Annotated in this window: 54 protein-coding genes (2 of these 54 only partly in view); 30 read left to right on the top strand and 24 right to left on the bottom strand. The window is 68.3% G+C overall.

Annotated features, from left to right (window positions below; translation table 11 throughout):
* From WKC72_RS30645 to WKC72_RS30625, 5 genes are all read left to right on the top strand, one after another.
* A protein-coding gene (locus tag WKC72_RS30645; protein ID WP_112302126.1) for an SMP-30/gluconolactonase/LRE family protein crosses the window boundary here: on the top strand, window positions 1-728 show its 3' portion. Its footprint begins 226 nt before the window's first position; the window shows 728 of its 954 coding nt (coding positions 227-954); its start codon lies off the left edge, out of view; the stop codon is at window positions 726-728.
* Window positions 729-769: 41 nt separating this feature from the next.
* Window positions 770-1,843, top strand: coding sequence for a succinyl-diaminopimelate desuccinylase (dapE, locus tag WKC72_RS30640; protein WP_370180659.1), 1,074 nt, complete (start codon window positions 770-772; stop codon window positions 1,841-1,843).
* 42 nt (window positions 1,844-1,885) lie between these two features.
* Complete coding sequence (locus tag WKC72_RS30635; RefSeq protein ID WP_370180658.1) at window positions 1,886-2,686, top strand: TIGR00730 family Rossman fold protein; 801 nt, start codon at window positions 1,886-1,888, stop codon at window positions 2,684-2,686.
* Entirely contained in the window at window positions 2,686-3,243 is a 558-nt protein-coding gene (locus WKC72_RS30630; RefSeq protein WP_037244969.1) for a TIGR00730 family Rossman fold protein, read from the top strand. Before WKC72_RS30635 ends, WKC72_RS30630 begins: the two co-directional genes overlap by 1 nt.
* Window positions 3,244-3,327: 84 nt before the next feature.
* Window positions 3,328-5,103, top strand: a complete 1,776-nt coding sequence (locus WKC72_RS30625; protein ID WP_370180657.1) for a long-chain-acyl-CoA synthetase — start codon at window positions 3,328-3,330, stop codon at window positions 5,101-5,103.
* A gap of 98 nt (window positions 5,104-5,201) precedes the next feature.
* On the opposite strand, the gene WKC72_RS30620 is transcribed toward WKC72_RS30625, so the two are convergent.
* Window positions 5,202-6,401, bottom strand: a complete 1,200-nt coding sequence (locus WKC72_RS30620; protein ID WP_370180656.1) for a DDE-type integrase/transposase/recombinase — start codon at window positions 6,399-6,401, stop codon at window positions 5,202-5,204.
* Window positions 6,402-6,568: 167 nt separating this feature from the next.
* On the opposite strand from WKC72_RS30620, the gene folP reads away from it, so the two are divergent.
* The 6 genes from folP (at window position 6,569) to WKC72_RS30590 (ending at window position 10,611) form a co-directional block, all read left to right on the top strand.
* Window positions 6,569-7,468: a dihydropteroate synthase gene (gene folP, locus WKC72_RS30615; RefSeq protein ID WP_037244335.1), complete on the top strand. Its 900-nt coding sequence runs from the start codon at window positions 6,569-6,571 to the stop codon at window positions 7,466-7,468.
* Window positions 7,465-8,424 (top strand): glucosyl-3-phosphoglycerate synthase, encoded by a 960-nt coding sequence (locus tag WKC72_RS30610; protein WP_011598038.1) that lies wholly within the window; start codon window positions 7,465-7,467, stop codon window positions 8,422-8,424. The genes folP and WKC72_RS30610 overlap by 4 nt, the downstream gene beginning before the upstream one ends.
* 52 nt (window positions 8,425-8,476) lie before the next feature.
* Window positions 8,477-8,788 (top strand): DivIVA domain-containing protein, encoded by a 312-nt coding sequence (locus tag WKC72_RS30605; RefSeq protein WP_128639192.1) that lies wholly within the window; start codon window positions 8,477-8,479, stop codon window positions 8,786-8,788.
* Window positions 8,785-9,360, top strand: a complete 576-nt coding sequence (locus tag WKC72_RS30600) for a DNA-3-methyladenine glycosylase I (RefSeq protein ID WP_370180655.1) — start codon at window positions 8,785-8,787, stop codon at window positions 9,358-9,360. The genes WKC72_RS30605 and WKC72_RS30600 overlap by 4 nt, the downstream gene beginning before the upstream one ends.
* Window positions 9,361-9,510: 150 nt before the next feature.
* Window positions 9,511-9,678, top strand: a complete 168-nt coding sequence (locus WKC72_RS30595; protein WP_003936084.1) for a DUF3117 domain-containing protein — start codon at window positions 9,511-9,513, stop codon at window positions 9,676-9,678.
* Window positions 9,679-9,768: 90 nt separating this feature from the next.
* Window positions 9,769-10,611, top strand: coding sequence for a putative RNA methyltransferase (locus WKC72_RS30590; RefSeq protein WP_370180654.1), 843 nt, complete (start codon window positions 9,769-9,771; stop codon window positions 10,609-10,611).
* A 9-nt stretch (window positions 10,612-10,620) separates the two neighbouring features.
* On the opposite strand, the gene glgA is transcribed toward WKC72_RS30590, so the two are convergent.
* Complete coding sequence (gene glgA / locus WKC72_RS30585; protein ID WP_037244345.1) at window positions 10,621-11,790, bottom strand: glycogen synthase; 1,170 nt, start codon at window positions 11,788-11,790, stop codon at window positions 10,621-10,623.
* Between the two features lie 121 nt (window positions 11,791-11,911).
* Between glgA and glgC the strand changes: the two genes are divergently transcribed.
* The gene (gene glgC / locus WKC72_RS30580) at window positions 11,912-13,126 is read left to right on the top strand and encodes a glucose-1-phosphate adenylyltransferase (RefSeq protein WP_005239253.1); all 1,215 of its coding nucleotides are present in this window, start codon (window positions 11,912-11,914) and stop codon (window positions 13,124-13,126) included.
* 25 nt (window positions 13,127-13,151) lie between these two features.
* Here the strand turns inward: glgC and WKC72_RS30575 are convergent, their stop codons facing one another.
* Entirely contained in the window at window positions 13,152-13,790 is a 639-nt protein-coding gene (locus WKC72_RS30575; protein ID WP_005239255.1) for an O-methyltransferase, read from the bottom strand.
* Window positions 13,791-14,073: 283 nt separating this feature from the next.
* Here WKC72_RS30575 and sigE point away from each other — a divergent pair, with 283 nt between their 5' ends.
* The 4 genes from sigE (at window position 14,074) to tatB (ending at window position 17,198) form a co-directional block, all read left to right on the top strand.
* Window positions 14,074-14,706 (top strand): RNA polymerase sigma factor SigE, encoded by a 633-nt coding sequence (gene sigE / locus WKC72_RS30570; RefSeq protein WP_037244349.1) that lies wholly within the window; start codon window positions 14,074-14,076, stop codon window positions 14,704-14,706.
* Window positions 14,707-14,722: 16 nt separating this feature from the next.
* Window positions 14,723-15,085 carry an RNA polymerase subunit sigma-70 gene (locus tag WKC72_RS30565; RefSeq protein ID WP_268791029.1) on the top strand — a complete coding sequence of 121 codons (363 nt, stop codon included), beginning with the start codon at window positions 14,723-14,725 and terminating at the stop codon, window positions 15,083-15,085.
* Window positions 15,086-15,179: 94 nt separating this feature from the next.
* Entirely contained in the window at window positions 15,180-16,703 is a 1,524-nt protein-coding gene (locus WKC72_RS30560) for a S1C family serine protease (RefSeq protein ID WP_370180653.1), read from the top strand.
* A 69-nt stretch (window positions 16,704-16,772) separates the two neighbouring features.
* Window positions 16,773-17,198 (top strand): Sec-independent protein translocase protein TatB, encoded by a 426-nt coding sequence (gene tatB / locus WKC72_RS30555; protein ID WP_112302131.1) that lies wholly within the window; start codon window positions 16,773-16,775, stop codon window positions 17,196-17,198.
* Window positions 17,199-17,264: 66 nt separating this feature from the next.
* On the opposite strand, the gene WKC72_RS30550 is transcribed toward tatB, so the two are convergent.
* The 5 genes from WKC72_RS30550 to WKC72_RS30530 all read right to left on the bottom strand — a co-directional run bounded on the left by WKC72_RS30550 (window position 17,265) and on the right by WKC72_RS30530 (window position 22,670).
* Window positions 17,265-18,401 carry an Mrp/NBP35 family ATP-binding protein gene (locus WKC72_RS30550; protein WP_037244361.1) on the bottom strand — a complete coding sequence of 379 codons (1,137 nt, stop codon included), beginning with the start codon at window positions 18,399-18,401 and terminating at the stop codon, window positions 17,265-17,267.
* Between the two features lie 23 nt (window positions 18,402-18,424).
* Entirely contained in the window at window positions 18,425-19,303 is an 879-nt protein-coding gene (locus WKC72_RS30545) for a lytic transglycosylase domain-containing protein (RefSeq protein WP_037244364.1), read from the bottom strand.
* A gap of 292 nt (window positions 19,304-19,595) precedes the next feature.
* The gene (locus WKC72_RS30540; protein WP_370180652.1) at window positions 19,596-20,765 is read right to left on the bottom strand and encodes a lytic transglycosylase domain-containing protein; all 1,170 of its coding nucleotides are present in this window, start codon (window positions 20,763-20,765) and stop codon (window positions 19,596-19,598) included.
* A 115-nt stretch (window positions 20,766-20,880) separates the two neighbouring features.
* Window positions 20,881-21,402: a DUF1003 domain-containing protein gene (locus WKC72_RS30535; RefSeq protein ID WP_037244369.1), complete on the bottom strand. Its 522-nt coding sequence runs from the start codon at window positions 21,400-21,402 to the stop codon at window positions 20,881-20,883.
* A complete protein-coding gene (locus tag WKC72_RS30530; protein ID WP_005264648.1) occupies window positions 21,399-22,670 on the bottom strand; it encodes a magnesium transporter MgtE N-terminal domain-containing protein in 1,272 nt (423 codons plus the stop codon). Before WKC72_RS30530 ends, WKC72_RS30535 begins: the two co-directional genes overlap by 4 nt.
* A gap of 71 nt (window positions 22,671-22,741) precedes the next feature.
* Between WKC72_RS30530 and WKC72_RS30525 the strand changes: the two genes are divergently transcribed.
* From WKC72_RS30525 to WKC72_RS30500, 6 genes are all read left to right on the top strand, one after another.
* Complete coding sequence (locus WKC72_RS30525; RefSeq protein ID WP_005573471.1) at window positions 22,742-23,704, top strand: CoA ester lyase; 963 nt, start codon at window positions 22,742-22,744, stop codon at window positions 23,702-23,704.
* Between the two features lie 67 nt (window positions 23,705-23,771).
* The gene (locus tag WKC72_RS30520; protein ID WP_005239275.1) at window positions 23,772-24,263 is read left to right on the top strand and encodes a general stress protein; all 492 of its coding nucleotides are present in this window, start codon (window positions 23,772-23,774) and stop codon (window positions 24,261-24,263) included.
* Window positions 24,264-24,512: 249 nt separating this feature from the next.
* Window positions 24,513-25,877 carry an ABC transporter substrate-binding protein gene (locus WKC72_RS30515; protein WP_172650345.1) on the top strand — a complete coding sequence of 455 codons (1,365 nt, stop codon included), beginning with the start codon at window positions 24,513-24,515 and terminating at the stop codon, window positions 25,875-25,877.
* Window positions 25,874-26,821 (top strand): carbohydrate ABC transporter permease, encoded by a 948-nt coding sequence (locus WKC72_RS30510; protein ID WP_037244372.1) that lies wholly within the window; start codon window positions 25,874-25,876, stop codon window positions 26,819-26,821. The genes WKC72_RS30515 and WKC72_RS30510 overlap by 4 nt, the downstream gene beginning before the upstream one ends.
* 2 nt (window positions 26,822-26,823) lie before the next feature.
* Window positions 26,824-27,660 carry a carbohydrate ABC transporter permease gene (locus WKC72_RS30505; RefSeq protein ID WP_005239292.1) on the top strand — a complete coding sequence of 279 codons (837 nt, stop codon included), beginning with the start codon at window positions 26,824-26,826 and terminating at the stop codon, window positions 27,658-27,660.
* A 37-nt stretch (window positions 27,661-27,697) separates the two neighbouring features.
* Window positions 27,698-28,867, top strand: a complete 1,170-nt coding sequence (locus tag WKC72_RS30500) for an ABC transporter ATP-binding protein (protein ID WP_037244375.1) — start codon at window positions 27,698-27,700, stop codon at window positions 28,865-28,867.
* On the opposite strand, the gene WKC72_RS30495 is transcribed toward WKC72_RS30500, so the two are convergent.
* Entirely contained in the window at window positions 28,837-30,372 is a 1,536-nt protein-coding gene (locus tag WKC72_RS30495) for an MFS transporter (RefSeq protein WP_370180651.1), read from the bottom strand. The two genes, WKC72_RS30500 and WKC72_RS30495, sit on opposite strands and share 31 nt — an antisense overlap.
* Before the next feature lie 76 nt (window positions 30,373-30,448).
* Between WKC72_RS30495 and WKC72_RS30490 the strand changes: the two genes are divergently transcribed.
* Window positions 30,449-31,555, top strand: coding sequence for a winged helix DNA-binding domain-containing protein (locus WKC72_RS30490; protein ID WP_370180650.1), 1,107 nt, complete (start codon window positions 30,449-30,451; stop codon window positions 31,553-31,555).
* Here WKC72_RS30490 and WKC72_RS30485 read toward each other — a convergent pair.
* Both WKC72_RS30485 and WKC72_RS30480 read right to left on the bottom strand, forming a co-directional pair.
* Window positions 31,545-32,411, bottom strand: coding sequence for a chromosome partitioning protein ParB (locus tag WKC72_RS30485; RefSeq protein WP_268791021.1), 867 nt, complete (start codon window positions 32,409-32,411; stop codon window positions 31,545-31,547). The genes WKC72_RS30490 and WKC72_RS30485 overlap by 11 nt on opposite strands.
* Window positions 32,401-33,096: a metallophosphoesterase gene (locus WKC72_RS30480; protein ID WP_005264659.1), complete on the bottom strand. Its 696-nt coding sequence runs from the start codon at window positions 33,094-33,096 to the stop codon at window positions 32,401-32,403. The genes WKC72_RS30485 and WKC72_RS30480 overlap by 11 nt, the downstream gene beginning before the upstream one ends.
* A gap of 65 nt (window positions 33,097-33,161) precedes the next feature.
* Here WKC72_RS30480 and WKC72_RS30475 point away from each other — a divergent pair, with 65 nt between their 5' ends.
* Window positions 33,162-33,749, top strand: a complete 588-nt coding sequence (locus WKC72_RS30475) for a suppressor of fused domain protein (RefSeq protein WP_370180649.1) — start codon at window positions 33,162-33,164, stop codon at window positions 33,747-33,749.
* Here WKC72_RS30475 and corA read toward each other — a convergent pair.
* Entirely contained in the window at window positions 33,746-34,837 is a 1,092-nt protein-coding gene (corA, locus tag WKC72_RS30470; protein WP_112302139.1) for a magnesium/cobalt transporter CorA, read from the bottom strand. The two genes, WKC72_RS30475 and corA, sit on opposite strands and share 4 nt — an antisense overlap.
* Before the next feature lie 146 nt (window positions 34,838-34,983).
* Here corA and WKC72_RS30465 point away from each other — a divergent pair, with 146 nt between their 5' ends.
* The 3 genes from WKC72_RS30465 (at window position 34,984) to WKC72_RS30455 (ending at window position 37,764) form a co-directional block, all read left to right on the top strand.
* Entirely contained in the window at window positions 34,984-35,838 is an 855-nt protein-coding gene (locus tag WKC72_RS30465) for a PHP domain-containing protein (protein WP_370180648.1), read from the top strand.
* Window positions 35,835-36,194: a hypothetical protein gene (locus WKC72_RS30460; protein ID WP_112302140.1), complete on the top strand. Its 360-nt coding sequence runs from the start codon at window positions 35,835-35,837 to the stop codon at window positions 36,192-36,194. Before WKC72_RS30465 ends, WKC72_RS30460 begins: the two co-directional genes overlap by 4 nt.
* Before the next feature lie 376 nt (window positions 36,195-36,570).
* Window positions 36,571-37,764, top strand: a complete 1,194-nt coding sequence (locus WKC72_RS30455; RefSeq protein WP_112302141.1) for an NADP-dependent malic enzyme — start codon at window positions 36,571-36,573, stop codon at window positions 37,762-37,764.
* 82 nt (window positions 37,765-37,846) lie between these two features.
* On the opposite strand, the gene WKC72_RS30450 is transcribed toward WKC72_RS30455, so the two are convergent.
* From WKC72_RS30450 to WKC72_RS30435, 4 genes are read right to left on the bottom strand one after another with little or no spacing between them, the layout of a single operon-like run.
* Window positions 37,847-38,551 carry an ABC transporter permease gene (locus tag WKC72_RS30450; protein WP_005253728.1) on the bottom strand — a complete coding sequence of 235 codons (705 nt, stop codon included), beginning with the start codon at window positions 38,549-38,551 and terminating at the stop codon, window positions 37,847-37,849.
* Window positions 38,548-39,246 carry an ABC transporter permease gene (locus WKC72_RS30445; RefSeq protein WP_005239327.1) on the bottom strand — a complete coding sequence of 233 codons (699 nt, stop codon included), beginning with the start codon at window positions 39,244-39,246 and terminating at the stop codon, window positions 38,548-38,550. The genes WKC72_RS30450 and WKC72_RS30445 overlap by 4 nt, the downstream gene beginning before the upstream one ends.
* A 4-nt stretch (window positions 39,247-39,250) precedes the next feature.
* Window positions 39,251-40,408, bottom strand: coding sequence for an ABC transporter ATP-binding protein (locus WKC72_RS30440; protein ID WP_112302142.1), 1,158 nt, complete (start codon window positions 40,406-40,408; stop codon window positions 39,251-39,253).
* 10 nt (window positions 40,409-40,418) lie between these two features.
* The gene (locus WKC72_RS30435; protein WP_112302143.1) at window positions 40,419-41,390 is read right to left on the bottom strand and encodes an ABC transporter substrate-binding protein; all 972 of its coding nucleotides are present in this window, start codon (window positions 41,388-41,390) and stop codon (window positions 40,419-40,421) included.
* Between the two features lie 143 nt (window positions 41,391-41,533).
* Here WKC72_RS30435 and WKC72_RS30430 point away from each other — a divergent pair, with 143 nt between their 5' ends.
* Window positions 41,534-42,472 carry an ABC transporter substrate-binding protein gene (locus WKC72_RS30430; protein ID WP_370180647.1) on the top strand — a complete coding sequence of 313 codons (939 nt, stop codon included), beginning with the start codon at window positions 41,534-41,536 and terminating at the stop codon, window positions 42,470-42,472.
* Here WKC72_RS30430 and WKC72_RS30425 read toward each other — a convergent pair.
* From WKC72_RS30425 to WKC72_RS30415, 3 genes are read right to left on the bottom strand one after another with little or no spacing between them, the layout of a single operon-like run.
* Window positions 42,431-43,351, bottom strand: a complete 921-nt coding sequence (locus WKC72_RS30425; protein ID WP_370180646.1) for an alpha/beta hydrolase — start codon at window positions 43,349-43,351, stop codon at window positions 42,431-42,433. The genes WKC72_RS30430 and WKC72_RS30425 overlap by 42 nt on opposite strands.
* A gap of 7 nt (window positions 43,352-43,358) precedes the next feature.
* On the bottom strand, window positions 43,359-44,189 hold the full coding sequence (locus WKC72_RS30420; protein ID WP_370180645.1) for an SDR family NAD(P)-dependent oxidoreductase: 831 nt from the start codon (window positions 44,187-44,189) through the stop codon (window positions 43,359-43,361).
* Window positions 44,186-45,787, bottom strand: a complete 1,602-nt coding sequence (locus tag WKC72_RS30415; protein ID WP_370180644.1) for a flavin-containing monooxygenase — start codon at window positions 45,785-45,787, stop codon at window positions 44,186-44,188. Before WKC72_RS30415 ends, WKC72_RS30420 begins: the two co-directional genes overlap by 4 nt.
* Window positions 45,788-45,857: 70 nt before the next feature.
* Between WKC72_RS30415 and WKC72_RS30410 the strand changes: the two genes are divergently transcribed.
* Both WKC72_RS30410 and WKC72_RS30405 read left to right on the top strand, forming a co-directional pair.
* A complete protein-coding gene (locus tag WKC72_RS30410) occupies window positions 45,858-46,505 on the top strand; it encodes a TetR/AcrR family transcriptional regulator (RefSeq protein ID WP_112302147.1) in 648 nt (215 codons plus the stop codon).
* Window positions 46,506-46,598: 93 nt separating this feature from the next.
* A complete protein-coding gene (locus WKC72_RS30405) occupies window positions 46,599-47,564 on the top strand; it encodes a hypothetical protein (protein ID WP_235214482.1) in 966 nt (321 codons plus the stop codon).
* Here the strand turns inward: WKC72_RS30405 and WKC72_RS30400 are convergent.
* From WKC72_RS30400 to WKC72_RS30380, 5 genes are all read right to left on the bottom strand, one after another.
* Entirely contained in the window at window positions 47,561-48,277 is a 717-nt protein-coding gene (locus WKC72_RS30400; protein ID WP_370180643.1) for an AAA family ATPase, read from the bottom strand. The two genes, WKC72_RS30405 and WKC72_RS30400, sit on opposite strands and share 4 nt — an antisense overlap.
* 8 nt (window positions 48,278-48,285) lie before the next feature.
* A complete protein-coding gene (locus WKC72_RS30395) occupies window positions 48,286-52,062 on the bottom strand; it encodes a multifunctional oxoglutarate decarboxylase/oxoglutarate dehydrogenase thiamine pyrophosphate-binding subunit/dihydrolipoyllysine-residue succinyltransferase subunit (RefSeq protein ID WP_037244425.1) in 3,777 nt (1,258 codons plus the stop codon).
* 111 nt (window positions 52,063-52,173) lie between these two features.
* Window positions 52,174-56,055, bottom strand: a complete 3,882-nt coding sequence (locus WKC72_RS30390) for an ABC transporter ATP-binding protein (protein WP_370180642.1) — start codon at window positions 56,053-56,055, stop codon at window positions 52,174-52,176.
* Between the two features lie 50 nt (window positions 56,056-56,105).
* Window positions 56,106-56,885 carry a hypothetical protein gene (locus WKC72_RS30385; protein WP_370180641.1) on the bottom strand — a complete coding sequence of 260 codons (780 nt, stop codon included), beginning with the start codon at window positions 56,883-56,885 and terminating at the stop codon, window positions 56,106-56,108.
* Window positions 56,882-57,337 carry the 3' portion of an ABC transporter ATP-binding protein gene (locus tag WKC72_RS30380; RefSeq protein WP_112302255.1) on the bottom strand. Its footprint extends 657 nt past the window's final position, so only the last 456 of its 1,113 coding nucleotides appear in the window; the start codon falls outside the window, past its right edge — the gene reads right to left on this strand; it ends in the stop codon at window positions 56,882-56,884. The genes WKC72_RS30385 and WKC72_RS30380 overlap by 4 nt, the downstream gene beginning before the upstream one ends.

Raw genomic sequence — 57,337 nt, 5'->3', positions numbered from 1 at the left:
TGAGCGGGCGGGTGTTCCGCCTCGACGCCCCCGGAGCCCCCGCGGTCCCGGTCGCGACGGTGCCGGACGGCGGCGCCGGGGCGCTGGCCTGGGCGTCGGACGGATCGCTGCTGGTGGGGTACGGCGCGGACGCCCGCGTGTTCCTCGGCGACATCCTGCGTCCGGGTGCGATCGCGAAGCTGAACACCGCAACGAACGTGCTCACACCGTTCGTCTCGGGCCTGAGCGCGGCGAACGGACTCGACGTCGCCGCCGACGGAACGGCATACGCCACCAACGACTTCGGCACCCAGATCGGGCGGGTGTTCCCCGACGGGCGGGTGGAGCCCCACTGGGCGACTCTGCCCAGCGCCAACGGCGCGGTGCTCGGCGCGGACGACCGGTACCTCTACGTGTCGCGGACGTTCGTGAATCCGGGCGTGAGCCGGATCCCGCTCGCGAACCCCGGGGCGCCCGAGAGCATCCTCGACCTGTCCGGACTCGACAACTTCGCCGCACCCGACGGCCTGGCCCTGGACTCGCGAGGCCGTCCGGTGGTCCCGGCCAACGTGCGCGGCGAGATCTGGCGCCTCGACTCGCCGGGGCAGTACTGCGTGCTCGCGTCCGGTCTGCCCACGTCGAGCATGGTCGTGTACGGGCAGGGATCCGGCGGCTTCTCGGCGGGACGGCTGTTCCGCATCGGCTTCGACGGTGCGATCTACGAGATCCCGGGTGGCTTCGACGGGTAGCAACGCCCGAGCGGGCTGACTGGTCGGCTTAGGGTGGACGGGTGAGCCCACTCGACCTCCACGCCGATCCCATCGACCTCACCGCCGCCCTGGTGGACATCCCGAGCGTCTCGCACGACGAGTCGGCGATCGCCGACGCCGTCGAGTCGGCGCTGCGGGAGCAGACCACCGGTTTCGAGGTCATCCGCAACGGCAACGCCGTGCTCGCCCGGACCGATCGGGGACTGCCGAGCCGGGTGATGCTCGCCGGTCACCTCGACACCGTGCCGATCGCGGACAACGTCCCCTCGCGCCGTGAGGGCGACCTGCTGCACGGATGCGGAACGGTCGACATGAAGTCGGGCGACGCGGTGTTCCTGCATCTCGCCGCCACCACCCGGAACCTCGCGCACGATCTGACCCTGGTCTTCTACGACTGCGAGGAGATCGCGGCCGTCCACAACGGGCTCGGACGGATCGAACGCGAGATCCCCGAGTGGCTGCGCGCGGACGTCGCGATTCTCGGCGAGCCGACCGGAGGTCTCATCGAGGCGGGGTGCCAGGGCACGTTGCGGGTGACGCTGACCACCCGCGGCACCCGCGCGCACTCCGCGAGATCGTGGCTGGGCGACAACGCGATCCACCGCTTCGCCCCGGTCCTGCAGCGCCTGTCGGACTACACCGCGCGGTCGGTGGACATCGACGGCTGCGTGTACCGGGAAGGGTTGTCCGCCGTGCGGATCTCCGGCGGCGTCGCGGGCAACGTGGTTCCCGACGCGGCGGAGATGGACGTGAACTTCCGCTTCGCCCCCGACCGCAGCGCCGAGCAGGCCATCGACCACGTGCGGGAGGTCTTCGACGGTCTCGAGCTGGGTTTCGAGGTCACGGACCTGTCGCCGGGGGCCCTGCCCGGGTTGAGCGATCCGGCGGCTGCGGCCCTGATCGAGGCGGCGGGCGGCGAGTTCCGCGCCAAGTACGGGTGGACGGACGTGTCCCGGTTCTCCGCCCTCGGCATCCCGGCCGTCAACTACGGCCCCGGCGACCCGAACCTCGCCCACAAGCGGGACGAGCACGTGCCCGTGCAGCAGATCACCGATGTGACGAACGTGCTGCGCGCCTATCTGAGCGCCCCGTGACTGCTCGGTGCCCCGAACGGGCCACCCGCTAGCCTGGGGCGCATGGCACCCGAGAAGAACACTCACGGCCGGAAGTCCTCGTCCGTGAAGCACCGGGGTCCGGTGCAGTTGAGGCGCGCCCGCAAGGACGACACCACCACCACCGACGAGCGGTTGCTCGACGGGCGGGGCTCGACCGACTGGGTGCACACCGACCCCTGGCGGGTACTGCGGATCCAGAGCGAGTTCATCGAGGGGTTCGGTGCCCTGGCCGAGGTGCCGCGCGCGGTCACCGTCTTCGGTTCCGCTCGCACACCGGACGGTCACCCCGAGTACGAGGCGGGACGAGCGCTGGGTGCGCGCCTGGCCGAGGCCGGCTACGCCGTCATGACCGGCGGCGGTCCCGGCGTCATGGAGGCGGCCAACCGCGGTGCCAGCGAATCGGGTGGTTACTCCATCGGCCTCGGTATCGAGCTGCCGTTCGAGGAGGGCCTGAACGAGTGGGTCGACCTCGGCATCAACTTCCGCTACTTCTTCGCGCGCAAGACGATGTTCGTGAAGTACTCGCAGGCGTTCATCTGCCTGCCCGGCGGGTTCGGGACGCTCGACGAGCTGTTCGAGGCGCTGACTCTGGTGCAGACACGGAAGGTCACGAGATTCCCGATCGTCCTGTTCGGCACCGAGTACTGGTCCGGGCTCGTGGACTGGTTACGAGGAACTCTCCAACGCAGCGGCAAGATCTCGGAAGGTGACGTCAACCTCTTGCACGTCACGGACGATGTGGAGGAAGCGGTGCAGATCGTCATACGGTCGCAGCAGGGTGTCGACGAAGCTGCCCTGCTCGGGACGGAGGACCAGTGGTGATGCCGGAAACTGTTCCGACACAGACATTCTCGGTGTGCGTCTACTGTGCGTCCGGCCCCGTGGACGACCACTTCCTGGAACTCGCGGCCCAGGTCGGCGCCGAAATCGGTAAGCGCGGTTGGCAACTCGTGTCCGGCGGCGGCAACGTCTCGATGATGGGCGCGGTCGCCGAGGCCGCCCGCGCCGCCGGGGCGACCACTGTCGGTGTCATCCCGAAAGCCCTGGTGCACAGGGAGGTCGCCGACGTCGACGCGGACGAGCTGGTGGTCACGGACACCATGCGCCAGCGCAAGCAGATCATGGAGGACCGGGCCGACGCGTTCGTCACGCTGCCCGGCGGTATCGGTACGCTCGAGGAGCTGTTCGAAACGTGGACCGCGGGCTATCTCGGCATGCACGAGAAACCGGTGGTCCTCCTGGATCCGCACGGTCACTACACGGGCCTGCTCGACTGGCTCGACGGACTGCGGGGCGGCGGTTTCGTGGCGCAGCGCGCCCTCGACAGGCTGCTCGTCCGGACCGATGTCGCGGAGGCGCTGGACGCCTGCGTCTCCTGAGGCGCCGTCCGGTCCGCGTCGTGGCGCACGTTGTTACCGTGCAGTAAGGTGACCTGACTCATACTGCAGGCCTGAGGGGATGTCATGCGTTCTGAAGCTCGTTCGACGATCGGGGTGGTCGACCTCGCGAAGCGGCTGCCGGCCATGATTCCGGAGCTGCCGATCATGGCGAAGGGGGTCCTCGGCCTGATCCGGACCCCCGACGCGAAGGAGTCGATCGGCCTCGTCTTCCAGCGCGCTGCCGCAGCGCACCCGCGCCGCACGTTCCTGCGGTTCGAGGGCGAATCGCTGAGCTACCGGAATGCCAACATCCGCGTGAACCGCTACGCCCACGTGCTCGCCGACCTCGGAGTGGCACGCGGGGACGTCGTCGGGATCCTGGGCAAGAACTCGCCCGAGACGCTGCTCATCGCACTCGCCGCGGTCAAGCTCGGGGCCGCCGCCGGGATGCTGAACCACAACCAGCGCGGAGACGTGCTCGCGCACAGCATCTCGCTGCTCGACAGCCAGGTCCTGGTGGTGTCCGAGGCGTGCGGCGAGGCCATGGACTCGCTCGACGAACCGCCCGCCGTGCCCTCGGTGCTGTACTTCGACGACCTCGACCGCCTCGCCGAGAAGGCCGGAGACGGCGACCCCGAGGTGTGCGAGCAGATCCAGGCCCGGGAGAAAGCGTTCTACATCTTCACCTCCGGCACCACGGGACTGCCGAAGGCCAGCCTGATGAGCCACTTCCGCTGGCTCAAGAGCATGTCCGGACTCGGCAACATGGGGGTCCGGCTGCGCGGAAGCGACGTCCTCTACTGCTGCCTGCCGCTCTATCACAACAACGCGCTGACGGTGTCCCTGTCCTCGGTGCTCGGGTCGGGTGCGACGCTCGCACTGGGCAAGCAGTTCTCGGCGTCCAAGTTCTGGGCCGACGTCGAACTGAACCGGGCCACCGCGTTCACCTATATCGGTGAGCTGTGCCGGTACCTGCTGAACCAGCCCGAGCAGCCCGGCGACCGCGACAACTCCATCCGGCTGATGGTCGGGAACGGTCTCCGTCCGGAGATCTGGTCCGAGTTCACCACCAGGTTCGGGATCTCCCGGGTGGCCGAGTTCTACGGCGGCAGCGAGTGCAACATCGCGTTCGTCAACGCCCTCAACGTCGACCGGACGGCAGGCATCTGCCCCCTGCCGCACGCCGTGGTCGAGTACGACGAGGACAGCGGATCGCCCCGGCGGCACTCCGACGGCAAGCTGCGGAAGGTGCGCACCGGCGACGTCGGCCTGCTGCTGTCGAAGGTGACGGACCGGGCGCCGTTCGACGGATACACCGACGAGGAGGCCACCGACAAGAAGCTCGTCCGCGACGGCTTCGACGACGGCGACTGCTGGTTCGACACCGGAGACCTGGTGCGCCGCCAGGGCTGGTCGCACGTCGCGTTCGTCGACCGGCTCGGCGACACGTTCCGCTGGAAGGGGGAGAACGTCGCGACCACCGAGGTCGAGGGCGCACTCCTCGCGCATCCCGCGGTCGAGCACGCCGTCGTCTACGGCGTCGAGATCCCCGGGACCGACGGTCGCGCCGGGATGGCCGCGGTGACGTTGCACGAGAACGAGAAGTTCGACGGCTCCGACGTCGCCGAGTTGCTGTTCCAGCGGCTGCCGTCGTACGCGGTGCCGCTGTTCGTCCGCGTCGTCGACTCGTTGGAACAGACATCGACGTTCAAGAGCCGCAAGGTGGAACTCCGCAAGGAGGGCTACGACGTCGAGGACACCGACACGTTGCACGTGCTGTCCGGGCGCGGCGACGGCTACAAGCCCTCGTACGACGGTTACGTCGACGAAGTGGCGAAGGGTTCGCTGCCGAAGGGGTAATGCGGCTACGCCGCCCGTGAGTACTTGTTAACCGCCCGCGGTTTGTGCTGTCTACGTAGATGTGAGACACGGGTGTCTACGTAGATGTGAGACAGATTTTAGGCGGGGCGGAGTTTGCCTTGGTAGCGCTTGGTGTGGTCGAGGTGTAGGTGGCCGATCACGTCGCCGTCGGTGGTGTAGGCGGTGACGTGGTCGTCGTCGCGCAGCAGGGTGACGGTCTGTCCGGCCATCTTTCGGCCGACGCTCAGGCGGGCGCGGGAGTCGACGCACACGGTGCCGGTGGAGGAGACGACGAGGGCGTGCACGGTGGCGTCGTGTTGGATCGGAAGGTGCTGTGGCCCACCGTGGATCGCCGCATTCCGCCAGGCCTGCAGCGGTGGCATCTTGACGGCGCTGTGCGGGCGTTCGGTGTTGTAGAACCGCTGGTAGGTCTCGCACAGTTGCTGCAGTTCGGTGGTGGTGGCCGCGGTGGTGGGCCGTGCGGCCAACCATTGCTTGAAGGTGCGGTGGTGGCGTTCGACCTTCCCGCAGGTCTGCGGGTGATACGGGGTGGAGTGGATCAGCCGGGCCCCGGCCTGCTCCACGACCCGGGTGAAGCCGGAGATGCCGCCCTTGGTGCGGCGGGAGGTGAACGCGCTGCCGTTGTCGGCGAGCACCAACGCCGGGATCCCGAAGCCGGTGAACGCGGCGGTGATCGCCGCGATCGCCCCGGCGGCGGTTTCGGCGTCCGCGACCCGGGTGGCGACCAGGGTGCGGGTGCAGTCGTCGAGGACCTCGAAGACGACGACCTTCTCGCCGGTGGCCAACCGGACCTGGGTGGCGTCGATCTGGTAGCAGTCGCGGGGGTTGCGGTAGCAGAACCGGCGGTACGACGATTTCGGGCGTTTCTTCGGTTCCGGGATCACCAGGTCGTAGCGGGAGAGGATCGTGTTGATCGTGGCCCGGGACGGGATGGTCCAGCCCTCGGCGGCCCAGTGGTGTTTGTCGGCGACGGCCTGCAGGTGGTAGGCGATGGTGTCGGCGCCGCGCTCGTGGTGGGGCAGGTTCAGGCGAAGCCGGACGATTTCGATCTCGACCGGTAGTGGGGTGGCGTGTGGGCAGGAGGTGGGCCGGCGGGACCGGGTGGTCCACCGGCCCTCCTCCTCGATCCGTTTCTTGTGTCGGTAGGCGGTGGCGCGGGAGATCCCGTGGTCGGCGCACCAGCGGGCGAAGTTCCCGTCGAACATGTCGGCGCCGGTGGCGTGGGCGAGCACCAGCAGGGCGTGTAGCAGGTCCATGACGGCATCCGTTCCGGTCATGAACCAAGTTCACGACCAGTCAGGTGCCTCACACCTCGTCGACGGCAGCGTGTCTCACATCTGGGTAGACATCATCTGTCTCACATGTCCCCAGACTCAACAAACCGCCCGCGGTTAACAAGTACTCACGGGTGGTTTCGATAGTGCTGCGTGCCAATATTGGGGACATGGCCGAGACAGACGTACCGCCCGCGCCCGACCACCCGTCGCCCACGCTGTGCGGGCGCCCCGTGGCGGTCGATCGAGCGCTCGTGATGGCCATCGTGAACCGGACACCCGATTCGTTCTACGACCGCGGTGCCACGTTCACCGACTCCGCTGCCATGTCGGCGGTCGAGCGGGCTGTGGACGAGGGGGCCGACCTCGTCGACATCGGGGGTGTGAAGGCCGGACCGGGTGACGTCGTCGACTCGGCGGAAGAAACCCGGCGGGTGGTGCCGTTCGTGGCCGCGATCCGCGAGCGCTATCCGGAATTGCTCATCAGCGTCGACACCTGGCGCAGCGACGTGGCCCGGCTGGCCGTCGCCGAGGGCGCCGATCTCATCAACGACACGTGGGCAGGCGCCGACCCTGCGCTCGTCGAGGTGGCCGCGGAGACGGGCGCAGGCATCGTCTGTTCCCACACCGGGGGAGCGGTCCCGCGGACCCGGCCGTTCCGTGTCCGCTACACCGACGTCGTCGCGGACGTCCTCGCGGAAGTCGTGTCGGCCGCCGAGAACGCGGCCCGGCTGGGTGTGCCCGCCGACTCGATCCTCATCGATCCGACCCACGATTTCGGGAAAAACACCTACCACGGGCTCGAGTTGTTGCGGCGAGTGGAAGATCTTGTAAATACCGGATGGCCAGTGCTCATGGCGCTGAGCAACAAGGACTTCGTCGGGGAGACTCTAGGGGTAGATCTCGTCGAGCGGTTGGAGGGAACATTGGCAGCGACAGCGATGGCCGCCGCAGGAGGCGCCCGTGTCTTCCGTGTCCACGAAGTTGCCCCCACGCGTCGAGTGGTGGACATGGTGGCCGCGATTCAAGGCCGGCGCGCACCGTCCCGCACCGTGCGGGGGCTGGCATGAGTGCCGTGGGGGCCCGGGCGGCCCGCACGATGGTGGCGGAGGAGCGAACCCCACGCAGCTGGGCCGAGGCGAACAGCTGGGACCAGCCGTCGTGGAGCATCGCCGAACTCGAACGGGCCAAGGCCGGGCGCACCGTGTCGGTGGTCCTGCCCGCGCTCAACGAGGAGGAGACCGTCGCCGCGGTGGTGGACACGATCCACCCGCTGCTCGGTGGCCTGGTGGACGAGTTGATCGTCCTCGATTCCGGATCGACGGACCTGACGGCGGAACGCGCACGCGCCGCGGGCGCCACCGTCATCAGCCGGGAGGAGGCGGTGCCGGCGTTCCCGCCGGTAGCGGGCAAGGGCGAGGTGCTGTGGCGTTCCGTCGCCGCGAGCACCGGTGACCTCATCGCCTTCGTCGACTCGGATCTCATCAACCCGGATCCGGCCTTCGTCCCGAAACTGCTGGGACCGCTGTTGACGGCCGACGGCATCCATCTCGTGAAGGGCTACTACCGCCGTCCCCTCCGCCTCAGCGGCACGGAGGACGCCAACGGGGGTGGCCGGGTGACCGAACTCGTGGCGCGCCCCATGCTGGCCTCGCTCCGGCCGGAGTTGACGTGCGTGCTGCAGCCGCTGGGCGGTGAGTACGCGGGCACCCGGGAGTTGCTGTCGGCAGTTCCGTTCGCGCCCGGCTACGGCGTCGAGATCGGGCTGCTGCTCGACACGTACGACCGTCTCGGACTCGGTGCGATCGGCCAGGTCAATCTGGGGGTGCGCAAGCACCGCAACCGCCCGCTGTCCGAACTCGGGGTGATGAGCAGGCAGATCATCGGCACGATGATGCGGCGCTGCGGGGTGCCGGATTCCGGGGCGGGTCTGACCCAGTTCCTGGTGGACGGCGACTCCTTCGTTCCGACGACGACGGACGTCGCGCTGGCCGATCGCCCGCCGATGAACACGGTGTGCCCCTGACCGCGCGCCCCTGAGGGAGGTTGCTGTCGGACGTCCGTGACAGGATCGGGGCATGGTGACAGCCCTGCTCTATCTGCTCGTCATGGCGTTCGTCGGCGCGATGCTGTTCCTCGCCGCCAGTGCGGTGTTCGGCCGTTCCGAGGAACTCGCGCCCCTGCCGCCCGGCACCACACTCACGGCCCTGCCCGCCGAAGGTGTGACGGGCGCCGACGTGGAGGCGTTGCGCTTCCAGCAGACGCTGCGGGGTTACAAGGCCAGCGAGGTCGACTGGGCGCTGTCCCGGCTGGGACGTGAAATCGATTCGCTGCGTGAGCAGTTGGCGGCGTTCGAAGCCGCGTCCGAGCGGCCGGGTGACGCCTCGTGACGCCCGTCGAGGACCGCGTGCGGTGCGCGTGGGCGGTCGACACCGACGGGTCCCGGCTGTACCGGGACTACCACGACCTCGAATGGGGTCGTCCGTTGCACGGCCGTGACGAGTTGTACGAACGGCTGTGCCTCGAAGCGTTCCAGTCGGGACTGTCGTGGATCACCATTCTCCGCAAGAGGGAGGCCTTCCGGGCCGCGTTCGCCGGGTTCGATCCGGAGGCGGTGGCGCGGTACACGGAACGGGACGTGGCGCGCCTGCTCGAGGACTCGTCGATCGTGCGGAACCGGGCCAAGATCGAGGCGTCGGTGAGCAATGCGCGGGCCCTCCTCGAGTTGTCGGACACCGACCTGGACACCCTGCTGTGGTCGTTCGCCCCGCCGCCGCGCCCGAGCCGCCTGGCCACCGTGAACGACGTCCCGGCCGTCACACCGGAATCCACCGCGATGGCGAAGGAATTGAAGCGCCGAGGGTTCACGTTTGTGGGCCCTACCACTGCTTATGCACTCATGCAGGCCACTGGGATGGTGGACGACCACGTGGCCGCCTGCTGGGTCCCGATCACTGCCTGAACTGCCGGTGGACCTGCCTATTTGTGACTCAGGTTCCCGGTACTCGTGTCCATAGGGAAGAATGGATGTCACAAGCCTCGCCGAGTGTTGGCGGGGTGCCAAAATTTGTCGAGGCGCAAGCAGGCAGCGCAGATCTGGAGGGAGCAGAGGATGGCGGCCATGAAGCCCCGGACCGGGGACGGTCCCCTCGAAGCAACCAAAGAGGGACGAGGAATCGTCATGCGGGTTCCGCTCGAGGGTGGTGGACGTCTGGTTGTCGAGCTCACCCCGGAGGAAGCTGCCGCACTCGGTGAAGAGCTCAAGGGCGTCACCAGTTAGTCGAGTGCGGAGAGAACCTCACAGGGCAGGCCCCGTCGCCGTTCTCGGTGCGGGGCCTGTTCCGTGTCCGGAACCGGGAGGCGAACGTTCGTGCTGGCCGATGTGACCGACCTGCTGGCGTGCCCGCAGTGCCGGTCCCGCGTGGAACTCGACGAAGGCGCGATCCTGTGCGACCAGGGCCACACCTTCGATGTGGCGCGGCAGGGTTACGTGAGCCTGATGACCGGGGCCGGTGGCAAGTTCGACGGCGACAGCCCCGAAATGATCGCCGCACGTGCAGACTTCCTCGGCGGCGGCAGCTTCGACCCGCTGATGGACGCTGTCGCCGATGCGGTGGTGGCGGGCACCGGGCCCGGCGACGATCCCCGGATCCTCGAGATCGGCGCGGGCACAGGCCACTACCTGGCGCGCGTGCTCGACGCCGTCCCGAGGGGCCGGGGGATCGGCCTCGACGTGTCCAAGTACGCGGCCCGGCGCATCGCCAAGGCACACCCCCGCGCCGGAGCGGTGGTTGCCGACGTGTGGCAACACCTTCCGGTGCGGGACCACGTGCTCAGCCACGTCCTGTGCGTGTTCGCGCCGCGCAACGCCGACGAGGCGCACCGGGTGCTCGCCGAGCGCGGCTCCCTGGTGGTCCTCACCCCCACGGAGCGGCACCTGGGGGAGCTCGTGGACCTGCTCGGAATGGTCCGGGTGGACGACCGGAAGGTCGAACGGCTCGGGGCGGCGATGTCCGGGCGGTTCGAGCGCACCGGCCACGTAGCGGTGGAGTACCCGATGTCGTTGTCGCACCTCGACGTGGCCCGGCTCGTCGGGATGGGGCCGTCCGCGCGGCACGTCACCCCCGACCGGCTCGCGTCCTCCATCGCGGCGCTGCCGCAGGAGTATCCGGTGACGGCGTCGGTGACGGTGTCCACCTACGCCCGGCTCTGAGCTCCTCGGTCAGCGCCGGGACAGCGCGTCCTGATAGACGTCGAGGGTCTGCTGCGCGATGGCCGCCCAGGAGAACTCGGCGATCGCCCGCGCCCGTCCGGCCTTGCCCATCGCCTGGGCTGTGCCGACGTCGGCGGCGATTGCGTTGACCGCCTCGGCCAGCGCCTGTTCGAACGCCTCGGGCTCGTACGAGTTGTAGTGCACCAGACGGCCGGTCACCCCGTCCTCCACCACCTCGGGGATACCACCGACGTCGGACGCCACGACCGCGGTCTCGCAGGCCATGGCCTCGAGGTTCACGATCCCCAACGGCTCGTACACGGACGGGCACACGAAGACGGTTGCGGCCGACAGGATCTCCCGCACCTGGTCGGTGGGGAGCATTTCCCGCACCCAGAACACGTTGCCCCGGTGCGCCGCGAGCGCGGCCACGGCCTGCTCGGTCTCGGCGGCGATCTCCGGGGTGTCGGGGGCTCCCGCGCACAGCACCAACTGGATCTCGGGCGCGAAGTGGTGTGCTGCGGCGATCAGATGACCGACGCCTTTCTGCCGGGTGATACGGCCGACGAACGCGACCATCGGCTGGTCCGGGTCGACGCCGATCTTCGCGAGGGCGGAGTCCCTCGGACCTGCGGGGCCCGCGTGCCAGACCGACGTGTCGATCCCGTTGCGCACCACGTGGACCCGGTGCGGGTCGACGAACGGATACGCGTCGAGGACGTCGAGGCGCATCCCGGCGCTCACGGCGATCACCGCGTCGGCATGCTCGACGGCGTTGCGCTCGGACCACGAGGAGATGCGGTAGCCGCCGCCCAGCTGCTCCGCCTTCCACGGCCTCCGCGGCTCGAGGGAGTGGGCGGTGAGGATGTGGGGCACGTCGTACAACGCGGACGCCAGATGGCCCGCCAGGCCGGTGTACCAGGTGTGGGAGTGCACGACGTCGGCGCCGGTCGCGGCGTCCGCCATGCGCAATTCGGCGGACAGCGTCGCGAGTGCCGGATTGGCCCCGGCCAACGCGGGGTCGGGCGTGTGCACGACCGCTCCGACGCGCGGAGCGCCCATACAGTGCACGTCCACCTCACACAGCTGCTTCAACTGAGCAACCAGTTCGGTGACGTGTACACCCGCACCGCCATAGATCTCCGGTGGGTATTCCTTGGTCATCATCGCCACCCGCACCGGCCTAACGTAACCGTCCGGACGGCTTCGGGCCACCGCTCTCGGACACATTCAGGTATCGGAGAAACGGTGACTCGGCGCTTCGCTGGCGGGGGGAGTGGCCGCCCGATAGGTTGACAGGGTGAGGAGCCAGCCACATGTGCTTGGAATCGTGCTCGCCGGCGGCGAGGGCAAACGTCTCTATCCGCTCACCGCGGATCGGGCGAAGCCCGCTGTGCCTTTCGGAGGCGCCTACCGGCTGATCGATTTCGTGCTCAGCAATTTGGTCAATGCGGGATACCTCCGCCTGTGTGTTCTGACGCAGTACAAGTCGCACTCGTTGGACCGCCACATCTCTCAGACGTGGCGACTGTCCGGGTTCGCGGGTGAATACATCACTCCCGTTCCCGCGCAGCAACGTCTGGGCCCGCGCTGGTACACCGGTAGTGCGGACGCGATCCTGCAGTCGCTGAACCTCGTCTACGACGAGGATCCCGAGTACATCGTGGTGTTCGGTGCCGACCACGTGTACCGGATGGACCCGGAACAGATGGTGCAGCATCACATCGAGTCGGGTGCCGGGGTGACGGTGGCCGGGATCCGGGTGCCGCGCAGCGAGGCGTTCGCGTTCGGCTGTATCGACAGCGACGAGTCGGGCCGCATCGTCCAGTTCCTCGAGAAGCCGGCGCATCCGCCGGGAACCCCGGACGACCCCAACATGACGTTCGCGTCGATGGGTAACTACGTGTTCACCACCAAGGTGCTGGTCGACGCCATCCGGGCCGACTCGGAGAACTCCGACTCCGACCACGACATGGGCGGCGACATCATCCCCGCGCTCGTCGAGGCGGGCGAGGCGTCCGTGTACGACTTCAAGGACAACATCGTTCCCGGCGCCACCGACCGCGACCGCGGCTACTGGCGCGACGTGGGAACGCTCGACGCGTTCTACGACGCACACATGGATCTCGTGTCGGTCCACCCCATCTTCAACCTCTACAACCGCCGGTGGCCGATCCGCGGTGAGACGGAGAACCTGGCGCCGGCCAAGTTCGTGCAGGGCGGCCTCGCGCAGGAGTCCGTGGTCGGGGCCGGGTGCATCCTGTCGGCGGCCACGGTGCGCAACTCGGTGCTCAGCTCCAACGTGATGGTCGACAGCGGCGCGACGGTGGAGGGCAGTGTCCTCATGCCGGGTGTGCGCATCGGCAAGGGCGCCGTCGTGCGCCGCGCGATCCTCGACAAGAACGTGGTCGTCGGCGACGGCGAGATCATCGGAGTCGACCTCGAGCGCGACAAGCAACGGTTCGCCGTCAGTAACGGCGGCGTCGTCGCCATCGGCAAGGGCGTCTGGATCTAGCGGGAGGGCCCCGGGGACGGGGCTCTCAGAGTTTGGATGCGCAGAGCAGGCCGTCGCCGATCGGCAGGAACACGCGGATCAGCTGGTCGTCCTCGGCGAGCGCCTTCGCGGCCTCGCGGACGGCGACGGTCGCCGCGTCACGCTGGCTCGGGTCGACGACCCGGCCGCCGTGCAGGGCGTTGTGCAGCACGATGGCGCCGCCCGGACGCAGCAGGCGAACCCCTTCGCGGACGTAGTGCGGGTGATCGACCGGTGCGCTGTCGACGAACACCAGGTCGTACGCCCCGTCGGCGAGCCGCGGCAGGACGTCGAGCGCACGGCCGTTGATCAGCCGGGTCCGGGCGGGTGCGATGTCATTGGTCCGGAACGACAGCTTGGCGGCCCGCTGGTGCTCGGGTTCACTGTCGATGGTGGTGAGGACGCCGTCCTCGCGCATGCCCCGGAGCAGCCACAAACTGCTCACACCCGCGCCGGTGCCGACCTCGACGACCGTCTTGGCGTCCAGCATGCGGGCAAACAGGGCTAGAGCAGCACCGACCGCGGGAGGTACCGGTCCGGCACCGAGGTCGTCCGCCCGCTCCCTGGCCGCACCGAGGGCCTCGTCTTCACGGACAGCCCCTTCTGCGTGGGTGAGTATCCGTTCGGCGTTTGTCTGCACGCACATGAGGCTATCGGGGTCTCGTCATCGCCGCTGCGAGGCGCGCTCGACAACAATGCCGCGACCTGCCCGGCCGCGATTCTCAGGAATACCTCAGCTTGCTCACACCGCACACATATCGCGGTGGGAAAGAGTATGTCCAACGCCAGATCCGAAGACCGCCCGGCGGGGAGATCACGACGACGGAGGAAAGTCCGAGAATCCGGGAACAAATCCCGGCCCTCGGGAGTTGACGCCTATACCACGTCCAGTGATCTGCGGTCCTGAGTAGGAGGATCCACTTAACTCGATGAGCAACAACACGATGGCTCCAGACGAGAGAAACACCGACGAGCAGCTGTCGGACGCCGAGCTGACGGGCACCGCTGTGTTCGATGCCACAGGCGAGAAGTCCGCCATGCCGTCCTGGGACGAACTCGTCCGCGAGCACGGCGACCGAGTCTACCGACTGGCGTACCGGCTGTCGGGCGACGCGCAGGACGCCGAGGACCTCACTCAGGACACGTTCATCCGCGTGTTCCGTTCCCTGTCCGATTACCAGCCCGGCACGTTCGAGGGCTGGCTGCACCGCATCACCACCAACCTCTTCCTCGACATGGTCCGCCGTCGCAACCGCATCCGCATGGAGGCGCTTCCGGAGGACTACGATCGGGTCCCGGCCGACGGGCCGAACCCCGAGGAGATCTATCACGACGCCCGCCTGGACGCGGATCTGCAGGCAGCGCTCGACTCGTTGGCCCCGGAGTTTCGCGCCGCGGTCGTGCTGTGTGACATCGAAGGACTGTCCTACGAGGAGATCGGTGCCACACTGGGTGTGAAGCTCGGAACCGTGCGTAGCCGCATTCACCGCGGCAGGCAGGCTCTGCGTGAGCATCTGGCTGTGAACGGAAAGGTTGACTCCGATCAGATCGGCGTCGGGTAGTTACCAGGAGGGACGAATGACGCAGGGGCGTGTACCTCGCCAGTTTGGCTCCACCGAACACCTGGCGAGTGAGGCGATCGCCGCCTTCGTCGACGGTGAACTCCGCATGTCCGCTTATCTGCGCGCCGCCCACCACCTGTCGATCTGTCCCGAGTGCGCATTCGAGGTGGACTCGCAGCAGCAGGCCCGGCGTGCCCTCCGCCGCAGCGGCGACGTCGCCATGCCGTCCGGCCTCCTCGGCCTGCTGAGCCAGATCCCCAGTTGCAACCAGGGCGATCCCGCCGACAAGTCCCCGTTCGACTCCCACACCCCGGATTCACCGCTCACGAGCGCGTACTCGATCACGAGCCGGATCTGGTCCCGGCGCCGGCGCCGTTGAGCGCATCCGGACCGACGACGGCGGTGTCCGTGCTCAGCGGGGCATCGGTGATACTGGGGCGCGTGACTGACGCACACGAGGGGGACACGACAGCGTGACGGCGGATTACAAGACTCCGGGTTCCGACACGACGGCACCCGACGGTCCCGTGGCGGACGAGTCGGGCACGCTGCGCCCGGCGGACGCCCCACGACTCGATCCGAGGCCCGTCTACCGGCCGAAGATCGACGCAGCGTCCAGCCGCGCGTTCGGCCGGCCCGGTGGCGTCACCGGTTCTTTCGCCCCGTCGGACGCCCGGCGTGAGAGTGAACCCTCGGTGAAGGTCGGTGCCCCCGACCCCGTGCTGGCGGAGGCGTTCGGCCGGCCCGACGGCGAGGTCGACACCATTCAGCGTGATCCCCACGAGAAGCCCGCGACCACGGCGGTCGCGGCACCGCCCGCCGACCCCTGGCGTGATCCCGACGCCGGCGTCGAGCTCGGCTCCCCGGCGTTGCACGCCGAAGAACATTCCCGCCCGCCCGCCCCGGCGCTCAGCGCCCGCGAGGTCCTGTTCGGCGGCAAGGTGGCGCCGAAGGCGCTCGTCGCGCTCGGCGGAATCGCCCTCGCGATCGGTCTGGTCGGCGGCCTTCTCGCCGCCGTGATCACCGCCGATCGCAGCTCGCTCACGAGCCAGAGCGTCACCCTCGTCCAGGGCGGCGGCGAGGAAGACCTCGGCCAGTCGCCCGTAGCGCAGGTCGCGGATGCCGTGCTGCCCGCCGTCGTGTCGATCCAGGTGGCGGTCGGCGACCAGGGCAGTACCGGTTCGGGTGTCGTCATCGACGGCGCCGGCTACATCGTCACCAACAACCACGTCATCTCCGCCGCGGCCACCGCACCCGACGGCGGCAAGATCCAGGTCATCTTCTCCGACGGGACCAAGGCCGAGGCCCAGGTCGTCGGTCGCGACATCAAGACCGACCTGGCCGTACTCAAGGTTGCGGCCGACAACCTGACGGTCGCGGAACTCGGCAAGTCCGGGGACGTACAGGTCGGCGAGGACGTCGTCGCCGTCGGATCGCCCCTCGGGCTCAGCAAGACCGTCACCCGCGGAATCGTCAGCGCCTTGCACCGTCCGATGCGACTGTCCGGCGAGGGCTCCGACACGAACGCCGTCATCGACGCCGTCCAGACCGATGCCGCCATCAACCACGGCAACTCGGGCGGCGCGCTCGTCGACGACACCGGCCGGGTGATCGGCATCAACACCGCCATGCTCAGCGAGTCCGGTGGCTCGGTGGGTCTCGGCTTCGCGATTCCCATCGACGACGTCACGACGGTCGCTCAGACCCTCATCCGGGACGGCCGGATGCACCACCCGGACATCGGCGTCAACGCCCGCACCGTCGTCAACGACGACACCAGCGGCGCCCAGGTGGCCAATGTCCGTTCGGACAGCCCGGCCGCGCGGGCCGGGATCGTCGAGAACGATGTGATCGTCAAGGTCGGCGACCGCACGGTCACCAGCGCCGACGAACTGGTCGTCGCCGTCAACCTGCAGAAGATCGGCGAACCCGTCCGGGTTCAGCTGATCCGCGAGGGCCGGCTCGTCGATGTCGACGTGACCCCGGCCTCCGATTGACTCGAGAGGTTGCTGTGAGATCGCTCCGTCACCTGGGCACACGCCCTCACCGCACAGTAGGCTGACCACGTGTTCGGCAACATTGGTTGGGGCGAGTTCATGGTCCTCCTCGTCGCGGCTCTGGTCATCTTGGGACCCGAGCGGCTTCCGGGTGCGGTCAGCTGGGTAACGAAATCACTGAGGCAGGTCCGTGAGTATGCGAGCGGCGCCAGCCAGCAGCTCAAGGACGAGCTCGGTCCGGAGTTCGAGGATCTGCGCAAGCCGCTGTCGGACCTCAATCAGCTGCGCGGCATGACACCGCGCGCGGTCATCACCAAACACCTGCTCGACGGTGACGATTCGATTCTCACCGGCAACTTCGACAAGCCGAGTCCGGTGTCGTTCGACAAGTCGGGGACGAAGGCCGTCAGCGCCGATCCGTCGACGCCCACTCCGCCGCAGAACAAGCCGCTCGCGAACGGCGAGCGCCCCCCGATCGACCTCGACGCAACATAGGCCCTTCGGGCTCGTGCGCCTTTCTGGTTGCTCCAGCAACCAGAAAGGCGCACGAGCGCGGGGCGCCTAGAGGTGGCGGGTGGTGTCGATCCCCAGCGACATTCCGGCGAGGCCCCGCTTGCGGACGGCGAGTTTGTCCGCGATGTCGACGAGTGCCGTCGCGGCCGGCGAATCCGGGTGGCCGAGGACGATGGGAACGCCGCCGTCGCCGCCTTCACGGACGGCCTGCTCGAGCGGGATCTGCCCCAGCAGCGGAACCTTCGCGCCCACAGCTTTGGTGAGACGGTCGGCGACGGCTTGCCCGCCGCCGGACCCGAAGATGTCCATCCGGGTGCCGTCGGGCATGTCCATCCAGGACATGTTCTCGACGACTCCGACGATGCGCTGACGGGTCTGCAGCGCGATGGCGCCTGCGCGCTCGGCCACCTCGGCGGCCGCCTGTTGCGGGGTGGTGACGACGAGGATCTCCGCACCGGGGATCAGCTGTGCGACGGAGATGGCGACGTCGCCGGTGCCGGGCGGCAGATCGAGCAGCAGAACGTCCAGGTCGCCCCAGAAGACGTCGGCGAGGAACTGCTGCAGCGCGCGGTGCAGCATCGGGCCACGCCACACGACCGGGGTGTTGCCCTGGGTGAACTGGGCGATGGAGATCATCTTCACGTCGTGTGCCACGGGCGGCATGATCATGCGTTCCACCTGCGTGGGCTTGGCGTCGGTGCCGAGCATGCGGGGAACGGAGTGTCCGTAGATGTCGGCGTCGAGAACACCCACCGACAGTCCGCGGGCGGCGAGTGCGGCGGCCAGGTTGACGGTGACACTGGACTTGCCGACGCCGCCCTTTCCGGACGCGACCGCGTAGACGCGGGTCAGGGAACCCGGCTGGGCGAACGGGATGACGGGCTCGGCCGAGTCTCCGCGCAGTGACTTGCGGAGTTCGGTGCGCTGCTCGTCGCTCATCACGTCGAGTTCGACGCGGATCGCACCGACACCGGGAACGTCCGCCACGGCCTTGGTGACACGGTCGCTGATCTCGGTCCGCATCGGGCAACCTGCGGTGGTCAGGTAGATCGCGATGTCGACGCTGTCGTCGGACGCGATGTCGACGCTCTTGACCATCCCGAGTTCGGTGATCGGTTTCCGGATCTCGGGATCCTGGACGCGCGCCAGGGCGCTACGTACAGCGGACTCGCTCAGGACTGGCATGACTCAATGGTAAGGATGCGCGCTCAGTGGATGCGCGGCAGGTCCGCGGCCGCCGGGATGATTCCGCTGGAGTAGCCGGCGGACCAGGCGAGCACGTTGGCCACGTAGGCGGCGGAGTTGTTGTAGCGGTGCACGGCCTTGGCGGCCTGAATCGGATCCTTGACGTTCAATCCGCCGTCGCACAGGTATTTTCCGGTGGTCAGCGCGGAGTCGAAGAGGTTCTGCGGATCGGCGACGCCGTCGCCGTTGCCGTCGCCCGCGTAACGATTCCACGTCTCGGGGAGGAACTGGGTGGGTCCGACGGCGCGGTCGTAGTTGGCGTCGCCGTCCAGCTTGCCACCGTCGGTGTCGCGGATCACCGCGTTGCCGCCGAGGGTGCCGTCGAGGACGGGGCCGAGGACGGGCTTGAGCATGTTGCCCTTGTCGTCCGCCTTGCCGTCGTAGGCGTGAGTGGACTCGACGCGGCCGATTCCGGCGATGAGCGTCCAGTACATGCCGCAACCCGGCTGTTCGACGGCGAGCATGCGTTCCGCGTTCTGGTAGGCCGCGACGCTGATGGACGGGATGCCGAGCGCGCCCTGGGCGATGCTCGCCGGGAGGGGCGGGGTGGCCTGGACGGGTGCGAGTGCCGGCGCAGCGGGCGCCGCTTCGGCCGCGGGTGCGGCTTCGGCGGCGGTCTCGGCCACGGGGGTGACGGCTTCCGCGGCCTCGGGGGCGGTGTCGGTCGCCTCCTGGGCGACGTCGGCGACCTCCGACGAGGAGCTCGTGGAAAGGAAAGGGACCTTGGGTGCGGCGCCGGCCGTGTTGGCTGCGGTGATCAGTCCGATGGGGACGAGTCCGGTAAGCGCGATGACCGAATTGCGGCGGATATGGGAATCCGTCTTCTTGTTGTGCCGACCCACTCGATTGCCTCCTGCGACCCCCGTCTTGGGGTGTTCCGTTCAACTGACCGGATCGAGGCTACCTGATTCGATATGTTTCCGTTATCCAACCGTGATCAAACGGACTTGTATCGCACGGTTCCGTTACTCCGAAGGCACGTGAGCGAGGGTAACCAACACGGCAAGGTCACGCCAGGACGTGGACGTGCCGCGGGTGTCGGACGGATGGGCCGGTCGCTCAGTCAGGGGCCCAGGCGCCGGAACGCGCCGCCGCGCGCCCTGCAAGCAGAGCGCGCGGCGGAAGAGGGGGTGATTACCGGGGAACGGCGTCGGCCGGAGGGGCGCCCGGGACAGGTTCGGCCGGGGCGGGTGTGGCGGATGCCGGTGCCCCGGGGTCGGCGGGCGGGCAGAAGATCAGACAGGGCAGTTGCGGCAGCGGCGGGAGTCCGGGAATCGGCGGGGCCGGAGCGGGCGTCGTGGGAGTGGCCGCACCGTCCGTGGATGGCTGTGGGGTGGTCGCGAGATCGTGTGGGAGGTCCGCTTCGGCCGCGGCGGCGTCGGCGAGACGTCCGGGGGAGGGCGAGGCCGACTCCGACAACTGGCTCGGCGTCGGCGTTCCACCGTTCCTGTAGGCGTTCGACCAGGTGATGACGTTGGCCGCATACGCAGCAGAGTTGTTGTACCGCAGGACCGCGCGGGTCTCCTGGAGCGGATCGCGGAGGTCGAGACCGCCCGAGCAGAGGTACCGGGCGGCCGCCAGCGTCGCATCGAACACGTTGTTGGGATCGGCCACGCCGTCCGCGTTGCCGTCGGAGGCGTACTTGGCCCACGTGGACGGAATGAACTGCATCGGTCCGACGGCGCGATCGTGCCCGGGGTCGCCGTCCGTGGCGCCGCGGTCGGTGTCCCGGATGACCTCGTTGCCCGCCAGCCGGCCGTCGAGAACGGGGCCCAGAATCGGGGTGATCGTGGTGCCGACCGAGTCGGTCCGGCCGCCGCCGGCGTGACCCGATTCGATGCGGCCGATACCGGCCAGCAGATGCCACGGCAGACCGCATTTCGGGGACTCCGCCATCATTTCGAGTTCCGCGGACCGGTACGCGTTGAGCACGATCTCCGGGATGCCCAGAGCGCTCAGGATCACCGGTGCGGCGATGAGCCCGGTGCCGGACGGCGACGTCGGAGATGTGGGATTTGTCACCGCGGGCAACGGCGCGGGCGCGGGCGCCGGGGGAACAGCCCTCTGGGACCGCGCGATCCGGGGTGTGGGTGCCACGATTCCCGACGGCGGGAAGTACGCGGCCTGGGGCGTGGTTCCCGGCGTGATCGAGGCTGCTCCGAGCGTCGTCGCCCCGCCGGTGGAAGAGACGGCACTGGTGCCGACGGATGCGCCGCTGACTGCAGAACCGCCGGTCGAGGATCCGAGGGTGGCAACTGCGCCCACTGTCAGGGCAGTCACCGTCAACAGTCCACGTATCCGCACTCGATCACCCCCTGCGGTGCTCTTCGTTTCGCACACCGCATACATCCGAGAAGATGTGAGTGACGTTACATATACGTGATCGACCCTGCCGGAGTTTGCGGGGATTCGCCGACCCTCATTTGCGCCGGGTACGGGTGTCTTCCTCGTCGCCCAGCAGCGACTTGATCTCGTCGAGTTCGCGCCGCAGGTAGTCGCGGGTGGCGACCTCACCGATCGCGATGCGCAGAGCCGCAAGTTCCCGGGCGAGGAACTCGGTGTCCGCCTTCGTCTGCTCCGCGCGCGAGCGGTCCTCTTCGAGGGAGACGCGGTCGCGGTTCTCCTGGCGGTTCTGCGCCAGCAGGATGAGCGGCGCCGCGTACGCGGCCTGGGTGGAGAACGCCAGGTTGAGCAGGATGAACGGGTACGGGTCCCACTGCAATCGGACGGCGAAGACGTTGATGAGGATCCAGACGATCACGATCACCGTCTGAATCATCAGGTAGCGGCCCGTGCCGAGGAACCGGGCGAAGTTCTCGCTGGCCCGCCCGACGGCCTCCACGTCGTACGTGACCCGGAAGCGGCGGGTACCCCGCGGGGTGTCGAGGCGCTGCCGGTCGGACAGGCTCCGGGCGGCTGCGCTGGCTGACTTCTCGCTCATCCGTCGATCTCCTCTTCACGCCAGTCCTCGGGGAGGAGATGGTCCAGGACATCGTCGACGGTGACTGCCCCGATCAGATGGTCCTCGTCGTCGACCACCGGCCCGCACACCAGGTTGTACGTCGCGAAGTAGCGGGTCACCGACGTCAGGGAATCCTCGGGTGCCAGCCGCGGCATGTCGGTGTCGAGCAGTCCGCCGACCAGGCTTGCGGGCGGCTCTCGCAGTAACTTCTGCAGGTGCACGCAGCCGAGGTAGCGGCCCGTCGGCGTCGCGGTGGGTGGGCGGACGACGAACACCATGCTCGCGAGAGCGGGGGTGACGTCCGAGATCCGGGCACGGGCCAGCGCTTCGGCGACCGTCGTCGACGCGGTGAGGACCACCGGCTCCGGAGTCATCAGACCACCCGCGGTGTCGGGCGAGTGCTCGAGCAGCCGGCGGACCGGCTCGGAGTCCTGCGGGTCCATCAGCTGCAGCAGCGATTCGGCCTCGGTCTCGGGAAGCTCGCCGAGGAGGTCGGCGGCGTCGTCGGGATCCATGGCCTCGAGGACGTCCGCGGCGCGCTCGACCTCGAGGTGCATGAGCAGGTCCGTCTGGTCGTCGGAGGGTAGTTCCTGGACGACGTCGGCGAGGCGTTCGTCGTCGAGTGCGAGGGCGAGTTCGTGGCGGCGTTTCTCCGGCAGGAGCCGCATCGCGTTCGCGACATCGGCCGCGCGCATGCCCTCGAACTGGGTGAGCAGTGCCGAGACGCCCTGGCCGGGCATCGCCAGGTCGGTCTGCGTGAGGCCCTGGACGTGCTGCCACTCGACGACGTGCATGGCGGCGCGGCGACCGAGGCGGCCCCGGTGCCCGCGCACCGCGACCTTCGACACCACCCAGTCCCGGGTGCGGGTCTGCTCGATGCCCAGATCGACGACGATGATGTCGGCGTCCCGCAGTTCCTCGAGTTCCGGGTCGTCCACGCGCACGTGGGAATCCGCCACCTGGGCGAGGGCGAGTACCTCGCCGGGCCGCTGCTGGAATCGGCGCAGACTGACGTTGCCGGTGGTGAGTGTCACCGAGCTCGGTTCGATGGCGGTGACGCGGAGCATCGGGACGAAGATGCGTTTGCGCGTGAACAATTCGATGACCAGTCCGAGGACGCGCGGCTGCTGCCGGCCGACGCGCGCGGTGATCACGACGTCCCGGACGCGGCCGATCGACTCCCCGTCGGGGCCGAGCACCACCAGGCCGGCCAGCCTGGCTGCAAAAACCTTGTTCGCAGCTGCCATGATTGCCAGGCTAGATCCTTGTACAGAAATACAGGGAATCGAACACCTGCGAAAGTGGAGGATCGTCCGTCATGAGTTCCGTCTACAGGCCACGGCGATCGGTGCTCGCCGTTCCGGGCAGCAGCCGCAAGATGATCGACAAGGCGAAGGGGCTGCCCGCGGACGAGATCTTCCTCGACCTCGAGGACGCGGTGGCGCCGCTCGCCAAGCAGGAAGCGCGCGGCACCATCGCCGAGGCGCTCGCCGAGGACGGGTGGGGCGACCAGATCAAGGTGGTGCGGGTCAACGACTGGACCACCGAGTGGACGTACGCCGACGTCGTCGAGGTCGTCGGACGCGCGGGCGCCCATCTCGACGCGATCCTGCTGCCGAAAGTGCCGGACGCCAGCCATGTTCAGGCCCTCGACCTGCTGCTGACCCAGATAGAGAAGGCCAACGGGCTCGAGGTCGGCCGGATCGGCATCGAGCCGCAGATCGAGAATGCGATCGGGCTCACCAACATCGATGCCATCGCGACGGCCAGCCCTCGCGTGCAGACCCTGGTGTTCGGGCCCGCCGACTTCATGGCGAGCATCAACATGCGCACGCTGGTCGTCGGGGAGCAGCCGGACGGCTACGACCGCGGCGACGCCTACCACCACATTCTGATGACCATCCTGATGGCCGCCCGCGCGCACGGGGTGCAGGCCATCGACGGCCCCTACCTGCAGATCCGCGACGTGGAGGCGTTCCGTCGGTCGGCGCAGCGCACGGCCGCGCTGGGCTTCGACGGCAAGTGGGTTCTGCATCCCACCCAGATCGAGGCGGCGAACGACGTGTTCAGCCCCCGTCAGGACGATTACGACCGGGCCGAACTGATCCTGGACGCCTACGAGTTCCACACCTCCGCGGCAGGCGGCGGGCGCGGTGCCGTCATGCTCGGCGACGAGATGATCGACGAGGCGAGTCGCAAGATGGCGCTCGTGATCTCCGCCAAGGGGCGCGCCGCGGGTATGAAACGGACCACCGAGTTCGTCCGACCTGACGAGAAATAGCCTCAGCAGGCAGAATGGTTCTCACAGGACCGATCCTGAGAGAACCACACGAGGAGACCAGCTGACGATGACGAATCCACTCGGACAGTCCAACGGGGCGCGGCGTGGGGCTCTGCCGGAACCCCCCACGGGCTGGCCCATCGGTTCGTATCCCACCTACGCGGAGGCGCAGCGCGCCGTCGACTACCTCTCCGATCAGGAATTCTCGGTGGAGGACGTCACCATCGTGGGTGTCAACCTCATGCAGGTCGAGCGGGTGCTGGGCCGCCTCACCTGGGCGAAAGTGATTGGCGGGGGCATTGTTTCGGGTGCCTGGCTCGGCGTGTTCTTCGGTTTGCTGCTGGGCATCGTCACGGGCGGTTTCCTGGCGCCGCTCGTCGTCGGCATCGTCGGCGGCATCATTTTCGGGCTGATCTCCACGACGATCCCGTACGCGGCGACGCGGGGGACCCGGGACTTCGCGTCGACGATGCAACTGGTCGCCGGACGGTACGACGTGCTGTGCGAGCCGAAGTCGGCGGAGAAGGCCCGGGACATGCTGGCCAAACTGGCGCTCTGATCGGCGCGCTCGCCTCGACCTGCGGGTTGCGGTCGGGTCACGGATTACGTCCTATTCGCGACGTTCGCGGCGATTTCACCCAGTTCGCCGACGATGTCGGATAGGTTTACGGCGCAATGCGTGGGCCCCGGCCCTCGCCGAAACCGTGACCTGTCGGTGGAGTGCGCGTTCCGGCAGGAACAAATGTGCGGGCCCGCGTGCCCAGCCGTACCGCGACTGGATCCGTGAGGGCCGCTCGAGGAGGCGGCTGTGCTGCATCGCACCAAGCCCGGACGCTCGCTGAAGTGGGGACTGATCGGTGCGGCCACCGTCCTCACCGTTCCTCTGCTGGCTGCGTGCGGGTCGTCCGAAGAGGGCATCGTCCTCAGCTTCTATACGGCTGCCGACGGCGCCGAACAATATGCGGAGGCCGCGGCCAACTGCACGGCCGCGGCCGGCGGCCGGTACACCGTGGAGCAACGCACGCTGCCGAAGGGCGCGGACGATCAGCGGCTCCAGCTGGCCCGCCGCCTCACCGGAAACGACACGTCGCTCGACATCATGACACTCGACGTGGTGTGGACCGCCGAGTTCGCCGAGGCCGGCTGGGCGGTGCCGCTTCCACCCGGCATCGCGGCGGAGGTCAGCGAGGGCACGCTAGAAGGCCCCCTCGAATCCGCGAAGTGGCAGGACCAGTTGTACGCCGCGCCGCTGAACACCAACACCCAGTTGCTCTGGTACCGCAAGGACCTCATGCCGGACGGGCAGCCGCCGCAGACGTGGGATCAGATGATCGACATCGCGGAGGGCCTCGCGGCGGAGGGCCGGCCCAGTTGGATCGGGGTGCAGGGCAAGCAGTACGAGGGCCTGATGGTGTGGTTCAACACCCTGCTCGCGAGCGCGGGCGGGTCCGTCGTCGCCGAGGACGGGACCACGGTGACGGTTGCCGACGGCGACGCCGCGCTGAAGGCGCTCGAGGTCATGAAGCGGGTGGCCACCGCGGAGGGTGCCGACCCGTCGGTTTCCCAGGGCGACGAGGCGTCGTCCCGGCTGGGGATGGAGAGCGGAAAGGCTGCGTTCGAGGTCAATTGGCCGTTCGTGCTGCCGGGCATGATCGAGAACGCGGAGAAGGGGGACCTGCCGTTCATCGACGAGAAGGGCAACCCGACGTCCGTGGACACGGGCAACACGGTGCTCACCGTCGACGGTCAGCAGAACTTCCTCCCGGCGCCGTACCCGTCGGTGATCCCCGGGCGACCGGCCGAGGTGACGATCGGCGGGTTCAACATCGCGGTCGCGAAGACCAGTCAGCACCCGGACCTGGCGTTCGAGGCGGTGTCGTGCCTGCGGAACGAGGAGAACCAGCGCAACAACGCCGTCAACGGTGGTGTGCCGCCGACGTTGGCGAGCCTGTACGACGACCCGGCGTTCCAGGAGGCGTACCCCGCGTGGCGTGAGGTGCGGGAGAGTCTCGAGACGGCCTCCGTCCGCCCGGTGTCACCGGCGTACCAGAGCATTTCGACCCTGATCACCGACACGCTGAATCCGGTCGGTGACATCGACCCGCCGCGCACCGTCGACGAACTCGCCGAACAGGTACGCAAGGCGGTCAACTCGGAAGGGCTGATCCCGTGACGAGCGAAACCGTGCAGGCGGACCGCGCCGAAGAGCCGAAAGTCGCGTCGAAGAAGCAGATCTCGGAGGGGAAGAAGGCCGAACGCCGGCTGGGTTTGTGGTTGGTGGCTCCCGCCGCGATCCTCATGGTCGCGGTCACGGCCTACCCCGTCGTCTACGCGGTGTGGCTGAGCCTGCAGCGTTACGACCTCCGCTTCCCCGACGACCGCAAATTCGTGGGCCTCGCGAACTATGTGTCGGTGTTGTCGGACGCGTACTGGTGGCAGGCCTTCGCGGTGACGGTGGGCATCACGGTCGTGTCGGTGGTCATCGAGTTCGTCCTGGGCCTGATCCTGGCGCTCGTGATGCACCGGACGCTGGTCGGGAAGGGCATTGTGCGGACGGTGGTGCTGATCCCGTACGGCATCGTCACCGTGGCCGCCGCGTACAGCTGGTACTACGCGTGGACCCCGGGCACCGGGTATCTCGCCAACCTGCTGCCCGACGGCAGCGCCCCGCTGACGCAGCAGATTCCGTCGCTGGCGATCATCGTGCTCGCCGAGGTGTGGAAGACGACGCCGTTCATGGCGCTGCTGCTGCTCGCCGGGCTGGCCCTCGTCCCCGACGACCTCCTCAAGGCCGCGCAGGTCGACGGCGCCGGGGCGTGGACGCGGCTGGTGCGGATCATCCTGCCGCTGATGAAACCCGCGATCCTCGTGGCGCTGCTGTTCCGCACCCTCGACGCGTTCCGGATCTTCGACAACATCTACGTCCTCACCAAGGGCGCCAATGACACCGGATCGCTGTCGATCCTCGGCTACGACAACCTGTTCAAGGCGTTCAACCTCGGAATCGGCTCGGCGATCAGCGTCCTGATCTTCCTCTGCGTCGCACTGCTCGCGTTCGTGTTCATCAAACTGTTCGGCGCCTCGGCTCCCGGGTCCGACACGGAAGGAAACCGATAGCCATGGCCGTCGTCGACACACCTCGCCGCAAGATCAGCTGGTCCGTGGTCAATCTGCTCGTCCTGCTCTACGCACTGGTCCCGGTGCTGTGGATCGCCAGCCTGTCGTTCAAACCCGCGGGAACGATCAAGGACGGCAAGTTCATTCCGCAGAAGTGGACACTAGACAACTACCGCGGGATCTTCCAGACCAACGCGTTCACCAGTGCGCTGATCAACTCGATCGGCATCGGGCTCATCTCCACCGTGATCGCCGTCGTCATCGGCACCATGGCCGCCTACGCCATTGCCCGGCTGGATTTCCCGGGCAAGAAGCTGCTGGTCGGTGTGGCTCTGCTGATCGCCATGTTCCCCCAGATCTCCCTCGTGAGCCCGCTGTTCGACATCGAGCGCAGACTCGGGCTGTTCGACACCTGGGCGGGTCTGATCCTCCCGTACATCACGTTCGCGCTCCCGCTGGCCATCTACACGTTGTCCGCCTTCTTCAAGGAGATCCCCTGGGAGCTGGAGAAGGCGGCCAAGATGGACGGTGCCACACCGGCTCAGGCGTTCCGGAAGGTCGTGGCACCGCTGGCGGCGCCGGGCATCGTCACCGCCGCGATCCTGGTCTTCATCTTCTGCTGGAACGACCTGTTGTTCGCGATCTCGCTGACGTCGACGGAACGGTCCATCACCGCGCCTGCCGCGATCGCGAACTTCACCGGCGCCTCCCAGTTCGAGGAGCCGACGGGCTCGATCGCCGCGGCCGCAATGGTGATCACGATCCCGATCATCATCTTCGTGCTGTTCTTCCAACGACGCATCGTGGCCGGTCTGACCTCCGGCGCAGTGAAGGGCTGAGACCTGCTTGCAGGGTCGAAACTATGAAGGAGTTTCTGTGGCCGAAATCGTGCTCGACAAGGTGACGAAGCTGTACCCGGACGGCGCCAAGGCGGTGAGCGACGTCGACATCACGATCGCCGACGGCGAGTTCATCATTCTGGTCGGACCGTCCGGTTGCGGAAAGTCGACCACTCTCAACATGATCGCCGGGCTGGAGGACATCTCCTCGGGTGAACTGCGCATCGCGGGGGAGCGGGTCAACGAGAAGGCGCCGAAGGACCGCGACATCGCGATGGTGTTCCAGTCGTACGCGCTGTACCCGCACATGACGGTGCGGCAGAACATCGCATTCCCGCTCACCCTGGCGAAGATGTCGAAGTCGGACATCGCGGCGAAGGTGGACAACGCCGCCAAGATCCTCGACCTCACCCAGCACCTCGATCGCAAACCGGCCAATCTGTCGGGCGGACAGCGGCAGCGGGTCGCGATGGGCCGGGCGATCGTCCGCAGCCCCAAGGCGTTCCTGATGGACGAGCCGCTGTCGAACCTCGACGCCAAACTCCGTGTCCAGATGCGCACCGAGATCGCCCGGCTGCAACAGCGGCTCGGCACCACCACGGTGTACGTCACGCACGACCAGACCGAGGCGATGACCCTCGGCGATCGGGTGGTGGTGCTGCGGGGCGGCGTGGTTCAGCAGATCGGGGCGCCGCAGGATCTGTACGACCACCCGAACAACCTGTTCGTCGCGGGTTTCATCGGCTCGCCGTCGATGAACTTCTTCCCGGGGCAGCTGACCGCCGACGGGGTGTCGACGCCGCTCGGCGAGTTCATGCTGCCCCCGGAGACGCGCGACAGGATCGGGTCGTCGAACACGGCGAAGGACGTCGTCGTCGGTATCCGTCCCGAGCACTTCGAGGACGTGGGGCTCGTCGACGAGGGGCAGAGGGCGGCCGGTGCCACGTTCACGGCCAACGTCGAGGTGCTCGAGTCGATGGGTTCGGACAAGTACGCCTATTTCACGGCCGAGGGACCGCAGGTGACTTCCCGGGAACTCGAGGAGCTCGCCGCCGACTCGGGGACCGCGGTCGCGGGCGGCGGGCAGCTGGTCGCCCGGTTGTCGACCGAATCGTCCGCGGCGCACGGCAGGCCGGTGGAACTGTGGTTCGACCGGGCGAAGATCGCCCTGTTCGATCAGGACTCGGGAGCCAACCTCACCCTCTGACCGGAGCGCTCACCCGAACCACTGGTGTTCGCTCCGCCGAGGCCACCGACCGTGCCCCACTCGGCCGCGAGGGCGGTCGCGTGGACCTCGTCCTCCTCCTCGTCGGACGGGGTGCGGGTGGTGCGCGTGATCCCGAAGAACGGCAGCAGCCCGGCGAGGGCGGCCGCGGTCGCGCCGACGGCGAACGCGATCACGTACGCCGATTCGGTCGGGACGTCCGTTCCGTCGATCGTGATGCCGGCGAGCAGGGTGGCGAGCAGCGCACTGGCGAACGAACTGCCCACGGACCGGGCGATGGAGTTGATGCTGTTCGCGACGCCGGTCTCGTCCTGCCGGACCTCGGCCACGAGCAGCGACGGCAGCGACGCGTATGCGAGGCTGATGTACGTGTTGACCAGCAGGATGGCCGCGATCACCTCCCACGTGCGGTCGTGGGCGAAGACGAACACGATGAAACCGCTGACGCCGACGACGCTCGCGGCGATGAGGACGGCACGGGAACCGAAGCGGTGGATCAGTTTTCCGCTCAGGATCGACGCGAGGACGCCGCTGATCGCGCCCGGCAGCAGGTACACGGTGCTGGCCTCGAGGACGGTGGCCCCGAAGCCGTATCCGGCCACCGCGCGCGGTGTCTGGACGAAGTACGAGCTGCCCAGGAACATCACGAACATCGACATGCCGACCACGAGCGCGGACAGGTGGGTGACGAGGACGGGTGGGTTGGTCAGCAGCCGCGGCGCGACGAGCGGGTCGGTGATCCGGCGTTCGTAGAGGAACCAGCCGATCAGGACCACGACTCCGGCGATGCCGCTGACGATGGTGACGGGAGACGTCCAACCCCAGGTGCCGCCCTCGGCGAGTGGCAGCAGGACGAGGACCAGGCCGGCGGCGAGACCGGCCGCACCGATCCAGTCGATGGAACCCGTTCCGGCGCGCGGGCGGCGGGGGATGGCGATCCAGGCGAGGACGAGTCCGGCGGCGGTGATCACCGACGACAGCCAGAAGATGCGGTGAAAGTCGGCGCCGCCGGAGACCAGCACACCGGTGAGGACGATGCCGAAACATCCGCCGAAACCGAGGGTGCCGGAGAAGATCCCCATCGCCCCGGTCAGCTTCTCGGCGGGAAGTTCGTCACGCAGGACCGCGATGCCGATGGGAAACAGCGCGAACGACACGCCCTGGAGCACGCGGGCGAAGATCAGCACACCCACGGACGTCGACAGCGCACCGATCAGGGAGCCGAGCAGCACGACCACGAGCACCCCGAGCAGGACGGGTCGTTTGCCGCGGAGATCGGCGAGGCGGCCGAGGACGGGTGTCGCGGTGGCGGCCGCGAGGAGGTTCGCGGTGAGCAGCCAGCCGACGGCGGTGGGGCCGACGTCGAGTTGCGCACCGATGGTCCCGACGATCGGCACCACCAACGTCTGCAGAACGGCGACAATCATCACGACGAAGCACATGACGGGCAGGAGAGCCCTGGCTGCGGTTGTCGATCCGGCGGCCATGGGGTCCTCCTGTAGGGGTCGGGTGAACGGGCGTAATGAAACACGGTACTGGGGCTAACTAACAAAGGGGTTCACGGTGGGGTCTGAACGCTTGTCGATTCGAGCGCTGGGCCGGGCGACACTGGCCCGGCAATCGCTGCTGAGCCGTTCGGACACGTCCGCTCTCGACATGATCGAGCACCTCTGCGGACTGCAGGCCCAGGCGCCCGCCCCGCCGTACTTCGCACTGTGGGCGCGGTTGACACGATTCCGCGCCGAGTCGCTGTCGGATCTCATCGAGAACCGCGCGGTGGTGCGGATCGTCGCGATGCGCGGGACGGTCTTCGCCCTGTCCGCGTCGGACGCACTTTCGTTCCGACCGCTCACACAACCGCTGCTCGACCGCGACCTCCACACCAACACGCAGTACCGGTCGAGCCTCGACGGGATCGACCTGGGCGCCCTCGCCGCCGCGGGACGCGAACTGGTGCGCGACGAGCCCCGCACCCAATCGCAGATGCGGCCCCTGCTCGAGGAGCGGTTTCCCGGCCGCGACGGGGCCGCCCTCGCCCACGGGGTGCGGGGACTGGTCCCGATGGTCCAGGTTCCGCCGCGCGGGCTCTGGGGCAGGTCGGGGCAACCGGCGCTGTCGATGCTGGAGTCGTGGGTGGGCCGTCCACTGTCCGCCGCGCCGTCCATCGACACGATGCTGTTGCGCTACCTCGCCGCGTTCGGCCCGGCGAGTGCGCGGGACGCCCAGGCCTGGTCGGGGTTGACCCGGCTCGGTGAGGTCCTGGATCGGTTGCGGCCGGAACTCCGGGTGTTCGCGGGGGAATCGGGGCCGGAACTTTTCGACCTTCCCGACGCACCCCGGCCGGACCCGGGCACCCCCGCCCCCGTCCGCATCCTCGCTCCGTTCGACAACGTGCTGCTCTCGCACGCGGACCGCGGACGCCTCCTCGACGACGACGTGCGGAAGAAGATCTTCACCCAGAACGGCATCATCAAACCGGCTGTCCTGGTGAACGGCAGGGTCGCGGCGTTCACCACGACGGTGGTCGAGAAGTCCCGTGCGGTACTCGACGTGGAACCGTTGGCGAACATCGCGAAAACGCACCGCACCGCGATCGAGGCGGAGGGCAGGCGACTGCTGAAGTTCGCGCACCCCGACGCGCCCGAGCGTGTCGTGCGGTTCACGGGCTAGCCGGTTTGTGCCTGCGCGGTGCGAGGTGACTGAGCTCGGCGATGATCTCGTCGTTCCAGACATGCTGGCGCACAAGGCGGTACCGCTCGCGTGCCACCCACAGGTACGCCTCGGCGTCGGTGTGGTCGGGCAGCATCTGCGCGGCCCGCAGCATCCGGACCACCGGCAGGAACTCCTCACCGAACCAGCGCCGGGCCACGGTCTCACGGCTGAGGAATTCGCCCACCTCCTGCATGAGCCGGAATCCCCATGCCTCGACACTCTGGCTGATCTCGGCGTACTCCCAGGGATCGGTGACCACCACGGCCGCCCGCTGGGGCCCGCTCAACGGCACCCGCGTGAGGAACAGGCGCCGGTGGTCCTTGATGACCAGGTCGCCGCGCTGCGCGATCCCGTCGGGGGAGATCTTGGTCTGGATCTCGGTGACGTAGGCGTCGATCGTGCTCCAGTGCATCGCGTACGCGATGGAGACGCGGTGGTGGCCGTCGCTGACGAAGTGCATGGACCCGATCCGATACACCTGGATCGGCGGCACCGACTCGCCCCGGCGCTGCGCGGCCGCCAGCCGTTGCCAGCGCTCGCGCACACGGGTGGACGTGGGCCGGAAGAACCGGTCGAAGTCGCGGGTCCGGTCGACGCTTCCGACGATGGAGTTGACCGGGATCACCTGCAGTCCGAGCGATCGTTCCCCGACCCGTCCGACGGCAGCGACCACCTCGTCGAACGGCAGGATCTCGTTGACGTCGTCCGGCTCGCGGCGCAGCCAGCTGACCAGCCGCGACAACTCGGCGCGGCGACGCTGGCGGGTGAAATCGTTCTCCGCGTCGGCGGCGGGGAACCCGGTGTCACGTGCCATGCCGGCGCCTGACGATGGTGGGGTCGGCGCCCGGGGCCAACTCCATCAGGGTGAATCCCACGGTGTTGATCACCGTCGTCGCGCCGAGTGTGCGGTCCTCGGCGGCCCGGCCGTACGGGTGGACGTGCCCGTGAATCATGACGCGGGCCTGCAACCTGCCCGCCAGGGTCTCGAAGCACTCGAAACCCCGGTGCGGCGGATCCTCCTGGTCGCCCACTCCGCGCGGTGGGCTGTGCGTGAGCAGCACGTCGACGCCGGACACGCCCGAGCGGCGTGCGTGCCACGCACTCGTCAGAGCCAGGTTGCGCGCCCGCCGCCGCTGCTGCCGCTCGGTCCACTGATTGGGGCCGTCGTTGTAGCGGATCGACCCACCCAGGCCCGCGATGCGCAGGCCCGCGATCCGCACGATCCGGCCGTCCGCGTTGACCGCGCCGCAGGGTCCCGGCCACGCCGAGGGCAGACCCGCCCGCATCCATCCGACACGTCCCGCGGAGTAGCCGGACAGATCGGCGTCGTGGTTGCCCGGCACGAAGACACACGGCGCGTCGAGCGCGTCGATCAGGTATTCCAGGTAGTCGAACGGGAGATCGCCCGCACCGAGGATCAGGTCGACGTCCATGGCACGCACCTGCGAACTCCACAGCGACTCGATCGTCTCGTCGGACACTGCGAGTACCGAGACCATGCTCCGACGCTACCGGCTCGCGAGGCCGGAGGACGGGTGAGCGGCTTCGGTGGTTTGATTGCGGGGTGACTGACAGCGTTGTGGCCTCCGTTCGCGCGCACCTGCTGGGGCAGATCGGGGGACCCGAGCCGACCGCCGCATCGGTGACGTTCCTGGGCGTCGAGCCGCTGGACGTGCTGCGGTTCGCACCCGACGACGCGGATCTGGTTCGCTACGTGACCCTGGGGTGCTCCCGGCACCCGATGGGCGACCCCGGCGAACTGGTGGCCGACCCGCTCCGTGGCCCCCGCGCCGAACTGATCCTCACCCTGCGCGGCGGCGCCGGGGTGGCGTCGGGAGTGGCGCGCACACTCGCGGTCCTGGCGGCGGCGCCGTCGGTGGAAGGGGTGGTTCTCGTCGAGGACGCGCTGCTCGACCTGGGGGAGCCGCTGTGGAAGGACACACCGTTCACCGCCGTGCTGCTCGGTGAGTCGACCATCCCCGACCTCCCGCTGCCCGAACCCGCGGAGGCCGTGCGGTTCCTCGCGGTCGTGCCGATCACCGGCACCGAGGCGGCGTGGGTCCGACTGCGCGGCGCAGGCGCACTGCGCGACGCCTGGGCGGAGGCGGGCATCGACGTCCGCGATCCGCACCGCGGTGCCGCGTCCCTCTAGAGCCAGTGGTTCCGGCGGAACGTGACGAACAGGCCCACCGTCACCGACGCGATCACCAACACCACGCCGTGATAGCCGTACTGCCAATGCAATTCGGGCATGTTGTCGAAGTTCATGCCGTAGATGCCCGCGATCATCGTCGGCACGGCCGCGATGGCCACCCACGCCGAGATCTTGCGCATGTCGGTGTTCTGCTGCACGGCGATCTTGGCGAGGGCGGCATCGACGAGTGAGCTGAGGACCTCGTCGTATTCGGCGATCCGCTCGGCGACGGTGGTGTGGTGATCGAGGACGTCGCGGAAGTAGCGGCGAATCTCCTTCGGCACCGGATTGCCCGGGGATCGCGTCAGCCGGAGCAGCGGATTGGACAGCGGGTTCACCGACTTGCGGAGTTCGACGATCTCGCGCTTGAGAAGGTAGATGTGTTCGACCGCGACGCTGCTGCGCGGACTGAACACCGCCTCCTCCATCCCGTCGACGTCCTCCTCGATGGCCTGGGTGACCTCGAGGTACGTGTCCACCACGTGGTCCGCGACCGCGTGCAGCACCGCGTAGGGGCCCAGGGCGAGCCGCTCCTGGTTCGCCTCCAGCGCATGGCGGACGTTCGCGAGCGGGGAATGGTCACCGTGCCGGACGGTGATGACGAAGTCGGCGCCCACGAACACCATGATCTCGCCGGTCTCGACGATCTCGCTGGCAGTGGCCACCGACTCGTGCGGCACGTAGTTGACCGTCCGCAACACGAGGAACAGGACGTCGTCGTAGCGTTCCAGCTTCGGCCGCTGGTGGGCGTGGACGGCGTCCTCGACCATCAGCTCATGCAGCCCGAACGTCTCGGCCACACTCTCCATCTGCCCCTCGTCGGGGGCGAGAAGCCCGACCCACACGAACCCCCGACCCTGCTTGCGGACCTCGGCCATCGCGGCCTGGTGGGTGTACTTGCCGGGAAGCCTCGTGCCGTCGACGTACACACCGCAATCCACGATGGCGCGCGCCGTCGGGATGCGGATCCTGGGGGCCGGGTCCTTGTCACCGTTGCGCTGATCCTTGTCGCTGCCGCGCTTGGGGAGCGAGGGCACAGACGGCACCGGGCCCTCCCTTCACCGTCGAGTCGGACATGCTGCTGGTGAATCGTACGTCAGCGCCCGCTCCGGGCCGGCGGTGTCGCACGACACGCCAGGCTTCCGGGCCGCACGCTCGGACCCCGTGCCGCGACACCTGACAGACTGGTCTGGTGCTCATCGATCTCCACACCCATTCGACGGCCTCCGACGGAACCGACAGCCCGGCGGACCTTGTCCGCGCCGCGGGGGCGGCGGGACTCGGCACCGTGGCGATCACCGATCACGACACGACGGCGGGGTGGGCCGAGGCGGTCGCAGCGTTGCCTGCGGGGCTCGCGCTGGTGCGGGGCATGGAGATGTCCTGCGAGGGGCGAGGCGAGGACGGACGCCCGGTTGCGGTGCATCTCCTCGCCTACCTGTTCGATCCCGCGCACGCCGCGTTTGCACGCGAGAGGGAACGGTTGCGGAACGAGCGGATCGTGCGAATCCGCGCCATGGCGGAGCTCATGATGGAGGACGGTCTCCCCATCGACGCCGACGAGGTGCTCGCGGAAGCGGGACCTGCGGCGGGGCGCCCGCACCTGGCGAGGGCCCTGATGCGCGCCGGTGTGGTCGGCAGCGTCGGTGAGGCGTTCGTGGATCTGCTGGCCCCGCGCGGCCGGTACTTCGTCGACAAGTCGGACACCCCCCTCGACGACGCCGTCCAACTGGTGGCGGAGGCCGGGGGAGTGAGCGTCCTCGCCCACGGTCGGGCCCGCACGAGGGGACGGCTGCTGTCCCTCGATCACGTCCGCGACCTGGCGGGAGCCGGTCTGCACGGACTCGAGGTGCATCACCCCGATCACTCGTCGGACGACGCGCGGGTACTGCAGGAACTCGCCGACGAGCTCGGTCTGGTCGTCACCGGCTCCTCCGACTACCACGGCACGAACAAGGCCATCCGGCTCGGTGAGTTCACGACGGACGCCGACGAATTCGACACCCTCGTATCGAAAGCATCCGGGGTGCAGGTGGTCTCGGCATGAACACGCACGAGTCCGAGCGGTACGACCCCTACGGTCCGACCGTCCCGAGGACGGTGACGGCCACCGAACCGCGACGCAGTCCGCTCGTGGTCCGCGCGCTGCGCGCCCTCAGCGGGGCCGTCGCCGCCGGCGTGGTGATCCTCTGCCTCGTCGTGATCGGCTCCGCCTACGTGGGCGGCGGCCGTGGCTTCCCAGGCCCCGGGGCGATCTCCATCACCGCGCACGTGGTTGCGTCCGTGTTCGTGATCGTGGCGCAGCGGATTTCGGACCGCCGCGACGGTCTCGTCGCCGTGGTCGCATCCGTCGCCGTTCTCGCGGCGGCGGCGCTTCTGCTGGCCACCCAGTGGTGGGGTTGACGGACACTCGGTGCGTTATGTGAAACCGGCTCTCACAGTGACCCGCCGGTAACTTATTCTCACAGGTAGAGGCCAGAAAACGTGAGACATCTGACTGTCGTGGCAATTTGATTGTGCATCGATATTCGTGCCAGACTTAGCACCACTCCGACGTCGGCGCCACCGCCCTTCGGCGGGGGTTTATGGCAGTGTTGCCAGGGCTCACCCGCCCGTGCCATGACGCTTCGGACGTTCTGCGGCCATCGTGATCGCGCACCCCGGAAGCTTCACCCTCAGTTGTCGTTCGTGGAGTAACTGTGAAGATCAGCGCCGATCCTCACGGTTACTTCTCAGTAACCCGGCCCCGAGTGAGCCTGGACTTAGCAGGAGTGTCATCGTGTCCATCGTGTCCGAACCCACCACACCGCAGAAGGTCGAGCTGACCGACGAAGAGATCTTCGCCGGCCACATCGGGGGGAAGCTCTCCGTCGAGACCACGACCGCCCTCGATACGCAGCGCGCCCTGTCCATTGCCTACACACCCGGCGTCGCACAGGTTTCCCGCGCCATCGCCGCCGACGAAACCCTCGCCGACCGGTACACCTGGACCAGCCGCCTGGTGGTCGTCGTCAGTGACGGCTCCGCGGTGCTCGGCCTCGGGGACATCGGCCCGCGCGCGTCCCTTCCCGTGATGGAGGGCAAGTCCGCCCTGTTCAAGAACTTCGCGGGCCTGAACTCGATCCCGCTGGTCCTCGACACCAAGGACCCCGACGAGATCGTCGAAACCCTGATCCGGCTGCGCCCGAGCTTCGGTGCGGTCAACCTCGAGGACATCTCCGCGCCGCGCTGCTTCGAGATCGAAAAGCGCGTCATCGAGGCGTTGGACTGCCCGGTCATGCACGACGACCAGCACGGCACCGCCATCGTCGTCCTCGCCGCCCTCAAGGGTGCGGTCACGGTCCAGGACCGCGACATCCACGATCTGCGGGTCGTCATCTCCGGTGCCGGCGCCGCCGGAGTCGCCTGCGCGAACATCCTGCTCGCCGCCGGGATCGCCGACGTGACCGTCCTCGACTCGAAGGGCATCGTCTCCGCCGACCGGCAGGACCTCAACGAGATCAAGGTCGACCTGGCCGCGCGCACCAACCCGGCCGGCCGCCGCGGCGGCACCGCCGAAGCCCTCGACGGGGCGGATGTGTTCCTCGGGGTGTCCGCCGGGACCGTGCCGGAGGAGCTGATCGCCACCATGGCGAAGGATTCCATCGTGTTCGCGTTGTCGAACCCGGACCCGGAGATCCACCCCGACATCGCCCGCAAGCATGCGGCGATCGTGGCCACCGGACGCAGCGATTTCCCGAACCAGATCAACAATGTGCTTGCCTTCCCCGGCGTGTTCCGTGGCGCCCTGGATGCCGGTGCCCGCCGGATCACCGAAGGTATGAAGCTCGCCGCCGCCGAGGCAATCCTCTCGGTCGTCGGTGACGAGCTGGCTGTAGACAAGATCGTTCCCAGCCCGCTCGATCCTCGCGTCGCCCCCGCTGTCGCGGAGGCAGTCGCCGCCGCTGCTCGTGCAGAAGGCGTCACCGACTAGCGAGAATCCGTCGAGCACCCCGATCCGGAACCCGCACCCACGGTTCCGGTGTCGGGGTGTTTGCCGTTGGGGGACTTCTTCGCTACGACGCGCGCTCGGCGATCTGTTCGGCGCTCGGGTTGCGGCGCAGGCGGCCGGTCCCCGGAACGGACGCCCACACCGCCAGCGCCAGCAGGCCGTCCACGACGAGGGCGAGGATCGTCACGAGCAGCGCACCGACGAGCACCCGGTCGTACTGGCGCAGGGCCAGTCCGTCGAAGATGTAGCGCCCCAGGCCGCCGAGGTTGACGTACGCGGCGACCGTTGCGGTCGCGATGATCTGCAGGGTGGCGTTACGCAGCCCGCCGAGCATGAGCGGCAGCGCATTCGGGGCCTCGACACGCGTGAGGACCTGCCATTCGGTCATTCCCATCGCGCGGGCGGCGTCCACGACCGTTCGGTCGACGTTCGCGACACCCGCGTACGTGCCCGCGAGCACCGGCGGGATTCCGAGGATCACCAGCGCCAGGATCGGCGGGATCAGACCCAGTCCGAGCAGCAGCACCAGGAACGTCAGCAGACCCAGTGTCGGCAGCGAGCGGAGCGCGTTGACGAGACCGACCACGACCACGTCACCCTTGCGCAGATGTCCGATGATCAGACCGATCGGGACCGCGACCACCGCGGACAGTGCAACTGCCAGGAAGCTGTACCAGAGGTGTTCGAGAATGCGGGCGCCGATTCCGGTACTGCCCGACCAGTTACCCGGATCGACGATGTATTCCCATGCGCCGCCGAAGATGTTCACGAAGCCTCCCCTGCGGCCGGGGCCGCCGACTGTCCCGCGACCAGCGGCGTGCGCCGGACTTTCTGCTGCCGGGTCCACGGTGTCAGTGCCCGGCCGACCAGGAACAGCAGCAGGTCGAACGCGAGGGCCAGAACGACGATCGCGATGATCCCGGCGAGAATCTGGTCCGGGTAGTCACGCTGGTAGCCCTGGGTGAACAGGGTGCCGAGACCGCCGATCCCGATCAGCGAACCCACCGACACCAGCGAGATGTTGGTCACGGCCACCACTCGCACGTTCGCGACGAGAACGGGTAGCGCGAGGGGCAATTCGACGGTCAGGGCCCGGCGGAGCCGGGTGAAACCCATCGCGGTGGCCGAGTCGACGACGTCGGCGGGAACGGAGTCGAGGGCCTCGGGCACGGCGCGGATGAGCAGGGCGGTGGAGTAGATCGTCAGCGCGATCACCACGTTGAGCGGGTCCAGGATCTGCAGTCCGACGACGGAGGGGATTGTCACGAACAATGCCAGCGACGGGATCGTGAACGCGATGCCCGCGACGATCAGCGTGATCTTCCGCAGCCAGGACGCACCCCGGATCGCGGTCCCGACCGGGACCGCGATGAGCAACCCGATCAGCAGCGGAACCAGCGCGAGGTAGAGATGGGTCTTCGTCAGGTCGACGACGACCGAGAAGTTGTCGATGAGCCACCGCATGGGATCACGGCCCGTCCGGGGTTGCCGGTTGGGCAGTGAAGTAGTGCTCACCCCTCGCACGATCCTCGGCTGCCCGCTGCTCGGCCAGCTTCGCGATCACCTCGGAGCCGAGGATGCCCCCGGTGACCGCGCCGTCGGCGTCGACGGCCACACCGATGCCCGACGGAGAGGAGATGGCCGCGTCCAGGGCCTGCCGCAGGTCGGCGCCGGGGGAGAAGAGGGATCCACCGGCCGCGGTGCATTCGGAGACGGGCCGACCGGCCCGCGCCCCCTCGACGCCGGTGACGTCGATCCACCCCCGCGGTACGCCCGCGTCCGTGACGACCAGGACCCATTCACCCTGTTCGAGCCGGAGCCCGGGCAACTCCTTCTCGGTCGCCGTCCGGATGGTGTGCAGCGGAACCTGATCTGCCGTCCGGAACGACAGCCCGCGGTACCCGCGGTCGCGTCCCACGAACGAGGCGACGAAATCGGTGGCCGGCGCGGACAGCACCGTGTCGGGCGCGTCGTACTGCTGCAACCGGCCACCCGGTCCGAAGACCGCCACCCGGTCACCGAGTTTGACGGCCTCGTCGATGTCGTGGGTGACGAACACGATCGTCTTGCGCATCTCGGCCTGCAGGCGCTGCATCTCGGCCTGCAGATCTTCGCGGACAACGGGATCGACGGCGCTGAACGGTTCGTCCATCAGCAGGATCGGGGGGTCGGCAGCCAGTGCCCGCGCGACCCCCACGCGTTGTTGCTGCCCGCCGGACAGCTGGCCGGGATAGCGGGACGCCAGCGCCGGGTCGAGTCCGACGCGTTCGAGCACCGCCAACGCGGCCTTGCGGGCGTTGCGTCGTGAGTCGCCGCGCAGCACCGGCACGGTCGCGACGTTGTCGACCACCGTGCGGTGCGGCAGCAGTCCTGCGCTCTGGATGACGTAGCCGATGCCGAGCCGAAGCTTCACCGCGTCGGTCTGGGCGATGTCGCGGCCGTCGACCGTGATCGTTCCCGCGGTCGGGGTGATCATCCGGTTGATCATCCGCATCGACGTGGTCTTGCCACAGCCGGACGGCCCGACGAAGACCGTGAACGATTCGGCGTCGATCTCCAGGTCGAGGCCGTCGACCGCCGTCGTACCGTCCGGGTACTGCTTGGTGACTCCCGAGAATGTGATCACGGCAGGCTCCTCACGAGACCGGCTTGTCGAGCCCCTGGTCCGTCACCCACTGCTTCGCGGCCGCAGCCGGCTCGGTTTTCGCGTCACCCGACACGGAATCATTCAGCGCGACAAGCTCTTCGGTGGTCAGCTTCGCCGACAGCGCGTCGAGCGCCCGGGTCAGCTTGTCGGAGGACTTGGTGGCACGCACCACCGGGACGACGTTCTGCGCCGCGAAGTTGTTCTGCGGATCCGCGAGCACGACGAAACCGTTCTGCGCGATCGCCGGGGACGTCGTGAAGATGTCGGCGGCCGTGATCTGCCCCGACGCGAGGGCGTCCACCGTGGCCGGACCGCCGCCGTCGGCGATCGGAACGAAGTTGTCGGCCGTGATGTCGAGGCCGTACTTGGCCTTCAGGCCGGGCAGGCCACCGGGACGCTCCTGGAACTCGGCGGGTGCACCGAATTTCACCTCGTTCGAGTGCGCCGCGAGATCCGCGATCGAGGTGAGGTTCCAGCGCTGCGCCGTCTCCTTCGTGACGACGACGGCGTCCTTGTCCTCGGCCGGGGCCGGGGTGGTGATCGTCAGCTCCGAGCCGAGCGCGGCAGGCAGCGCGGCGTCCACGTCGGCGGCGCTCGTCGCCGTCGAGTCCGGGTCGAGATACTGCAGCAGGTTGCCCGTGTAATCCGGGATGACGTCGATCGAGCCGTCCTTCAGCGCAGGGATGTAGGCCTCACGGCTGCCGATGTTGAACTTCGTCGTCACATCGAACCCGTTGGCGCGGAGCACCTCGGTGTAGATGTTCGCGACCGTCTCCGATTCGGGGAAGTTCGCCGATCCCACGATGATCGTGTCGGGGTCGTCACCGGATCCCTCGCCGCCGGCGGTCAGGGGGTCGGATCCGCCACCGCACGCCGCGAGCGACACGACGGCCACCGTCGCGAGAGCGATACTGCCCACGGAGCGGCGGGTGAGGCCCGACAGAATTCGTGAGGTGCGCATGAGCGTCCTTCCCGTTGTCACCGGCGCCGGACCTGCCGACGGAAACCGGTGGACGCGTGTCCGCGCCATCGGTTGGCCAGTGTAACGATAGGGGCGGACAGAGCACGGTTTTCGACCAGCTCGAGGTAAACGAAAGGCGCGACGTGGCACACACACGCACAGACGGATCGGCCGAGCGCCCGGCGGCATGGTCCCGGGCACTGATCGCCGCGTCCGCGCTGCTGCTGGTCGCGGGGGTGGTGTCGGGATGCGCAGGCGGTGACACGACCCTCGACGGTTCCGCGGGGCAGGGGACGGGCGAGATCGTGGTGGGTGCGGGTGACGGAGCGGAGAGCCGGATCCTGGCCGAAATCTATGCGGGTGCCCTGCGTTCGACCGGGGCGCCGGTCACCACCGAGGGGGGCCTCGGCGACCGGACCGCGTACCTCGGCCGGCTCGATGCCGGAAACGTCACGCTCGTGCCGGAGTTCACGGGCCGGTTGCTGCGCTACTACGACCCCGAATCGACGGAGACGGAACAGGACGAGGTGTTCGAGGCGTTGAGCAAGGCTCTGCCGCAGGGGCTTTCGATCTCCGACTTCGCGGCCGCCGAGGACAGATCGGCGCTGGCGGTGACCCCACAGGCGTCGGGGCAGCTGGATCTCACCACCCTGGACGAACTCGTTCCCTCGTGCAGCACGAGCACAGCCGTGCTCGCCCCGGCGTTCGAGGCCGACGCGCTTCCCGACCTCACCGGCTGCACGTTCGCACAGATTCGGACGGTGGACGACGCCGCCGCCGTCGGCGAACTCGCCGCGCCGGCACCGGCGGACGGAGTCGTGCGGGTGGCCGGGGTGACCACCGTGTCACCCGCCGTCGCGGGCGCGGACCTGGTGCTGCTGGCGGACGACGAGCACGTGTTCACCGCACAGAACGTGGTGCCGCTGTTCCGGATCGGAACTCTCACCGAAGCCCAGCTGAAGGCGTTGAACGTCGTGGCGGGTGAGCTGACGACCGCGGACCTGGCCGACATGATCGGCCAGGTCCGCGGTGGTGCCGATTCAGCCGACGTGGCGCGGGTGTGGCTCGACGCTCACCTGTGAACCCAGGAACGCGCCGAGTTCCGCGACCGCGTCCGCGGCCTCGCGGACCAGGGACGCCTGCAGGTGGGCGACGTGCCACAGCCGGGCGTACTCGGTGAGCGTGACGTCCACATCCGACTCGTTCAGCTTGTCGACGAACTCCACGATCTGCGGGTAGAGCACCTCGTCCACCCCGACGTGGATCAGTGTCGGCGGCAGTCCCGCCAGATTTCCGTGCAGCGGTGCGTAACCCGGATCGTGTGCGTCCCCGTTGCCCAGGTACTTCTCGGCGGCGTCGAACGACCAGGTCGTGTTGACCACGAGATCCCGGTCCCGGGACGTGTCACGCCTGCCTGGATCGACCCACGGAGCGATCAGTGCCAACGCGGCCGGAGTCACACCGTGCCGGTCGATCAGCCGTCGCGCGGTGGCGACCGTCAGGCCGCCGCCCGCCGAATCGCCCGCGATGGCGAGTTGCTCTGTCTCGTAGCCATGTTCGGTGTTCAGCTCCAGGTATGCCGCGACCGCGTCCTCGAGCCCGGCCGGAAACGGATGTTCCGGAGCCAGCCGGTAGTCGAGGGTGTAGACGACGCTGCCGGATTCCCTGGCGAGGTGAGCCGCCAGCGAACGGTGCGTGGCGAGCGAACCGATCGTGTACGCCCCACCGTGCAGGTAGAGCACGGCGGTCCGGCGTTCGGTGGCTCCCACCGTGATTCGCTCCGCCGGCCGCCCGGCCAGCGAGGTCGGGCGGACGACGGCACCTGCAGGCACCTGCTGCAACGGAGCGCCGAGGTCGAGGATCGCCCTCTGGACGGTGTACGGAAGCCGGGCGTTGAGGCCGAGGCGGTAGAACGGCCGGAGGGCCGTCGCGACGACCGGCAGCGGCAGGTGGAAGCTCATCGGTACCTCAGTTCGACTTCGGGAGGACGCGTCCGGCGACGAAAGCAACCACACGCTGGTAGCTCGGTCCGACGAGCCGCACCCAGGCGTCGAGGAACTTGGCGTCGGCGCCGATCAGGACGCGCGGCCTGCTCTTGCGGACACCGTTCACGATGGTCTCGGCCGCCGCCTCCGGAGTGGTGCGTGCGAGTTTCTGGTCGAAGAACTGCGCGAACGTGTCGAGGTCCTCGCCCGGGCCCGCGGTGGCGTTGCGGGCGATGGCCGTCTTGATGCCACCGGGGTGCACGCACGTCACCTTGACGGGGTGCTTGGCGATCAGCATCTCCTGGCGCAGCGACTCGGTGAAACCGCGCACCGCGAACTTCGCCGAGTTGTACGCGCTCTGGCCGGGCATGGACAGCAGACCGAAGAGGCTCGAGACATTCACGACGTGGCCGTCGCCGGACGCGATGAGATGCGGCAGGAAGGCCTTGGTGCCGTTGACGACTCCCCAGAAATCCACGTCCATGATCTTCTCGATGTCCTTGAACTCGGACTTCTCGAACTCACCGTGGTAGGCGATGCCGGCGTTGTTGTACACCTGGTTGATCTTGCCGAAGTGCGCCCGCACCTCGTCGGCGTATGCGAGCACCGCCTCGCGCTGGGTGACGTCCAGGTGATCGGCCTTGACCTCGGCGCCCAGCGCCTCGGCCTGGCGTGCGGTCTCGGCGAGCCCGACCGTGTCCATGTCCGAGATCGCCAGCCTGGCACCCCGGCCCGCCAGGTTGAGGGCGAGCGCCCTGCCGATACCGGAACCGGCTCCGGTGATTACGACTACCTTGCCTGCGAACTCGCTCACTGTGCTGCCACCTTGTCGTCGTCGAGGTCGATCTGTGCCGGGATGGCGGCCGGGCCGGGGGTCGTGCCGTTCACGTGCACTGGTGCAGCCAGATCGGCGGTGGTCACGCTGTCGTACGCGGTGAGGTCGAAGCGCTTCGTCTCGTTCCGGAACTGGAACGTGAAGCCCGGCCACAGCGTGGTGTTGTTGCCGTGCTTGTCGAGGTACCAGCTCGCGCACCCACCGTTGTTCCAGACGCTGTGCGACAGCTTCTCCTGGAGTTCCGCGTTGTATCGGTCCTGGGCGTCCTGCCGGACCTCGATCTTGCCGATGCCGTACTTGTCGAGCGTCTGCAGGGCGTCGACGAGGTAGTTGAGCTGCGACTCGATCATGAAGACCATCGAGGTGTGGCCCAGGCCCGTGTTCGGGCCCACCAGGAAGAACATGTTGGGGAAGTTCGCGATCGCGGCCCCCTTGTAGCCCTGCTGTCCGCCTTCGTCGAAGACGTCGGCGAGCGAGCGGCCGTCCTTGCCGAAGATGCCCTCGAACGTGGGGGAGTCGGTGACGTGGAAGCCGGTGGCGACGACGATGGCATCGACCTCACGGACGGTGCCGTCCTTCGAGACCACCGAGTTGGCCGTGACCTCGGCGATGCCGTCGGTCACCAGGTCGACGTTGTCCTGCGCCAGGGTGGGGTAGTAGTTGTTCGAGATCAGCATGCGCTTGCAGCCGATCTGGAAGTTCGGCGTGACCTTCTTGCGCAGATCCCTGTCCTTGATCTGGCGACGCAGGTGGCGCTCGGCCGCGAACTGCAGCGGCTTCATGAAGACGGGGGCCTTCGCGAGTCCGACGACCTGGCTCTCGCGCATCCAGTAGATCCCGGCGCGGCACAGCTTCTGAAAGCCGGGGAGATACTTGAACGCGGTGTGCTCGAGCTTCGTGTACTCACGGTCCGCCCGGGGCAGGATCCACGGCGCCGTGCGCTGGTACACGTCGAGGTGCGACACCTTCTTGCCGATGGCGGGCACGATCTGGATGGCCGAGGCGCCGGTGCCGATGACGGCGACGCGCTTCCCCGTCAGATCGGCGTCGTGGTTCCAGCGGGCGGAGTGGAAGATCTCGCCCTCGAAGCCTTCGATGCCCTTGATGTCGGGGAGGGACGGCTCGCACAGTGCACCGACCGCAGACACGAGGACCTTCGCGACGAAGTTCCCCTTCGTGGTGGTGACCTCCCAGCGGGTGGTCGACTCGTTCCAGTGGGCGGACTGCACGTCACAGCCGAAGAGGTGCTTGTCGCGCACCTTGTACTTGTCGGCCACCGACTGGATGTACTTCTGGATCTCGGGCTGCGTCGAGAACGACCGAGTCCACTCCGGGTTCAGCGCGAACGAGTAGGAGTACAGATGTGAGGGAACATCACACGCCGCGCCCGGGTACGTGTTGTCTCGCCAGGTACCACCGACGTCGGTGCCGCGTTCGAGCACGAGGAAGTCTGTCTTGCCTGCCTGGGTCAGCTTGATCGCCGCGCCGAGGCCGGCGAACCCGCTGCCGATGATCAGCGTGTCGATGTGCCGGACCCCTGCGGTGGGGGCGGAAGTATCTGTGACGGGGAGACTCATGTAAGAAACAATAGGGCGCTATTGAGGGGCAGTCAATAGCCTATTGACCTTCATTCAGTAGTCTTGTCTCATGGACGTCGTGAAGCGGACCCGTCTCAGCCCCGAACAACGGCGCGCGCAACTGATCGACCTCGGCGCGAAGATGCTGGCGCAGCGCCCGTTGGAGCAGATCTCCGTCGAGGACATCGCCGATCAGGCCGGTGTCTCCCGCGGCCTGCTGTTCCACTACTTCGCCTCGAAACACGACTTCCACCTCGAGATCGTGCGACACACCAGCAGCGAGATGCTCGCCCGCACCGCCCCCGACCCGTACGTCGGGGAAGCGCGGGATCCGATGCAGATCCTGCGCTCGGTGCTCGCGTCCTACGTCGACTACGTCAGCGAGAACCGTGGCACCTACGTGTCGCTCCTGAGAGGGACGGCGAGTGGCGACCCGGACATGCGCGCCGTCTTCGAGCAGACCCGCGCCGTGATGTCCGAACGGACCCTCGAACAACTCCCGGCGATCGGCATCGAGCCCACCAAGGCCGTCGCACTCGCCGTCCGGGGCTGGATCGCCTACGTCGAGGAAGTCACGATCACCTGGCTGCGCGACCCACACCTGACCCGAGACGAACTGATCGAACTCAACGTCCAGGCCCTTCCCGCGCTCGCCATCGCCGCCGCACCTGAGATCGCCGCAGCGCTGGTGTCGGCCACCACGACCCGACACCCCTAGTACCCGGGGCGCACCCGTAGTGCCCGCGGGTGACACCGGTTTCGTTCCCCGGCGTGACGTCGCGACGCATGCGACGTTCCTAGCGTTCTCGTCATGACCACACTCGATCTCCGCTCCCGCGTCGTCGCGTCCCGTCAGGTGCCGCTGGCGGTGATGGTCGCCGCGATGTCCGCCCTCGCGCTGGTGTGCGCCGTCGGACTCGTCGTCGACGACCGGACCGTGCTCGGAGTGTCCGTGTGGCTCAAGCCACTGAAGTTCGCGATCTCCTTCGCGCTCTACGGGGCCACCCTGGCGTGGATGCTGACCCTCCCGCATCGAGGCAGCAGATGGACACGGGCCATGGCGACGGTGTTCGCCGTGACCGGCATCCTCGACGTCGGATTCATCGCGGTCCAGGCCGCGCGCGGAACGTTCAGCCACTTCAACACGTCCGACGACGCCGTCAACACGATCGGGCAGTACGTGTTCATGACCGGTGTCCCCGGACTGTTCGTCGCGAACCTCGTGATCGCCCTGATCCTGCTGTTCCAGCGCGTGGGGGATCGTCCCCTCACCCGAGCCATCCATGCGGGTCTGTTCCTGGCGGTGGTCGGCATGGCACTCGGGTATCTCATGGGATTCCAGGGCCGGCAGTCGACGACCGACGCGAGCGGCCGCGCCGTCCAACTCGCCGCACGGCACAGCGTCGGCGTCACCGACGAGAATCCGGGACTGCCCGTCACCAACTGGAGCACGTCCGGCGGCGACCTCCGCATCCCGCACTTCGTCGGACTGCACGGGCTGCAGGTGATGCTGATCGGCGCCCTCGCCCTGAGCGTTCTCGCGTCGCGGATTCCGTGGCTCCGCAGCGAGGGAACCCGCGCCTCCCTGATGGCCGTGCTGGCGCTCGCCTACACCGGACTGCTCGCCGTGCTCACCTGGCAGGCGTTCCGCGGCCAACCGCTGATCCACCCCGACGCGCTCACCCTCACCGCCCTCGGCGGACTACTCGCCGCCACCGCCCTCGGAGTCCAGGCCGTGAGGTCCCGGGCAGAGACGGGGCAGCAGGCGCCTGCCTAGAGATGCCGCAGGAAGCGGTCGGGTCCGTCGAGGAACGACCGCCAGTTGCGGACGAGGTCGAGCTGATTCCACTCGGGGAAGTCGATCCCGTCGTCGGTGAGTTCCCAGATCCCGGCGCCGGGCGCGGCGGCGAGCAGGGGAGAGTGCGTCGCCATGATCACCTGCGAACCCTCTTCGGCGAGATCCGCGATCACGCCGAGCAGCGCCAGGCAGGACTGGAACGACAGCGCGGCCTCCGGCTCGTCCAGAATCCACAACCCCACGCCGATCGGACGGTCGGCGACGTACCGCAGGAACGACTGACCGTGCGAGAGCTGGTTGAACGACTGATCGTCGTTTCGGGGCCGTGACTCGTCGGCCGCACCGAACAACGAATGCATCGACTCGGCACGCAGGAAACACCCGCCGTACGGCTGCGGCCGGGCGCCGACACACGTGAGATGAGTGCCGAGGTCCGCGTCCTCGGGGCTGGATCCCGCCGACCACAACCGGTCCTGCGCCCCGCGGAACCCGCCCTGCCAGGCCGCGGCGATCGACTCGACGAGCGTCGACTTCCCGACCCCGTTCTCACCCACGATCACCGTGACGGGCCGCTCGAATGCCAGCCCGTTCTCGCACAGTTCCGCCACCGCGGGCAGGTTCAGATACCACGAAGCCGGGTCGAATCCGCTCCGTGGAGTGAACTCGACCCGGCTCAGTGGCAGATCAGTCAATCAAACGCTCAGCTGAACGCTTCGTCGATGATCTCCTGCTGTTCCACAGCGTGCACCTTGCTCGAACCCGAGGACGGTGCCGACATCGAACGACGCGAGATGCGCTTGATTCCGGACAGCTTGTCGGGCAGCAACTCGGGCAGAGCGAGACCGAAGAACGGCCACGCACCCTGGTTGGCCGGCTCCTCCTGAACCCAGCGGAACTCGGTGGCGTTCGGGTAGCGGTCCAGCGTCTCGCGGAGACGACGGCTCGGAACCGGGTACAGCTGCTCGATGCGGACGATCGCGATGTCCTCGCGGTTGTCCTTCTGCTTCTTCGCCAGCAGCTCCCAGTACAGCTTGCCGCTGACCAGGAGGACACGACGCACCTTGTCGCGTTCGGCGTCGCCCGTCTCGTACGTGGGCTCCTCGAACACCGAGCGGAACTTGCCGGTGGTGAAGTCCTCGACGTCGGAGACCGCGGCCTTGTTCCGCAGCATCGACTTCGGTGTGAAGACGACCAGCGGGCGGCGGATTCCGTCGAGCGAGTGACGACGCAGCAGGTGGAAGTAGCTGGCCGGGGTGGACGGCACGGCCACGGTCATCGAACCCTCGGCGCACAACTGCAGGAAGCGCTCGATACGACCGGACGTGTGGTCGGGACCCTGACCCTCGTGGCCGTGCGGCAGCAGCAGCACGACGTCGGACAGCTGGCCCCACTTGGCCTCACCGGACGAGATGAACTCGTCGATGATCGACTGCGCGCCGTTGACGAAGTCACCGAACTGCGCCTCCCACAGCACGAGCGCGTCCGGGTTGCCCACGGAGTAGCCGTACTCGAAGCCGACGGCGGCGAACTCGCTGAGTGCGGAGTCGTAGACCAGGAACTTGCCGGGGTTCTCGCTGCCCAGGTTCTGCAGCGGGGTGTACTCGGCGCCCGTCTTGCGGTCGATCAGGACCGAGTGACGCTGCGTGAACGTGCCGCGCTTGGAATCCTGGCCGGACAGGCGAACCATCTTGCCCTGGTCGACCAGCGAACCGAACGCGAGCAGCTCGGCGAAGGCCCAGTCGATCTTGCCTTCGCGGGACATTTCGCGGCGCTTCTCGATGACCGGCTTGACGCGCGGGTGCACGGTGAAGCCCTCGGGCACGTTGACGAACGCGTCGCCGATCCGCTCGAGCACCGAGTCGTCGACGGACGTCTTCAACTTCGTGGGCAGCACCTGGTCGAGCTCGACCGACTCACTGGGCTCCGGCGTGTACTTCTCGAGTTCGCGAACCTCGTTGAACACCCGTTCCAGCTGGCCCTGGTAGTCGCGCAGTGCGTCTTCGGCTTCCTTCAGCGAGATGTCGCCGCGGCCGATCAGGGATTCGGTGTAGCTCTTACGAACGCTGCGCTTGGTGTCGATCACGTCGTACATCGCCGGCTGCGTCATCGACGGGTCGTCGCCCTCGTTGTGACCGCGACGGCGGTAGCAGATCATGTCGATGACGACGTCCTTCTGGAACTTCTCCCGGAAGTCGACAGCGAGCTGGGCGACCCAGACGCAGGCCTCGGGGTCGTCGCCGTTCACGTGGAAGATCGGCGCGCCGATCATCTTCGCGACGTCGGTGCAGTACTCGGACGAACGCGAGTGCTCCGGGGCGGTGGTGAAGCCGACCTGGTTGTTGACCACGATGTGCACGGTGCCGCCGGTGCGGTACCCGCGCAGCAGTGCCAGGTTCAACGTCTCGGCCACGACACCCTGACCGGCGAACGCGGCGTCGCCGTGCAGCATGAGCGGCAGGACGGTGAAGCCGTCCTCGCCCTTGTCGAGGATGTCCTGCTTGGCGCGGACCAGGCCCTCGAGGACCGGGTCGACCGCCTCGAGGTGCGACGGGTTGGCCGTCAGCGACACGGTGATGTCGTTGTCGCCGAACATCTGGATGTACGTGCCCTCGGCGCCGAGGTGGTACTTCACGTCGCCGGAGCCGTGCGCGGCCGCCGGGTTCATGTTGCCCTCGAACTCGGTGAAGATCTTCGAGTACGGCTTGCCGACGATGTTCGCGAGAACGTTGAGGCGACCGCGGTGCGGCATGCCGATGACGACCTCGTCGAGCTGGTGCTCGGCGGCCTGGTCGATGACGGCGTCCATCATCGGGATGACGGACTCGGCACCCTCCAGGGAGAAGCGCTTCTGGCCGACGTACTTGGTCTGCAGGAACGTCTCGAACGCCTCGGCAGCGTTGAGCTTGCTCAGGATGTACTTCTGCTGAGCGACCGTGGGCTTGACGTGGTGCGCCTCGACCCGGTCCTGCAGCCACTGCTGCTGCTCCGGCTCCAGGATGTGCGTGTACTCGACGCCGACGTGGCGGCAGTACGCGTCACGCAGCACGCTGAGCACGTCGCGCAGCTTCATCTTCTCCTGGCCGTGGAAGCCGCCGACCTTGAACTCGCGGTCGAGGTCCCACAGGGTCAGGTCGTGCGTGCGGACGTCCAGGTCCGGGTGGCTGCGGAACTTGTCCTTGACGAACTGCAGCGGATCCGTGTCGGCCATCAGGTGACCACGGTTGCGGTACGCGGCGATCAGCTCGAGAACACGGGTGTTCTTGTCGACGGCGCCTTCGGGCACGTCCTTGCGCCAGCGGACCGGCTCGTACGGGATGTGCAGCGCGTGGAAGATCTCGTCGTAGAACTCGTCGCTGATCAGCAGGTTGTGGATGGTCCGGAGGAAGTCGCCGGACTCGGCACCCTGGATGATGCGGTGGTCGTACGTCGAGGTCAGCGTCATGAGCTTGCCGACGCCGATCTCGGCGAGGCGCTCGTCGCTCGCGCCCTGGAACTCGGCGGGGTACTCCATCGCGCCGGCACCGATGATGGCGCCCTGGCCGTTCATCAGTCGCGGCACGGAGTGCACGGTGCCGATGCCGCCGGGGTTGGTGAGCGAAATGGTGACACCCGAGAAGTCCTCGGCGGTGAGCTTGCCGTCACGCGCGCGCCGGACGATGTCCTCGTAGGCGCTGTAGAACTGCGTGAAGTTGTGGGTGTCGGTGTTCTTGATCGCGGCGACGACGAGGGACCGGCTGCCGTCCTTGCCCGGCAGGTCGATGGCCAGACCGAGGTTGGTGTGTGCGGGGGTGACCGCGTTGGGCTTGCCGTCGATCTCGGCGAAGTGCCGGTTCATGTTCGGGAACGCCTTGACCGCCTGAACGATCGCGTAACCCAGCAGGTGCGTGAACGAGATCTTGCCGCCGCGGGTACGGGCGAGGTGGTTGTTGATGACGATCCGGTTGTCGAACATCAGCTTCGCAGGGATGGCGCGAACGCTGGTGGCGGTCGGAATGGCCAGCGAGGCCGACATGTTCTTGGCGACGGCAGCAGCTGCGCCGCGGAGAACCTTCGACTCTTCTACTGCAGGCGCGGGAGCGGACGCCTTCGCGTCCTTCGCCGCGGTCTCCTTCGCGGGTGCGGCCTTCTTGGGGGCCTCGGTCTTCGGGGCAGCAGCCTTCGGAGCTGCACCGTTGGGTGCAGTCTTCGGCGCGGCGCCGTTGGCCGCCTTGGTCTGAGGCTTGGGTGCGGTCTCGGACTCGGGAACCGGGGGAGTCGACGCCTTGGCGGAGGGAGCGGCAGCAGGTGCGGCGGTGGTGGTGCCGTTCGTGCCTTGTCCGTTGGCTGCGCCTGCCTTGGCGGCGGCGTCGGGAGAGTAATCCGTCAGGAATTCGTGCCAACTCGCGTCCACGGACGACGGATCGTCCTGGAAACGCTGGTACATCTCGTCAACCAACCACTGGTTCTGTCCGAACTGGGATGTAGAGCTGCTGCTCACGGCAGGTGTTCGCCTCGTTTCTATTTCGGTACCCGATCAGAGCGCCTATATACATGAGACTAGCCCTCGCGTGTGACGTGTAGATCGCCAGGCCTGCACGTGTGAGCTGTCTCACGGCCAACCGATGGGGTCACCATCGATGACGGTTCTCGCCCCGCGATTATTCCCCGACCCGGTCTCCGCCGCATCCCACAGTCCCGAATAGTGGCCACCGGCATAGCGCAGGGTGGCGTGCGATCCGGTTTCGACCACCCGCCCCTTGTCGATGACGAGGATCACATCTGCCCGGGCCGCGGTGGCCAGTCGGTGGGCCACCACCACCGACGTCCGGGTGCGGGTCACGCGGCTGCTCGCCTCGAGAACTACCTGCTCGGTGGCCGGATCGAGCGTCGCGGTCGCTTCGTCGAGCAGCAGTAGATCGGGGTCGACCAGCTCGGCCCGGGCGAGCGCGATCAGCTGGCGCTGGCCCGCCGACAGTCCCTGCCCGCGCTCGCCGATGGGGTGATGCATCCCACCCCGGAATCCGGCGATCGTGCCCAGCGCTCCGACCGCGCGGGCGGCATCCTCGATCTCCTCGCGGCTCGCATCCGGGCGGCCGTACGCGATATTCGTGGCGACGGTCCCGGTGAACAGATGGGCTTCCTGGGGGACGACGCCGAGCCGTCCGCGGTACGCGCCGAGCGGGTACCGGCGGAGGTCCACGTCGTCGACGAGCACCGCGCCGGACGTCGGGTCGTAGAACCGGGCGAGCAGTTTCACGATGGTCGACTTGCCCGCACCGGTCCGGCCGACCAGGGCGACGGTGGTGCCGGCGGGGATGTGCAGATCGATGTCGGTCAGGGCGTCGCTGTCCGCGCCCTGATAGCGGAACCCGACGTCCCGCAGGCACAGCTCGCCGCGCAGGTGCCCGTGGATCGGCTGGAGGTTCTCGCGCGAGGTCGCCCGCTCGATGGAACTGGGTGTGCGGAGCAGATCCCCGATCCGGAGCAGACCCACACTGGCCTGCTGGTACCCGTCGAACACCTGCGACAGCTGCTGGATGGGCCCGAACAGCAGCCCGAGGTACAGCACGAAGGCGACGAGCGTCCCGGTCGTCGTGTCGCCGCCCGCTACCTGGCGCGCACCAACGAACACCACGGCGGCCAGGGCGAGGTCCGAGAGGAACGCGATGAACGGGAAGTACAGCGAGATCGCCCGCTGTGACCGCATCCGGCTGCGCCGGTAGCTGTCGGCCCGCTCGGCGAACCGGCGGGCGGCGAACCCTTCGCGGCGGTACGCCTGGGCGGCGCGGAGCCCGGCGATGTTCTCCTGGAAGTCGGCGTTGACGAGCGAGATCCGCTCACGCGAGACCGTGTACGCCACCGAGGAGATCCGGCGGAAGATCAGCGTCGCGACGACGAGCGGTGGGATGACGGCGAGCGCCACCAGCGCCAGCGTGACGTCGGTGGCGACGAGGGCGACGGAGATACCGAGGACCGTCAGGACACTCACCACGGCGGTGGACATCCCCGTCTGGATGAACGACGACAACGCGTCGACGTCGGTGGTCATCCGCGTCATGATGCGGCCGGACAGTTCGCGCTCGTAGTAGTCGAGCCCGAGCCGCTGCAGGTGGGCGTAACTGCGCACCCGCAGCCCGAACAGCACACGTTCCCCCGCCCGGGCGGTGAGGACCGTCATCAGGGCGACGACGAGCCAGCCGGCGACCACGAGGGCGACGCCGACCCCCGCCGCGGTCCAGAGCGTGGCGGAGTCCTGCGGGACGACACCGCGGTCGATCGCGAACCGGACGATCGAGGGGAACGCGATCCCGGCGAGCGAGTCGAGCGCGAGGCAGACGACGACGGCGACGAGGAGGGCGCGGACCGGTCGCAGGATCCGCGACAGCCGGAAGTCGGGCTCGGGCAGGCGCAGGTTCCGGGTGTCGATGCCCGGGCTCTCGACGGCGGGCGGAAGCGCGTTCACGGCCTGCCGGAGTTCCGGGGTCGCGGCCACGTTGCCCAGTGCTCCCGCCATCGGTCCGCCTGCGGCACGGCCGCCGCCGGGGCCCGCGCCGGGAGCCGGGGTGCGGCCGGACGAGGCGGACGCGACGGGCACGTCCCACTCCTCGGCGTCCTCCGGCCACAACTCGGACTCGGACGGCATGCGCTGATACGGCATCGGCTCGCTCGGGGCGGGGACGCTGACGTCGATGGGACCTGCGCTGTCGGGGGAGGAGAACAGTGCGCGGAAGAGCGGGCACCGCTCGTCGAGTTCGGCGACCGTCCCGGAATCGACGATCCGTCCGCCGTCGAGCACGGCGACGCGGTCGGCGAGCGACAGTGTCGAACGGCGATGCGCCAGTATCAGCGCCGTCCGGCCGCGATTCGCGCGCAGCGCCGCGAAGATCGACGCCTCGGTGGTGGCGTCGACGGCGGAGGTCGCGTCGTCGAGGATCAGCACCCGCGGGTCGGTGAGGAGTGCGCGTGCGAGCGCGATCCGCTGCCGCTGCCCGCCGGAGAGTGTGAGACCCCGTTCGCCGACCACTGTGTCGTAGCCGTCCGGCAACGCGGAGACGAACTCGTCGGCGGCGGCCATGTCGGCGGCGGCACGGATCTCCTCGGCGCTGGCGTCGGGCCTGCCGAGGGCGATGTTGGCCGCGATGGTGTCGGAGAAGAGGAACGGCTCGTCGAACACGAGGCCGACGGCTTCGCGCAACTGCTCGGCGCTCAGGTGTGCGACGTCGAACGACTCGCCCCCCGACGTGAGGGACACGGAACCCGAGGACGGGGCGTAGAAGCGGGGGAGCAGCAGTGACAGCGCGGTCTTGCCGGAGCCGGCCGTCCCGACCACCGCGACCGTCTCGCCGGGCGCGATGCGCAGGTCGAGTCCGCAGAGGATGTGCCGATCCGATTCGAATCCGAACGTGACCGAGCGCAGATCCACACCCAGCGGTCCGCCGGGCAGTGCGGTGGGGTGCGGCGGGTCCGCGACCTCCGGTTCGGCGTCGATCACCTCGTACACGCGCTCGACGGCCGCCCTGGACAGCTGGGCCATGATCACGACCGACGACAGCGTGCGGGTGACGCCGGTCATCGTGGCGACGTACGTGGCGAAGGCGAGGAACGTGCCGATCGTGATGGAGCCGTGGAGGGCGAGGTAACCGCCGACCGCGATGACGCCCACGAGACCCAGCTGGGGCAGTGCCGCCATGGTCGGCGCGAAGCGTGCATTGATCCGGGCGGCCCGCAGGCGTTCGGCGTACAGCGTGCGGCTGTGGTCTTCGAGCTGGTCGACGGCCCGGCGCTCCTGGCCGAACCCCTTGACGACGCGGACACCGGTGACGGTCTCCTCGACGTGCTGCGCGAGGTCGGCCGCCCGCTGCTGCGCCGACCAGGTGGCCGCGAACAGTTTCGGGCGCATCGCGTACACGACGAGGCACACCGCGGGGACGATCACCAGCGCGACGACGGTCAGCAGCGGTGACAGCCAGGCCATGATGCCGAGCGCGAGGACGAATTGGAGCAACGCGCCCGCCGACAACGGGACCATGGCGAGCAGGCCCTGCACCAGCTGGAGGTCGGTGATGGACCGGGAGACCACCTGGCCGGTGCGGATCTGATCCTGCCCCCGCCCGTCGAGCCGTTGCAGCGCACCCAGCAGGCCGAGCCGCAGGTCGTGCTGGACGTCGAGCGAAAGCTTCCCGGCGAGCATCCGGCGGCCGTACTGGCAGCCGAAGCGGACGCACGCGAGCAGTGCGATGAGCAGCGCGGCGATGCCGATCACCTGGGTGTCGCGACCCGAGCCGGCGGCGTCGACCGCGTACTTGGTGAGGAGGGGGAACGAGATGTCGATCCCGGCGGCGACGACCGTCACGGACAGGGCGCCGAGTGCGACGCGGCGGTGCGCCCAGCACTCACCGCTCAGCCGTCGAATCCAGCCCGGCCGTGCCTGATCCTGCTCCAGCGTCTGCTCCCGTTCGATCACCGAACCGGACGCACTCTCACTTGCCACTGGATCCACGTTAGCGCCGGGTACCGACAGGAGCGGCACCCGGCGCGGTGTCAGGTGATGTCGCGCTGCCGGGTGAGCGCCCAGCCGCCACCGACGAAGACCGCGGTCCACACGATCAGGGCGAGGGGCGCGGTGGGCCAGAGCGTCAGCCAGTCGATCTCGTTGCCCGCGGCCGCGTTCGCGACCGTCCCGAGGGTGGCGGACACGGGGAGGACACTTCCGACGGAGCCGATGCCGATCCCGCTGAGGATCGACCGGAGGATCATCTCGCCGAGGGTGTACCAGACCACGAGGGCGATGCAGCTTCCGACGGACGAGCCGGTGAGCATCGACACGCCGCCGCCGATGAGCGCCCACAGCGCCCCGCAGATCAGGGCCGCCCCGAGCGTGGCGAACAGGGATCCGCGCAGTTCGAAGGTGTCACCGCCGAACGTCAGCAGCAGGGCGACGCTGACCACCTCCACCACGAGGCAGTAGAAGAAGCCGAAGGCCGCGGTGACGGCGAGCTTGGTGCCGATCACCCCGTCCCGGCCGCGAGCGGTGAGGAATGTGGTGGTGAGCGTCTTGTACCGGAATTCCGTGCCCACGTTCACCGCCCCGAAGAGTGCGGCGAACAGGACGACGAGGGCAACCGCGACCGCCAGGCCGAACAGGGTGGCGGCGAGGTTGGCCTCGCTCGGATCGGCCTCGAACGCGTCGGTGAACGCACGCATCACCGGCAGGGTGATCGCGCTCGAGAACATCCCGACGATCAGTGGTGCGAGACCGAGCATCCACCAGAAGCGCAGTGTGGTGACCTTGCGGAATTCCGCGGTGAGCAACGCTGTCATCGCGGACCTCCGGACATCGGACCGTGCTGGGGGTGTGCGGGTGGTGGACCGTAGCCCGGTGGCGGGGCGTACCCGGGAGGCGGACCGTAACCCGGCTGCGGGGCGTACCCGGGAGGTGCGTACCCGGGCTGGGGCGCGTACGCCGGCGGTGGGCCGTACCCCGCGGGCGCCGCGGCGCTCGCGCCGGCCACGTACTGGCCTGCGGTCATCGACAGGAAGAGTTGCTCGAGGTCGATGTGATCACCGGCGGCGCCGAAAATCGTGACCCCGGCTTCGGCGGCGACGGACTCGACGAGTTCGAGGGACGCGCCGACGACGGCGAGGCGCCCGTCCACGAGCGACCGGGCATCGACGATGCCCCTGGCGGCCAGGGCGGTCGCCAGCGCGGGCGGGCTCGAGGACGCGACCAGCAGCCGGCTCTGCTGCGACTTGCGCAGCTCCTCCATCCGTCC

The organism is Rhodococcus wratislaviensis, from assembly GCF_041228765.1.
Lineage (GTDB): Bacteria > Actinomycetota > Actinomycetes > Mycobacteriales > Mycobacteriaceae > Rhodococcus_F > Rhodococcus_F wratislaviensis.
The sequence above is the reverse complement of the archived record's forward strand: the minus strand, read 5'-3'. Positions and strand labels throughout refer to the sequence as shown.

What these genes read in the sequence shown, in the direction of transcription:
- WKC72_RS30520 (WP_005239275.1), top strand. Translation starts at nt 23,772, where the DNA reads ATGACGAATCCACTCGGACAGTCCAACGGGGCGCGGCGTGGGGCTCTG.
- WKC72_RS30575 (WP_005239255.1), bottom strand. Translation starts at nt 13,790, where the DNA reads ATGTGCGTGCAGACAAACGCCGAACGGATACTCACCCACGCAGAAGGG.
- WKC72_RS30625 (WP_370180657.1), top strand. Translation starts at nt 3,328, where the DNA reads ATGCGTTCTGAAGCTCGTTCGACGATCGGGGTGGTCGACCTCGCGAAG.
- WKC72_RS30530 (WP_005264648.1), bottom strand. Translation starts at nt 22,670, where the DNA reads ATGGCAGCTGCGAACAAGGTTTTTGCAGCCAGGCTGGCCGGCCTGGTG.
- WKC72_RS30445 (WP_005239327.1), bottom strand. Translation starts at nt 39,246, where the DNA reads ATGCGGTGGCTCATCGACAACTTCTCGGTCGTCGTCGACCTGACGAAG.
- WKC72_RS30535 (WP_037244369.1), bottom strand. Translation starts at nt 21,402, where the DNA reads ATGAGCGAGAAGTCAGCCAGCGCAGCCGCCCGGAGCCTGTCCGACCGG.
- WKC72_RS30425 (WP_370180646.1), bottom strand. Translation starts at nt 43,351, where the DNA reads ATGAGCTTCCACCTGCCGCTGCCGGTCGTCGCGACGGCCCTCCGGCCG.
- WKC72_RS30435 (WP_112302143.1), bottom strand. Translation starts at nt 41,390, where the DNA reads ATGCGCACCTCACGAATTCTGTCGGGCCTCACCCGCCGCTCCGTGGGC.
- WKC72_RS30460 (WP_112302140.1), top strand. Translation starts at nt 35,835, where the DNA reads ATGAACACGCACGAGTCCGAGCGGTACGACCCCTACGGTCCGACCGTC.
- WKC72_RS30495 (WP_370180651.1), bottom strand. Translation starts at nt 30,372, where the DNA reads ATGGCCGCCGGATCGACAACCGCAGCCAGGGCTCTCCTGCCCGTCATG.
- sigE (WP_037244349.1), top strand. Translation starts at nt 14,074, where the DNA reads ATGAGCAACAACACGATGGCTCCAGACGAGAGAAACACCGACGAGCAG.
- WKC72_RS30550 (WP_037244361.1), bottom strand. Translation starts at nt 18,401, where the DNA reads ATGCCAGTCCTGAGCGAGTCCGCTGTACGTAGCGCCCTGGCGCGCGTC.
- folP (WP_037244335.1), top strand. Translation starts at nt 6,569, where the DNA reads ATGGCCGAGACAGACGTACCGCCCGCGCCCGACCACCCGTCGCCCACG.
- WKC72_RS30505 (WP_005239292.1), top strand. Translation starts at nt 26,824, where the DNA reads ATGGCCGTCGTCGACACACCTCGCCGCAAGATCAGCTGGTCCGTGGTC.
- WKC72_RS30480 (WP_005264659.1), bottom strand. Translation starts at nt 33,096, where the DNA reads ATGGTCTCGGTACTCGCAGTGTCCGACGAGACGATCGAGTCGCTGTGG.
- WKC72_RS30485 (WP_268791021.1), bottom strand. Translation starts at nt 32,411, where the DNA reads ATGGCACGTGACACCGGGTTCCCCGCCGCCGACGCGGAGAACGATTTC.
- WKC72_RS30405 (WP_235214482.1), top strand. Translation starts at nt 46,599, where the DNA reads ATGACCACACTCGATCTCCGCTCCCGCGTCGTCGCGTCCCGTCAGGTG.
- WKC72_RS30635 (WP_370180658.1), top strand. Translation starts at nt 1,886, where the DNA reads ATGGCACCCGAGAAGAACACTCACGGCCGGAAGTCCTCGTCCGTGAAG.
- WKC72_RS30605 (WP_128639192.1), top strand. Translation starts at nt 8,477, where the DNA reads ATGGTGACAGCCCTGCTCTATCTGCTCGTCATGGCGTTCGTCGGCGCG.
- WKC72_RS30565 (WP_268791029.1), top strand. Translation starts at nt 14,723, where the DNA reads ATGACGCAGGGGCGTGTACCTCGCCAGTTTGGCTCCACCGAACACCTG.
- WKC72_RS30630 (WP_037244969.1), top strand. Translation starts at nt 2,686, where the DNA reads ATGCCGGAAACTGTTCCGACACAGACATTCTCGGTGTGCGTCTACTGT.
- WKC72_RS30610 (WP_011598038.1), top strand. Translation starts at nt 7,465, where the DNA reads ATGAGTGCCGTGGGGGCCCGGGCGGCCCGCACGATGGTGGCGGAGGAG.
- WKC72_RS30385 (WP_370180641.1), bottom strand. Translation starts at nt 56,885, where the DNA reads ATGACAGCGTTGCTCACCGCGGAATTCCGCAAGGTCACCACACTGCGC.
- WKC72_RS30595 (WP_003936084.1), top strand. Translation starts at nt 9,511, where the DNA reads ATGGCGGCCATGAAGCCCCGGACCGGGGACGGTCCCCTCGAAGCAACC.
- WKC72_RS30620 (WP_370180656.1), bottom strand. Translation starts at nt 6,401, where the DNA reads ATGACCGGAACGGATGCCGTCATGGACCTGCTACACGCCCTGCTGGTG.
- WKC72_RS30525 (WP_005573471.1), top strand. Translation starts at nt 22,742, where the DNA reads ATGAGTTCCGTCTACAGGCCACGGCGATCGGTGCTCGCCGTTCCGGGC.
- WKC72_RS30410 (WP_112302147.1), top strand. Translation starts at nt 45,858, where the DNA reads ATGGACGTCGTGAAGCGGACCCGTCTCAGCCCCGAACAACGGCGCGCG.
- WKC72_RS30415 (WP_370180644.1), bottom strand. Translation starts at nt 45,787, where the DNA reads ATGAGTCTCCCCGTCACAGATACTTCCGCCCCCACCGCAGGGGTCCGG.